This window comes from Algoriphagus jejuensis, from assembly GCF_039523455.1.
Taxonomy (GTDB): Bacteria; Bacteroidota; Bacteroidia; order Cytophagales; family Cyclobacteriaceae; genus Algoriphagus; species Algoriphagus jejuensis.
Window position 1 is genome coordinate 57,672 of record NZ_BAAAFI010000049.1, and the last position, 57,671, is coordinate 115,342.

At 47.4% G+C, this 57,671-nt stretch carries 53 protein-coding genes and 1 tRNA gene (2 of these 54 cut by a window edge); 19 read left to right on the top strand and 35 right to left on the bottom strand.

Going from position 1 to position 57,671, the window contains the following annotated elements:
- Together ABD031_RS21285 and ABD031_RS21290 are read right to left on the bottom strand one after the other, a co-directional pair.
- Positions 1-265: the beginning of a PorV/PorQ family protein gene (locus ABD031_RS21285; RefSeq protein ID WP_343854952.1), read on the bottom strand. 557 nt of this gene lie to the left of the window's left edge; the window shows 265 of its 822 coding nt (coding positions 1-265); its start codon is at positions 263-265; its stop codon lies off the left edge, out of view.
- Positions 266-333: 68 nt separating this feature from the next.
- A complete protein-coding gene (locus ABD031_RS21290; RefSeq protein WP_343854953.1) occupies positions 334-1,782 on the bottom strand; it encodes a POTRA domain-containing protein in 1,449 nt (482 codons plus the stop codon).
- A gap of 61 nt (positions 1,783-1,843) precedes the next feature.
- On the opposite strand from ABD031_RS21290, the gene yidD reads away from it, so the two are divergent.
- Positions 1,844-2,068 carry a membrane protein insertion efficiency factor YidD gene (gene yidD, locus ABD031_RS21295; protein WP_343854955.1) on the top strand — a complete coding sequence of 75 codons (225 nt, stop codon included), beginning with the start codon at positions 1,844-1,846 and terminating at the stop codon, positions 2,066-2,068.
- On the opposite strand, the gene ABD031_RS21300 is transcribed toward yidD, so the two are convergent.
- From ABD031_RS21300 to ABD031_RS21320, 5 genes are read right to left on the bottom strand one after another with little or no spacing between them, the layout of a single operon-like run.
- Positions 2,065-3,168 (bottom strand): prolipoprotein diacylglyceryl transferase, encoded by a 1,104-nt coding sequence (locus ABD031_RS21300; RefSeq protein WP_343854957.1) that lies wholly within the window; start codon positions 3,166-3,168, stop codon positions 2,065-2,067. The two genes, yidD and ABD031_RS21300, sit on opposite strands and share 4 nt — an antisense overlap.
- A gap of 9 nt (positions 3,169-3,177) precedes the next feature.
- Positions 3,178-5,016 (bottom strand): NAD(+) synthase, encoded by a 1,839-nt coding sequence (nadE, locus tag ABD031_RS21305; protein ID WP_343854959.1) that lies wholly within the window; start codon positions 5,014-5,016, stop codon positions 3,178-3,180.
- A 28-nt stretch (positions 5,017-5,044) separates the two neighbouring features.
- Positions 5,045-5,785, bottom strand: coding sequence for a ribonuclease III (gene rnc / locus ABD031_RS21310; RefSeq protein WP_425542820.1), 741 nt, complete (start codon positions 5,783-5,785; stop codon positions 5,045-5,047).
- 5 nt (positions 5,786-5,790) lie between these two features.
- A complete protein-coding gene (gene fabF / locus ABD031_RS21315) occupies positions 5,791-7,041 on the bottom strand; it encodes a beta-ketoacyl-ACP synthase II (RefSeq protein WP_343854960.1) in 1,251 nt (416 codons plus the stop codon).
- A gap of 19 nt (positions 7,042-7,060) precedes the next feature.
- On the bottom strand, positions 7,061-7,297 hold the full coding sequence (locus tag ABD031_RS21320) for an acyl carrier protein (RefSeq protein WP_026950184.1): 237 nt from the start codon (positions 7,295-7,297) through the stop codon (positions 7,061-7,063).
- Positions 7,298-7,448: 151 nt separating this feature from the next.
- On the opposite strand from ABD031_RS21320, the gene ABD031_RS21325 reads away from it, so the two are divergent.
- Both ABD031_RS21325 and pyk read left to right on the top strand, forming a co-directional pair.
- Positions 7,449-7,877, top strand: a complete 429-nt coding sequence (locus ABD031_RS21325) for an IPExxxVDY family protein (protein ID WP_343854963.1) — start codon at positions 7,449-7,451, stop codon at positions 7,875-7,877.
- A gap of 7 nt (positions 7,878-7,884) precedes the next feature.
- A complete protein-coding gene (gene pyk / locus ABD031_RS21330) occupies positions 7,885-9,315 on the top strand; it encodes a pyruvate kinase (RefSeq protein WP_343854965.1) in 1,431 nt (476 codons plus the stop codon).
- Positions 9,316-9,363: 48 nt separating this feature from the next.
- On the opposite strand, the gene ABD031_RS21335 is transcribed toward pyk, so the two are convergent.
- The 6 genes from ABD031_RS21335 to ABD031_RS21360 are packed head-to-tail and all read right to left on the bottom strand — an operon-like array spanning position 9,364 to position 13,269.
- Entirely contained in the window at positions 9,364-9,504 is a 141-nt protein-coding gene (locus ABD031_RS21335) for a hypothetical protein (RefSeq protein WP_343854966.1), read from the bottom strand.
- A gap of 16 nt (positions 9,505-9,520) precedes the next feature.
- The gene (locus ABD031_RS21340) at positions 9,521-11,104 is read right to left on the bottom strand and encodes an NFACT RNA binding domain-containing protein (RefSeq protein WP_343854968.1); all 1,584 of its coding nucleotides are present in this window, start codon (positions 11,102-11,104) and stop codon (positions 9,521-9,523) included.
- Complete coding sequence (locus ABD031_RS21345; RefSeq protein WP_343854969.1) at positions 11,104-11,868, bottom strand: MBL fold metallo-hydrolase; 765 nt, start codon at positions 11,866-11,868, stop codon at positions 11,104-11,106. Before ABD031_RS21345 ends, ABD031_RS21340 begins: the two co-directional genes overlap by 1 nt.
- The gene (locus tag ABD031_RS21350) at positions 11,865-12,143 is read right to left on the bottom strand and encodes a hypothetical protein (RefSeq protein ID WP_343854970.1); all 279 of its coding nucleotides are present in this window, start codon (positions 12,141-12,143) and stop codon (positions 11,865-11,867) included. The genes ABD031_RS21345 and ABD031_RS21350 overlap by 4 nt, the downstream gene beginning before the upstream one ends.
- Positions 12,143-12,520 carry a response regulator gene (locus tag ABD031_RS21355; protein ID WP_343854973.1) on the bottom strand — a complete coding sequence of 126 codons (378 nt, stop codon included), beginning with the start codon at positions 12,518-12,520 and terminating at the stop codon, positions 12,143-12,145. The genes ABD031_RS21350 and ABD031_RS21355 overlap by 1 nt, the downstream gene beginning before the upstream one ends.
- Positions 12,517-13,269 (bottom strand): response regulator, encoded by a 753-nt coding sequence (locus tag ABD031_RS21360; protein WP_343854974.1) that lies wholly within the window; start codon positions 13,267-13,269, stop codon positions 12,517-12,519. The genes ABD031_RS21355 and ABD031_RS21360 overlap by 4 nt, the downstream gene beginning before the upstream one ends.
- 133 nt (positions 13,270-13,402) lie before the next feature.
- Here ABD031_RS21360 and miaA point away from each other — a divergent pair, with 133 nt between their 5' ends.
- Positions 13,403-14,311 carry a tRNA (adenosine(37)-N6)-dimethylallyltransferase MiaA gene (gene miaA / locus ABD031_RS21365; protein ID WP_343854976.1) on the top strand — a complete coding sequence of 303 codons (909 nt, stop codon included), beginning with the start codon at positions 13,403-13,405 and terminating at the stop codon, positions 14,309-14,311.
- Here miaA and ABD031_RS21370 read toward each other — a convergent pair.
- Together ABD031_RS21370 and pfkA are read right to left on the bottom strand one after the other, a co-directional pair.
- On the bottom strand, positions 14,299-14,562 hold the full coding sequence (locus tag ABD031_RS21370) for a hypothetical protein (protein WP_343854979.1): 264 nt from the start codon (positions 14,560-14,562) through the stop codon (positions 14,299-14,301). The two genes, miaA and ABD031_RS21370, sit on opposite strands and share 13 nt — an antisense overlap.
- Positions 14,563-14,635: 73 nt before the next feature.
- On the bottom strand, positions 14,636-15,610 hold the full coding sequence (gene pfkA / locus ABD031_RS21375; RefSeq protein ID WP_343854980.1) for a 6-phosphofructokinase: 975 nt from the start codon (positions 15,608-15,610) through the stop codon (positions 14,636-14,638).
- 149 nt (positions 15,611-15,759) lie between these two features.
- Here pfkA and ABD031_RS21380 point away from each other — a divergent pair, with 149 nt between their 5' ends.
- From ABD031_RS21380 to ABD031_RS21395, 4 genes are all read left to right on the top strand, one after another.
- On the top strand, positions 15,760-16,647 hold the full coding sequence (locus ABD031_RS21380) for an aldo/keto reductase (RefSeq protein ID WP_343854982.1): 888 nt from the start codon (positions 15,760-15,762) through the stop codon (positions 16,645-16,647).
- A 64-nt stretch (positions 16,648-16,711) separates the two neighbouring features.
- The gene (locus ABD031_RS21385) at positions 16,712-18,865 is read left to right on the top strand and encodes an acylase (protein WP_343854983.1); all 2,154 of its coding nucleotides are present in this window, start codon (positions 16,712-16,714) and stop codon (positions 18,863-18,865) included.
- A 102-nt stretch (positions 18,866-18,967) separates the two neighbouring features.
- Positions 18,968-20,974, top strand: a complete 2,007-nt coding sequence (locus tag ABD031_RS21390; RefSeq protein ID WP_343854984.1) for a glycogen debranching protein — start codon at positions 18,968-18,970, stop codon at positions 20,972-20,974.
- Positions 20,975-21,242: 268 nt separating this feature from the next.
- Entirely contained in the window at positions 21,243-21,488 is a 246-nt protein-coding gene (locus ABD031_RS21395; protein ID WP_343854986.1) for an FUSC family protein, read from the top strand.
- A 359-nt stretch (positions 21,489-21,847) separates the two neighbouring features.
- Here the strand turns inward: ABD031_RS21395 and ABD031_RS21400 are convergent, their stop codons facing one another.
- Positions 21,848-22,249 (bottom strand): 3D domain-containing protein, encoded by a 402-nt coding sequence (locus tag ABD031_RS21400; RefSeq protein ID WP_343854987.1) that lies wholly within the window; start codon positions 22,247-22,249, stop codon positions 21,848-21,850.
- Positions 22,250-22,480: 231 nt separating this feature from the next.
- Between ABD031_RS21400 and ABD031_RS21405 the strand changes: the two genes are divergently transcribed.
- Positions 22,481-23,035, top strand: a complete 555-nt coding sequence (locus tag ABD031_RS21405) for a TetR/AcrR family transcriptional regulator (RefSeq protein WP_343854988.1) — start codon at positions 22,481-22,483, stop codon at positions 23,033-23,035.
- 17 nt (positions 23,036-23,052) lie between these two features.
- On the opposite strand, the gene ABD031_RS21410 is transcribed toward ABD031_RS21405, so the two are convergent.
- Together ABD031_RS21410 and ABD031_RS21415 are read right to left on the bottom strand one after the other, a co-directional pair.
- Positions 23,053-24,117, bottom strand: a complete 1,065-nt coding sequence (locus ABD031_RS21410; protein WP_343854989.1) for a hypothetical protein — start codon at positions 24,115-24,117, stop codon at positions 23,053-23,055.
- A gap of 452 nt (positions 24,118-24,569) precedes the next feature.
- Positions 24,570-26,417, bottom strand: a complete 1,848-nt coding sequence (locus ABD031_RS21415) for a DUF748 domain-containing protein (protein WP_343854991.1) — start codon at positions 26,415-26,417, stop codon at positions 24,570-24,572.
- Between the two features lie 474 nt (positions 26,418-26,891).
- Here ABD031_RS21415 and ABD031_RS21420 point away from each other — a divergent pair, with 474 nt between their 5' ends.
- The 5 genes from ABD031_RS21420 (at position 26,892) to ABD031_RS21440 (ending at position 32,908) form a co-directional block, all read left to right on the top strand.
- Positions 26,892-27,527, top strand: coding sequence for an outer membrane beta-barrel protein (locus tag ABD031_RS21420; protein WP_343854993.1), 636 nt, complete (start codon positions 26,892-26,894; stop codon positions 27,525-27,527).
- 308 nt (positions 27,528-27,835) lie between these two features.
- Entirely contained in the window at positions 27,836-28,609 is a 774-nt protein-coding gene (locus tag ABD031_RS21425) for a sugar phosphate isomerase/epimerase family protein (protein ID WP_343854995.1), read from the top strand.
- Between the two features lie 80 nt (positions 28,610-28,689).
- Complete coding sequence (locus tag ABD031_RS21430; protein ID WP_343854996.1) at positions 28,690-30,057, top strand: Gfo/Idh/MocA family protein; 1,368 nt, start codon at positions 28,690-28,692, stop codon at positions 30,055-30,057.
- A gap of 80 nt (positions 30,058-30,137) precedes the next feature.
- Positions 30,138-31,151 (top strand): DUF6807 domain-containing protein, encoded by a 1,014-nt coding sequence (locus ABD031_RS21435; RefSeq protein ID WP_343854999.1) that lies wholly within the window; start codon positions 30,138-30,140, stop codon positions 31,149-31,151.
- A gap of 110 nt (positions 31,152-31,261) precedes the next feature.
- Positions 31,262-32,908, top strand: coding sequence for an FAD-dependent oxidoreductase (locus tag ABD031_RS21440; protein WP_343855000.1), 1,647 nt, complete (start codon positions 31,262-31,264; stop codon positions 32,906-32,908).
- Between the two features lie 9 nt (positions 32,909-32,917).
- Here the strand turns inward: ABD031_RS21440 and ABD031_RS21445 are convergent, their stop codons facing one another.
- The 13 genes from ABD031_RS21445 to ABD031_RS21505 all read right to left on the bottom strand — a co-directional run bounded on the left by ABD031_RS21445 (position 32,918) and on the right by ABD031_RS21505 (position 46,707).
- Complete coding sequence (locus ABD031_RS21445; RefSeq protein ID WP_343855001.1) at positions 32,918-33,655, bottom strand: hypothetical protein; 738 nt, start codon at positions 33,653-33,655, stop codon at positions 32,918-32,920.
- Position 33,656: 1 nt separating this feature from the next.
- Positions 33,657-34,352, bottom strand: coding sequence for an HAD family hydrolase (locus tag ABD031_RS21450; protein ID WP_343855002.1), 696 nt, complete (start codon positions 34,350-34,352; stop codon positions 33,657-33,659).
- A gap of 141 nt (positions 34,353-34,493) precedes the next feature.
- Positions 34,494-35,405 carry an alpha/beta hydrolase gene (locus tag ABD031_RS21455; protein ID WP_343855004.1) on the bottom strand — a complete coding sequence of 304 codons (912 nt, stop codon included), beginning with the start codon at positions 35,403-35,405 and terminating at the stop codon, positions 34,494-34,496.
- Positions 35,406-35,435: 30 nt separating this feature from the next.
- The gene (locus tag ABD031_RS21460) at positions 35,436-35,774 is read right to left on the bottom strand and encodes an L-rhamnose mutarotase (RefSeq protein WP_343855005.1); all 339 of its coding nucleotides are present in this window, start codon (positions 35,772-35,774) and stop codon (positions 35,436-35,438) included.
- 205 nt (positions 35,775-35,979) lie between these two features.
- Complete coding sequence (gene fucP / locus ABD031_RS21465; RefSeq protein WP_343855006.1) at positions 35,980-37,290, bottom strand: L-fucose:H+ symporter permease; 1,311 nt, start codon at positions 37,288-37,290, stop codon at positions 35,980-35,982.
- Positions 37,287-38,057, bottom strand: a complete 771-nt coding sequence (locus tag ABD031_RS21470) for an L-fucose dehydrogenase (protein ID WP_343855009.1) — start codon at positions 38,055-38,057, stop codon at positions 37,287-37,289. Before ABD031_RS21470 ends, fucP begins: the two co-directional genes overlap by 4 nt.
- 63 nt (positions 38,058-38,120) lie before the next feature.
- Complete coding sequence (locus ABD031_RS21475) at positions 38,121-38,945, bottom strand: amidohydrolase family protein (protein WP_343855011.1); 825 nt, start codon at positions 38,943-38,945, stop codon at positions 38,121-38,123.
- Positions 38,942-39,805, bottom strand: coding sequence for a fumarylacetoacetate hydrolase family protein (locus tag ABD031_RS21480; protein WP_343855012.1), 864 nt, complete (start codon positions 39,803-39,805; stop codon positions 38,942-38,944). Before ABD031_RS21480 ends, ABD031_RS21475 begins: the two co-directional genes overlap by 4 nt.
- A 174-nt stretch (positions 39,806-39,979) precedes the next feature.
- Positions 39,980-40,738 (bottom strand): SDR family NAD(P)-dependent oxidoreductase, encoded by a 759-nt coding sequence (locus ABD031_RS21485; RefSeq protein ID WP_343855014.1) that lies wholly within the window; start codon positions 40,736-40,738, stop codon positions 39,980-39,982.
- Positions 40,739-41,087: 349 nt separating this feature from the next.
- Positions 41,088-41,522 carry a response regulator gene (locus tag ABD031_RS21490; RefSeq protein ID WP_343855015.1) on the bottom strand — a complete coding sequence of 145 codons (435 nt, stop codon included), beginning with the start codon at positions 41,520-41,522 and terminating at the stop codon, positions 41,088-41,090.
- A gap of 371 nt (positions 41,523-41,893) precedes the next feature.
- Positions 41,894-42,967, bottom strand: coding sequence for a Gfo/Idh/MocA family protein (locus tag ABD031_RS21495; RefSeq protein ID WP_343855016.1), 1,074 nt, complete (start codon positions 42,965-42,967; stop codon positions 41,894-41,896).
- Entirely contained in the window at positions 42,960-46,097 is a 3,138-nt protein-coding gene (locus ABD031_RS21500; RefSeq protein WP_343855019.1) for an AsmA-like C-terminal region-containing protein, read from the bottom strand. Before ABD031_RS21500 ends, ABD031_RS21495 begins: the two co-directional genes overlap by 8 nt.
- A gap of 52 nt (positions 46,098-46,149) precedes the next feature.
- A complete protein-coding gene (locus ABD031_RS21505; RefSeq protein WP_343855021.1) occupies positions 46,150-46,707 on the bottom strand; it encodes a peptidylprolyl isomerase in 558 nt (185 codons plus the stop codon).
- A gap of 137 nt (positions 46,708-46,844) precedes the next feature.
- Here ABD031_RS21505 and ABD031_RS21510 point away from each other — a divergent pair, with 137 nt between their 5' ends.
- Entirely contained in the window at positions 46,845-48,083 is a 1,239-nt protein-coding gene (locus ABD031_RS21510) for a GAF domain-containing sensor histidine kinase (protein WP_343855022.1), read from the top strand.
- Between the two features lie 16 nt (positions 48,084-48,099).
- On the opposite strand, the gene ABD031_RS21515 is transcribed toward ABD031_RS21510, so the two are convergent.
- Positions 48,100-49,233: a 1-acyl-sn-glycerol-3-phosphate acyltransferase gene (locus ABD031_RS21515; RefSeq protein ID WP_343855023.1), complete on the bottom strand. Its 1,134-nt coding sequence runs from the start codon at positions 49,231-49,233 to the stop codon at positions 48,100-48,102.
- A gap of 87 nt (positions 49,234-49,320) precedes the next feature.
- Entirely contained in the window at positions 49,321-50,175 is an 855-nt protein-coding gene (locus ABD031_RS21520) for an alpha/beta hydrolase (protein ID WP_343855026.1), read from the bottom strand.
- Between the two features lie 134 nt (positions 50,176-50,309).
- Here ABD031_RS21520 and ABD031_RS21525 point away from each other — a divergent pair, with 134 nt between their 5' ends.
- Positions 50,310-51,395: an AI-2E family transporter gene (locus ABD031_RS21525; RefSeq protein WP_343855029.1), complete on the top strand. Its 1,086-nt coding sequence runs from the start codon at positions 50,310-50,312 to the stop codon at positions 51,393-51,395.
- Positions 51,396-51,489: 94 nt separating this feature from the next.
- Here the strand turns inward: ABD031_RS21525 and ABD031_RS21530 are convergent.
- Both ABD031_RS21530 and ABD031_RS21535 read right to left on the bottom strand, forming a co-directional pair.
- Positions 51,490-51,571, bottom strand: a tRNA-Leu gene (locus tag ABD031_RS21530).
- Between the two features lie 109 nt (positions 51,572-51,680).
- Entirely contained in the window at positions 51,681-53,102 is a 1,422-nt protein-coding gene (locus tag ABD031_RS21535) for an alanine/glycine:cation symporter family protein (protein WP_343855032.1), read from the bottom strand.
- A gap of 639 nt (positions 53,103-53,741) precedes the next feature.
- On the opposite strand from ABD031_RS21535, the gene ABD031_RS21540 reads away from it, so the two are divergent.
- The 3 genes from ABD031_RS21540 to ABD031_RS21550 form a co-directional block, all read left to right on the top strand.
- The gene (locus tag ABD031_RS21540; protein ID WP_343855035.1) at positions 53,742-55,160 is read left to right on the top strand and encodes an ABC transporter permease; all 1,419 of its coding nucleotides are present in this window, start codon (positions 53,742-53,744) and stop codon (positions 55,158-55,160) included.
- Positions 55,161-56,168, top strand: coding sequence for an ABC transporter permease (locus tag ABD031_RS21545; protein WP_343855038.1), 1,008 nt, complete (start codon positions 55,161-55,163; stop codon positions 56,166-56,168). It abuts the gene before it with no gap.
- Between the two features lie 130 nt (positions 56,169-56,298).
- Positions 56,299-57,671, top strand: partial view of an ABC transporter permease gene (locus ABD031_RS21550; RefSeq protein WP_343855040.1) — the 5' portion only. The gene runs 1,123 nt beyond the window's last position; 1,373 of the gene's 2,496 nt are visible here — the first part of the coding sequence; its start codon is at positions 56,299-56,301; its stop codon lies beyond the right edge, outside the window.

Below are 57,671 nucleotides of genomic sequence, written 5' to 3' on the forward strand. Positions count from 1 at the left end.
ACTCATTTTTCCACGCTAAAGCCAAATCCACGGTCGTCAACTCCGGAAGTCCGTACCGATGGTCGAAGCCAGCTGAAATTTCGGTTCCTTCGATGCGATCCATTGCGCCGACATTGTTGAAATAAGTCCAAGAATCGGGGAGGAAAATTTTGGCATTGCCCATGCCTTGACTTCTGGCTCCATGGGCTTGGGAGACGGGGTCAGTTTGGGCGATACAGAGGGGAATCGCCCAAAACCAGAAGCTTAAAAATAGGAGTGGCTTCATCAGGTTCAAAAAAAATAGCTGAACCTAATTTAGTTAAAATTTAAAATTAAGTGATGAACAAACGGAAATTAAAAAGCGGCTTTGAAGTTGAAGAAGAAGTTCCCTTCTCCTTGGTTGTTAAGGGAGTATTCAAACCTCAGTACCATGTCATAGATCGCCACGACGTCGATACCTGCCCCGTACCCAAATAGGTATTTGTTAGTAAGTCGGGCATTTTCGGGAATGTTGTTCCTGTCTGTTACGCTTCCGTGATCAAAATTTGCACTCAGGTAAGCCTTGAAGGGAATGGTGCTGAACTGATCCAAAGGCATAAATCTGGAGATGTCAAATGACAAGTCAAAGAGCTTGTAGCGAAGGCTGTTTTTTTGCACGTACAGTTGCTGTCCTTCGATGACGTTCAGTTCATAGCCACGGATAAAATTGGGCGAATAACCGATCCCCCTGACTAAGGTATAGGGTTGCTGTGGGCTGAGAAACCACACACCGGTCAAGCCTGCGGCGAAGTGGAATTTGTCACTGATTGGGAAATATTTATTGGCCACGATGTTGACTTCAACCTCATCCAAGTCCTCGGTGTAGATGATGCCGTACTTCGTGGCTGTGAACTGTAGATATTCCCCCTGCGTAGCGTAGGCCGCGACGTTTCTGTTGTCATGTCGGAAAGAATACTGGAGATAAAGATACCGCAGGTTGTTGTTTTCGTTGTTTTGCAGATAGTCTGGGTTTTCCGTCAATACTTCTGGATTGATCCACGTATAGTTGTATCCAAGCGTCAGGAAATGGTAGTTGTAGAAAGTCCTCCGGTAGGTATATCTCAGCGCTGTCGCGAAATTTTTTCTCAACACACTTTCGGTGTCATTGGTAAAGAAGACTTGGCGGTTGTTTTCAGACTTGATAGGAATCGTTTTCTGGTCAGCATAGGTCAGCTGGACAGCAAGGCCATGATTTTGTTTTTTGTCGATGTAGGGTTTGGAATAGAGGATGTCGAGGCCTTTGGTGAAGCCCATTTGCCCGGAGAATCGAAGCTTTTCGTTTCTACCGCCCACATTACTGTGACTTAGTTTTAGTCCGTAATTGACCCGGGACCAATCTCTTCCCTGGTTTGTCCACCATTCTGTAAAGTTTCTATCGGCCAGCTGGAAAATGACGGAAGGCAAGACATACCAGCGTTCTTTAACCGATATCAGGATCTCGACCTCATTGTCTCCGGTGAAAAGCGGGGTGACTTCGACCTGCGTAAATAGCCTTAGATTGTAGATTTTTTGCTGATCGGCTTGGATGATCCCCATGAATGTCTCCCAATCGTAGAAGAAGTCGGTCGTGAAATCCAGCTCGCGAAGAATGACGTTTTTCTGCGTTTTTTCATTCCCGATGATAAAGATGTTGTTGACCCTTACACTGTCAGGGGTAGGCGGATTGCTGGGGCTCAGGGAAGTGTCCTGAGCTTTGATCTCTCCAATGCTCACCAGAAAGACTAAGAATGTAATGGTGAGTATGTTTTTGAAAATAGAAACCAAAGGAATTCTAATTGAGTAATTTTGGTTGCACCTCTGCAAACCAGCCCAAAAGGTATAACAAATGTTTAAAACCTACTTGAGAAAGATCGTCCTATTTCCCATTTTGGTTTACCAATACGTGATTTCGCCGCTGTTCCCGGCAAGTTGCAGGTTCACGCCGACGTGCAGTCAATATATGATCGACGCGATTAAGAAGCATGGAGTAATAAAGGGAGGATTCTTGGGATTCAAAAGAATTGGTCGCTGCCATCCCTGGGGAGGGCATGGTCATGATCCTGTTCCTTAAGACTTCTCCAGCTTGAATCCTTTTTTCAACGCCATCGTGACGAGTACAATCCCAGCCAGTACCAGCGGGACGCTCAGGATTTGGCCCATATTGAACTGCATGGATTGCTCAAAGTCCACCTGAACTTCCTTGAGGAATTCCCAGACGAAACGCATCCCAAAGACAGAAATCAGGAAAAGTCCCAACAGCAACCCATCGGGGAGCCTTGATTTGAATTTGTTCCAAAGTGCAAACAGGATCAGGAAAATCACGAAATAGGAAAGTGACTCATAGATCTGCGTTGGATATTTGGTGCGACCAAAGGTTTTCACCGTCACGAGGTAGCCATCCGGCTGCTCTACAATTTCGAAATTGAGAGGATTTTCCACCGATTCGGCAAGGTATTCTTTGGACGATCTGAATTGGGTCAGCGCATATTTGATATCTCGTTCCAAGATACTCGAAAGGTCTTCTTTGGAGAAGTTGCCCTTGTTGATCTTCAATTCAAAGTTTACAGGTACGATTCCATTGCCCTGCAATTCTCCTGCGCGATCTTCCGGTTTGTAGGCATCGATGTATTCAAAAGGAACCTTGAGCGTCTCCAGGATTTCCTCTGCGTCACGGGCAAAGACATAGCCACTGTCTGTTCCAGTATCTTTTCCCCCGATCTCGGAGTTCATCAGATTGCCAAAGCGAATCAAAGCTCCCGTCATGGCGGTGACGATCACGATCCGATCGACTACCCAGAGGTAGCTTTGTCCCGGAGTTCTTTTAGAATAAAGCCAAAGTGCAAAGAGGATGGCGATGGCTGCTCCATGCGATGCCAAGCCACCTTCCCATACTTTCAGGATGTCTATCGGATTGCTGAGGTATTTTTCCGGTTCGTAAAAAAGGACGTGGCCCAGTCTCGCTCCAATGATGGTAGCCAAGACCATATAGATGGTCAGTTTATCCACTAAGGTTTCGTCCTGACCTTCTTTCCTGAAAAAGTAAACCATGAATTGTTGGGAGATGATGAAACCCAAGGCGAAAAGTAAACTGTACCATCTCAGTCTCTCAAAACCGGCAAAAACCGCCTGATTGGGATCCCATACTACATAACTCAGAAAAGATTCAAGCATAATATCTGATTAGAATTGGTCTAATTGTTCAAGTTCTTCGGTATAGCCTCCAGAAAGAATCGGAAAGCGATACCAAGTTTTCGGGTCGACGTTGAATTCGTCTAGGTGAAAGGATGGAGCCAAGCGTTCACGCTTCCATTGGTTTCTCGACCAAAGTCGGAAGAATTTTTTGATATAGTCCTTCAAAACGGATTCCTCAATCTCAAGTTCTTCCTTCAAAATAAGAAAAACGTCCATCGGAGATCTTCTGTCACGAATCGCCAAGCGTTCGATTTCCACGATGATAGCGTAGGGCATGAGATCCTTTTCGTCTGTCTGCGTTCGCTCCAGTGGTCGCAACTCGGCGGTAGGGGTGAGTGAGTTGACAAACGAAAGTCCGGGTCTATTCAGATTTTTCTCCGCCCAGTGCAGCCAGTGTAGGAGAAAGTGCTTGTCCACGGCGGCGATAGGAGAGATGCTTCCGCTGGTGTCGCCATCCATCGTCGCATAGCCGACATCACCTTCACTTCGGTTGGAAGTGGAAAGCAAAAGGGCATTGCCCAAGTTGGCAAGCATCCAAATGATCGGAGATCGGGAGCGCGCCTGAATGTTTTGAAGCGTAATGTCATCCTGCTCCCAAGTCAGCTTGCGACCGATGGCGGCTTCGATTTTTTGGGTGTAGGAGTTTACCTCTTCATCAATAGTCCAGGAGTAGAACTTCGCCCCGAGACTTTCAGCCAGTGCTTTGGCGGAGTTGAAGGTGTCGTCAGAGGAGTTTTGGGTTCCTTGGTAGGCTGTCGTCAGGAGTTCACCGACCAGCTCTTTCTCGGGATTTTCTGTTTTGGGAGAAAAGACGATGCCCAGTTTTTTTACAAACAGTTCCAATCCCAGTTCCGCGAATCCACGTCTGACCATTTCGGCAACCAATACGGCAATCGTCGAGGAGTCTGCTCCTCCCGAAAGTGAAAGGACAAATCCGCTACTTTTGCTTTTACGCAGGTAGTCAAAAAGCGCAAGCGATGAAGCTTGGACAAACTCCAATTCCTTGGATTCTATTGGGGCGATACCCTGCTCTTTTTCCTCCAACTCAAAAGTCAATAGCTGAAAATCATGAAAGGAAAGCAGTTGGTTTCTGGCCAATAAAATCCCGGATTTGCCGAGTAGAATCTCGCCGTCGAAGATCATCCGTCCGGCTTCGTTGCCCAGCAGATTGACGTAGCAATAATAAGTGTCGAAAGTCTCCGAGCTAAATTCGATCAATTCACGGCGCTCCGCGGACTTTTTCATCGCAAAATGAGAGGCGCTGGGATTAAAGATGAGATCGACTTTTCGCTCGCAAAGACGGTATCCGGGACGTGCTTCCCCTCTCCAGGCGTCTTCGCAGATTTCAAAACCGTAGTGAATATCTTTGTGTCGAAAAGTCATATCTCCGAAAGGGATTTTTTCGCCCTGAAATTCGAGATCGATGACCTGGTTTGCTTGCCAAGGGGTGAACCATCGAAACTCGTAATGTACGCCGTCGATGGCCATGAATTGCTTGGCGACAAAGCCTTTCAGTTTAGCATTTTCGATCACAGCAACCGTATTGTAAACTTTGTCCTGAATTCGGACTGGAAGGCCCACAGCGACGGTGATTTCGGTACAATAGGGGATGAGATTGCCGAGTTGGGCCAGTGCTTTTTGCGGGTACCAATAGCTCAAAAAGAGGTCTTCCGATCCGTACCCCGTGATCGCCAATTCAGGAAAACAGAGGATTTCGACCTGCTTGGATTTAGCCTGAACGATGGCGTCTTGGATACGGTTGAAGTTCCCTTTCCAGTCCAGTGGGGTTTGATTGACAGTTGCTCCGGCAATTTTGATAGCGGCCATGAGTTGATTGGATTGGGGGGATTTAGTGCTATAGGGAGATGTTCAGGGTTTCGCATGCATTTTTGGAGGCCTCTTGTTCGGCTTTCTTTTTTGTGCTGCCCTTGCCCTCGGCGACAGATTCACCGTCTACGTGCAGCTCGACAACAAATTCCTTAAAGCGTTGGTTTCCATTGACTCTCAGGACTTTGTATTCGACTACTTTGGACTCTTTTTGCGACCATTCGATGATCTTGCTTTTGTAATTGGTCACCGTACTGATCATCCCATCTAAATCCATGTGGAGGAGGATTCGCTGCAGGATGAGCTTTTGGGTGAATTTGTAACCCCGATCTAGATAGACCGCACCGACAAATGCTTCCAGAATATCTCCAAAGAGTGACTTGTTACCGATAAACTGCCGACTGCTGACTACCTGCTCAAGCGTGTCCTTAAGACCGATCTTGATTCCGATCTCGTTCAGCGTTTCACGGTTGACAAGTTTGGAGCGGGTTTCGGTCAGGAAGCCTTCGTCTCGGTACGGGAATTTGTTAAACAAGTATTCTGCTATCACCGAGCCCAATACAGCATCTCCCAGAAACTCGAGGCGTTCGTTGGAGATTTTGAAGCCTTTGGGAGTTTCCTCTCCAAGTCCGGATGGAGTAAGCGCCAGTCGATAGAGGGATAAATTCAAAGGCTTGCGCCCAATGATCATCTTGATCGAGGATGCAAGCCTTTTGTCTTTCGCGCTAAAGAATAGAGTGTGGATTCCGAGTCTCTTGAAGAGGTTCACTCTGTTCAGTTATATTTTTTGAAGATGACGGAGCAATTGTGTCCGCCAAATCCAAAGGTATTGCTTAGCGCATAGTTAATTTCTCTCGCCTGAGGTTTGTTAAAGGTCAGGTTGAGTGCCGGATCAAAGGCTTCATCATCGGTGAAGTGATTGATCGTCGGCGGTACCAGGCTGTTGTTGATCGCAAGGATCGACGCAATAGCCTCCACGGCTCCAGCCGCTCCGAGCAGGTGACCAGTCATGGACTTGGTGCTGCTGATATTGAGCTTGTAGGCGTGATCTCCGAAGATATTTTGGATGGCCTTGATTTCTCCCACATCACCGAGTGGTGTGGATGTGCCGTGGACATTGATGTAGTCAATATCTTCTGGCTTAAGTCCTGCATCTTCGAGAGTGATTTTCATCACGTTGCTTGCTCCCAATCCTTCAGGATGTGGAGCGGTAATATGAAACGCATCTGCTGTCATACCACCACCGACAAGTTCAGCATAGATTTTTGCCCCTCTGGCTTTCGCATGTTCCAATTCTTCCAGAATCAAAGCTCCTGCTCCTTCACCCAAGACAAATCCATCTCTGTCTTTGTCAAATGGACGAGAAGCGGTCTCTGGGGAATCGTTTCGCTGAGAAAGTGCTTTCATGGCATTGAATCCGCCGATACCTGCTTCTGATACTGCTGCTTCCGAACCACCGCTGATGAAGACGTCTGCTTTACCCAAACGGATATAGTTGAAGGCGTCTATCAAAGCATTGGTAGCTGATGCACAGGCCGATACTGTCACAAAGTTTGGTCCTCTGAATCCGTATTTGATGGAAATAAATCCTGCGGCGATATCCGCAATCATTTTGGGAATAAAGAAGGGGTTGAAGCGTGGGGTACCGTCCCCTCTGGTAAATTCTGCTACTTCCTCCTGAAAAGTCCTGAGGCCTCCGATGCCGGAGCCCCAAATCACACCGGAGCGGGATTTATCAATGGAATCGAGATCAAGACCGGAATCAAGGATGGCTTGCTCTGCAGTAATCATTGCATACTGGGTGAATGCATCCATTTTTCTTGCCTCTTTCCTGTCCATGTATTGGTCGAGGTCGAGATTTTTGACTTCGCAGGCAAATTGGGTTTTGAAAAGTGAAGCGTCGAACCGAGTAATAGGCGCAGCGCCGCTCACACCATCAGTCAACCCCTTCCAGAATTCTTCTGTGGTGTTTCCTATCGGTGTGAGGGCACCTAAACCAGTTACAACAACTCTTTTTAAATTCATAGAATGAATTCAGTAGTTCTTATTTAACGTTTGCCTCAAGGTATGTGATTGCCTGGCCAACAGTACCGATTTGCTCAGCCTGGTCGTCTGGAATAGAGATGTTGAATTCTTTTTCGAATTCCATGATCAATTCCACAGTATCCAGAGAGTCAGCTCCAAGGTCATTGGTGAAGCTAGCTTCCATAGTCACTTCAGACTCTTCTACGCCAAGTTTGTCAACAATGATGGCCTTTACTTTTTGTGCAATTTCAGACATTTTGTGATCAGTTTAGTTAATAACACTTCGCAAAGAAATATATTTAATACCTAATTGACAAAGAAATGGCAGAAGTAAATTTTTAAGTAAAAACCCCGTTCGGCCTGCTCAATATTAATTCTAACTTTGCCTCCATCATGATTCTTCCTAAATGAAGAAGACCAAATTATTTGTAGAACCCGCGTTTGATTTTGAGCTACTGGGACTTGTGTCACCGGTTAAGGATTATAAAATGGCCTGGCTGATCAACAAAGTTATGGACTTGGATTTGGCACGGGTGGACGATTTGCAAATCGAGTTTCTCTCCGCTCCCCGAATGGATATCTCTCAATATTTCCTTTCTTTGCCGCACGGGTATATCCAGCTTCTAAAAAATAAAGCCATCAATACTTCGCAGCAATTGGCGTATTTGATCCCAGAATTGCGAAATTTGGACTACTTCCTTCTAATACAGGATAAAACACAACAAACCAGCATTACTGCCTTTGTCGATCACCTAGCCGAAAACCCCCTAATTCAAAGCGTAGTAAGACTGGATGTTTCAAAATTAAAATCAAAAGACAACCTATTAACTTATTAATGACCCGATGAGCCACATGCCTTTTAAGAAAACAAAAATTCTGGCTACAATAGGCCCTGCCTCCAACAACTACGAAATGATCAAAAGCCTGGCAGCCGCCGGGGCCAATGTCTTTCGACTCAACTTTTCCCATGGCACTCATGCCGTACACCAGGAAGTCGTCGAAATCATTCGTAGAGTAAACAAAGAACTCAACACCAATCTCGGAATCCTTCAGGATCTCCAAGGACCAAAAATCAGAGTAGGTGAAGTCGAAAACAACGGCGTAGAGATCAAGCCCGGTGAACAAATTACCATCACCAACGATCCGGTAATCGGAACCTCAGCGCTCGTAAGTACCGTATATCAAAACCTTCCCCAAGACGTAGTTCCCGGTGACAGGATTCTAATCGACGATGGTAACCTGGAAGTTGTTGTCAACAGTACCGACGGTAAAAATGTAAACGCAACCGTCATCCACGGCGGTATTCTCAAGTCCCGCAAGGGAATCAACCTTCCCAATACCAAAGTTTCCGCTCCTTCCCTGACTGAAAAAGATATCGAAGATCTCAGCTTCGGTTTGGATCTCGATGTGGATTGGATCGCGTTGTCTTTTGTAAGATCGGCTGATGATATTACTGACCTGAGAACAAGGATCAAAGCCGCAGGCAAGGAATGCAAGATTGTAGCTAAAATCGAAAAGCCTGAAGCACTCGACAACATAGACGCCATCATCGAGGCGACGGATGCGATCATGGTCGCCAGAGGTGACTTGGGAGTGGAAGTTCCCATGGAGATCGTTCCGCTTTGGCAGAAGAAGATGGTCGAGAAATGTAAGCTCGCCTGTAAGCCTGTCATCATCGCTACACAAATGATGGAGAGCATGATCCAAAATCCACGTCCAACCCGAGCGGAAACCAACGATGTGGCCAATGCAGTCTTGGATGGTGCCGATGCGGTGATGCTTTCTGCGGAGACTGCGTCTGGAAAATATCCCGTCAATGCCGTGAAGGCGATGACCAGCATCATCATGTATCTGGAACAAAATGCAGAAATCTATCACAATCTCTACAAAATCCCTGAAGAAGAAGAAACTTTCCTGAGTGACAATGTGATCTTGATGGCCGCCAGACTTTCTAGAAATGTAAAAGCAAAAGCGATCGTCGGAATTACCTATTCCGGTTTCACCGGTTTAAGATTGGCTTCACACCGTCCGTTGGCGAATATTTTCGTGTTTACACGCAATGAAAAATTGCTGACCCAGATGTCTCTGGTGTGGGGCGTACGCGCCTATTTCTACAGCAGTCAGATTTCCACAGATGCTACTTTCGAAGACATCGAAAACTCTCTCAAAAATGACGATCACGTCAAATCGGGAGATATAATCATCAATACTGCCAGCATGCCGCTGAAGCAGAATGGAAGAACCAACATGCTCAAAGTGCACGTGGTAGAATAATTCCAACAGGTGGATTTTCGCGGATTGAAAAAGGATGGATCTTCGGATTCATCCTTTTTTTGTGTAGAATTCAGATTTTCCTCCTTCTCCGGAAACCGGGCTTTCCCCCCGTTGTCCTGCTTCTCCTGAAGCTGGACTATATTCCCAGCGACAGATAAAACCGACACCGATCAGCAGCAAAATCTGCATTTCAAACACATTTGGTCTACGACTTCCTTGCTGCAGTCTCTTCGTCGGGACCGATAGGTGGCACGAGGATCACTTTTTCCCGATTGACCATCACGGAACCCGGAGCAGACCCTTTTACTTTTCGCACAAACTTCGCGTGCGTATAGATCACGGGTGCGAGGGAGTCTGTTTTTAGTTTGGAATAAAAGGCCGCTAAGCCTGCTGCCCGTTCCAATACGGTGTTTGGCAGTGTGCTCATTCCCTTCATGCGGATGACCACGTGCGAACCTGGGACCTGCCGGGCGTGCAGCCACAGGTCAACCTTGTGGACAAATCCTCTCAGCATCTCGTCGTTGTCCTTGGCGGACTTCCCGACCCAAATGGTGAAGCCTTCAAATTCGAAGACCTTGAAGGGCAAGCCGCTCACTTCTTTAGTGATTGCTTTGTCTTCCTTGTTGGTTTTCTGGTAGCTCTTGAGTCCTCTGAAGTCGGCAATGGACTGAATCGATTCGATTTTACGCTCCAGCTCTGCTTTCAGACTGAACTTAGACGCGATCGTTTTATCGATCTGATCGAGCTCTATTTGCCGGTTTTTTGATTTGCGATAGAGAGACTCGGCTAGCTGTTGCGGCTTTTGATTGTGTTTGAGCGTGACTTTGACTGTGTTTCCTGTGTAGAAATCCAGTAGTTCGGTTTCAGATTTTCCGTTTTCAAACTCATGCAGATTGGCCATAATCACATCCGCAAGCTGGCTGGGGGCGGCGGCGGTGCGGAGTTCTTCCAGCTTCGCGCTGGATTTTTGAATGTACGAATCTGTCTTTCTCAGCTGATCCTGGTAGCTTTTCAGCAGGGAGTTTTTTTCTTTTTCGAATTTCCCCTTAACCAATGCCTGAAAGAAAAGCTCGTTCGACGCCTGAATAGGATCTGAAAAGGTTTTGATGGGAGATTCTACTGGCAAAAGACTGAGCTGCACTCCGTCTTGATTTTCAACAAGAGAAAATAGGGGTGCGTCCAGGAGATCCAACACCTCCAGCATCAATGTCCATTTGGCATCTAAGGGAGCTTCAGGATAACCTCGCGCTTTGAGCCAAGCCCGTGGTATCGCGCCGAGAGTCGGTAGGAATTGGGACGCATTTCCGTCCAGTTCGACAAATCGCTCTTGACTCAATTCCAGTGATCTTGCCAGGCTTTCCGAATCGAGTTCTTTGTCTTCGCGAATTTCCCTGCGAAACAGGAGAGAGGGACTTTGCTCGTCTTTTTGGTACAAAAGGACGTTGCTTCGGTTGCCATGAAGTTTGAAGACCAGCTTTTTTCCGGATTCCAACCCGAAGTAGAATGCCCGCTCAAAACTGAACACCGAACAACTCACAATCACATCGCCGATTAGTTCATGGAAAAGATCGATGCTGTTTCGCTTGGCGCGATGATACTGCGTCGGAAAACTCAGATAGATCTGTGGTGGCAGCAAATGCGCCCGGATAAACAGGCTTCCCTCTTGCCCCTCCGTTTCCACAACCAGTTCGTCTTTGCTCTGGGAAAAGCAGGCTACCAAAGTCCTGCCGACAAAGGTGTCATGCAGCGCAGGGCTGAGGTATTTGAGAAAATGATAATTGAGGTGCATCAGGCCAAAGTTAACTCCAGCCCATCATAGGCCAAAGCCACTCCGTCTGGGATTTGTTTGCTGATGGAGTCATGGAGTCCCAGACGGTGTGAGATGTGGGTGAAATAGGTTTGTTGTGCACCGATTTTTTTTGCCATTTCGATCGCTTCATTCAGCGTGAAATGTGAAATGTGGGGGTCAATCTGCAGGGCATTCAGGACCAGGATTTCCGTGCCCTCCAGCAGTTTCATGGACCTCTCCGGGATTTGTTTTGCGTCAGTAATGTAGCTGAAGTTTCCAAAGCGGAAGCCAAAAACAGGTAGCTTGTAATGGAGAACCGGAATTGGTGTGACGGCCAGTCCATTGACACAGAACGGGTTTTCGTCGATCTCAATTTGCTCGATTTGAGGTACGCCGGGATATTTTTTTGGGCTAAAAACATACGCATATTCTCTTCGAATCTGTTTCAGCACGTTTTTACTACCGAAGATCGGCATGTCTTTTTGCTGGGAAAAATTGAAAGGACGGATGTCGTCCAACCCTCCCGTATGGTCCTTGTGCTCGTGGGTAAAAAGTATCGCATCAAGCCGACGGATCCCTGAGCGTAGCATTTGCATTCTGAAATCTGGCCCTGTGTCTACCACCAGCGAGACACCTTCCGCCTCCACGTGGATCGATGTTCGGAATCTCTTGTCTCTAAAATCCAGTGATTTGCAGACAGGACACTCGCATCCGATCACGGGAACTCCCTGGGAGGTGCCGGTGCCTAGGAAATTAACCTTCAAAACTTGAGCGTGGTTTGCCGGAGTTCGCTGAGGAAATCCTGGTTGGGTTTGTCTTTGAAATCCTTCGGATCAAAGTTTAATTCATTCATGATGTCAATTAGGGCATTGATTTTTCCTTCGAGGGGAAAGTATTTGTTGACGATCACAATTTTGGTATCATTGAGTATACAATAGCCAGACTTGAAATTGCCCTTCTCATACCGCAGAACATAGGCGGAAGCAGAGAAGAGATTTTCCAATTTGTCCAGAAAATGCTTGGTATACTTGATTGCCATTAGCTAAGAAATTTTTTGACCGTTGCCAGCAATTTGTCGTAGTTCAGCGGTTTTTGTATAAAGTCATCGAATCCAAATCTGCGAAATTCCTCCGGCGTGTGGTTATGGATATTTCCGCTGATGGCGATAATCGGCAGCTTGCTGATGGCTTCGTCCTCCGAGGCTCGTATCTGTCTGGTGCACTCGACCCCATCCATGACCGGCATGCTGATGTCCATCAGGATCAGGTCAAATTTCTCCTTTTCCAACAGTTCTAGAACTTGCTTTCCATTGCGGGCTGCCTTCATTTGATAGTCTTCAAATGCCAGTACGTTTTTGGTCAGGTTGATGATGACGGAACTATCCTCGCCGACGAGGATTTTTTTGGCTATGCTCATGATTCAAAAATAGGTTCTTGGTTGAAAAATATTCGGAATTGACGAATTTCATTTCTTAATATTTTTATTTCCTTTTCGAATTCCTCGGTTTGTTGAGATCTGCCATGTTCTTCAGATTTCAAAGCGGTGCGAAAAACACCCATGACGCCCAGAGTTCCAGAGTTCCCCTTGAGCATATGGATTTTTTCCATCAAACCTACAGCGGAAGAATATGGAATATGAGCATCGATCGCCTGCTCTAGTTCCTCGCATTCCATTAGGAAATCCTCAAAAATTTTCTGAATGGATTGCCGGGAGTGGTATTTGAGCAGCTGATCGATAATCGCCCGATCTAGGATCTTGGTTTCGACTTGCTCAACCCTTTCTGTCGGCTTTGCGATGGACTGGGTCTTTAGATAACTATGGACGAGTTGAAGGAATTCCCGAGGACGGATAGGTTTAGTGATAAAGTCATCGAAGCCCTGCGCCAGGAAGCTACCGCGATCGGATTCTCCGGCGTAGGCTGTGACTGCAAGTATCGGACAGGTTGAGGTGGTTTCATTTCTGATTTTTTTCATCGCAGTGATACCGTCCATCAAGGGCATTTGGATGTCCATGAGGATAAGGTGAAACTCCGTGTTCTTTGCCCACTCCAACGCTTCAAGCCCATTTTTGGCGGACTCTATCGAAAACTGTTGCCCGATAAGGTTTTCAAAAAGCGCTCTGTTTAGATCGTTGTCATCTACAATAAGTACTCTTTTGCTTTTCATCTGTTTTTAAATAGATTTTTAATGGTCAGATGGAATCTAGCATCCTTGTTAATCATCTTTCTGAGTGACTTTTTTGTCATGCTCGATTTCATAGCATTCCTTTGGACTTTTACGAGACTAAAATTCCAAAACTTTGACGGGAGAAAAAAATCTGATTCTGGTAGTCGGCCCCACAGCGGTAGGCAAAACCGACCTCTGTCTAATGCTAGCCAAAAAATTTGAGACCGAGATTGTCTCCTGTGACAGCAGACAGTTTTATCGGGAAATGAATCTGGGGACCGCCAAACCCAGTCCGGAGGAGCTGGCTCTTGTACCGCATCATTTGATCAATACCCGCTCGATAGCAGAAGAGTATGACGTGAAGCGCTTTGAAAAAGACGGTTTGGAAATTTTGGAGACGATTTTTAAGACCAATTCTGTTGCGATTATGACCGGGGGTTCGGGGCTCTTTGCGGATGCCATTATCAAGGGGTTTGATGAAATTCCCACCGTTGCTCCCGAGATTCGTCCCATGGTAATCGCAGCATACGAGGAAAAAGGGCTAGGCTGGCTTCAGGCTGAAGTTGCCCGGATAGATCCGGAGTATTTTTCGCAGGTGGACCAGCAAAACCCACAGCGGCTCATGCGTGCGCTGGAAGTGTACCGCGGCACGGGATTGAAGTTCAGCAGTTTTCGAGTGAAAAGAGCGGCCGTGCGTCCTTTTCGAATACTAAAAATCGGACTGGAAAGAGACCGGGAGGAATTGTACCGTCGCATCGATGAGCGCATGGATCAGATGATCGATCAGGGACTTTTTGAGGAAGCGGAGTCGCTTTTTGCGCAGCGCCATCTAAACTCCCTCCAGACGGTCGGGTATTCAGAGATCTTCGGCTATCTCGAGGGCAACTATGACCGAGCCGAAGCGGTCAGACTATTGAAAAGAAATTCCCGGCGGTACGCCAAGCGCCAGTTGACTTGGTTCCGCCGGGATGCTGAAATCAGCTGGTTTCATCCGGATCAATCCGAGAAAATTCTCGCTTGGCTTGCCAGTCAGATGGCTTGAAAACCGCTCAGTTTGGCCACCCAATTGTAAGGGGCCTTTTTGATCAGCGCATTGTATTGGTGTCGGTTGACCTTCATCTGGCGTATGATTTCCAAGCTTTTTTTGGAGGCTTTGCCTGCAGCGTTCGATAGCTTCATGCGTTCCAAGACAGAATCTGGGTCAGCGATTTCTCCGAGAATCAATCCGAGTTCGGGATGGTTCAGGCTTAGGTTTGAGATTAGTTCCCGCTGATGGTTAAGTTTTCGCTGCATGGAATTTTTCACAGTCAGAAAAAAAAGCAGGCAGGCACCTCCCATAGTGATAAACAATGGAATATATCCCATGTCAAATGTTTAAGATTTCGATTAAAGCTAGGTGATCCGGATGTATCGGCTTCGACTTGCCGATGCAGTCAGCGAAAGTTGTATAGACGATTTCGTTGTTGATGACTCCGGACATGCAGCCGGCCTTGCCAGCAATTAGTCCATCTACGGCACCCATTCCACATCGGCTACCCAATACTCGGTCGCGGGCTGTCGGTGCACCTCCACGTTGGATGTGTCCCAATGTAGTTACTTTAAAGTCCTTGGCGGGGTTATCTACTTTGGTTTTTACCATTGCCATGATCTCGTTGGCATTGCCCAGCTCATCACCCTCGGCTACTACGATGATACTGGAACTTCGAAACTCACGGTGACTTTTTAGGGTATTGACCACGGCGTCAAGGTCAGTTTTGGTTTCGGGCACCATTACAAATTCCGCACCTCCTCCGATGCCGCATTCTACGGCGATAAAGCCGGCATCTCTGCCCATCACTTCTACAAAGAATATCCGGTCATGTGCCGCTGCGGTGTCTCTGATTTTATCGATAGCTGCCAGAGCGGTGTTTACCGCAGTATCAAAGCCAATGGTGAAATCAGTACCATAGATGTCGTTGTCGATCGTGCCGGGACAGCCTACGGTAGGAATTCCATACTCTTCATAGAAAATTTTAGCTCCGGTGAATGTTCCGTCGCCTCCGATCGCTATCAGACCTTCAATGCCCAAAGCTTTGAGACTTTCATAGGCTTTTTTCCTGCCTTCAGGAGTTCTGAATTCTGAGGATCTTGCGGATTTGAGGATGGTACCTCCGCGCTGGATGATGTTACTGACCGAGTGGGAATTCATTTGCTTGATATCTCCCTCGATCATTCCCTCGTATCCGCGGTTGATTCCGTAGACTTCAAGTCCTCTAAATATTCCTGTTCTGACTACCGCGCGAATACAGGCATTCATCCCAGGGGAATCTCCACCAGAGGTGAAAACAGCTATTTTTTTCATGGTTATAGGTTTTAGGCAGATCAAAAATAAAGATAATAGCAGGAAATCTTTACGGTAATTCCAAAATTGAACCCGAAATTAGGAAGGTCATCAGGAATTTGTCATTAACAAATTGCGGCTGAGGTCGGGAAAAATTTAACCCAAAAACAATGTCAACTGTTTCAGATTCACAGGCGCCCTTTTTTCCACCGATCGCCTTGGGTTGCATGTCCCTGCCGGAGTCTTTTTCTGAAGCTGAAAAAGTGCTTCTTAAGGCAGTTGACTCAGGAATATCTTTTTTTGATACCGCTGATTTGTACCAAAAAGGGAAGAATGAATTGAACATTGGACGAGCGCTCCGATATAGGCGCTCCGATTTGATTTTGGCGACCAAGGTGGGGAATAAGTGGAACCCAGATGGAGAGTCCTGGTCTTGGAATCCGCGGAAGGAATATATTGTGCAGGCGCTGGAGGAAAGCCTAAAACGACTCCAAACCGACTGCATTGACCTATATCAGCTTCATGGAGGCACGCTAGACGACCCTTGGGAAGAAATTTTGGAGACTTTTGAGCTTTTGAAAAGTCAGGGTAAAATCCGTGCCTTCGGCATTTCCTCGATCCGACCCAACGTGATTCGAAACCTCTTAGCCATGAATCCTCCCGCTACAATCATGATGCAGTACAGTCCGCTGGATCGCAGACCTGAGGAGACGGTTTTCCCTTTGCTGGAAGAAACGACCACCCGTGTTTTAGTTCGGGGAGCTTTTGCCAAAGGCATCTTGATTGATAAGCCGCTTGCTGGTTTTTTAGATTTCCCAGAGGAAAAAGTAGGGGAGATCAAAGCGGAAATTCAAGAATCCGGCTTTTCTCCCGAAGCAGTCTTGATCCGGTTTGGATTGAGCGAAAAAGCAGTGTCATCGCTTGTGGTTGGGGCAAGTTCGGTGGAGCAGGTGGAAAAGCTTCAAAAAGCGGTCGAGGAATGTCCGTCAATCCCGGGGGAATTGATCACACGGCTCAAGGAGAAATTGCCAAAGAATCACTACAAAGACCACCGATAAGAAAGCTTTTGCGCGGACTTTTGAAATCACTTACTTTGGGATGACCACCTTTTTGACCAAACCTATGCTGAAGAGATTTGCCTTTCTGATTTGCACGATCACGTTTTTTTCCTGCGAAAACAAAAACTCCACCGATGGACTGAGTCGCTGGGAAGCCCAAGCTGCACGGGTAGAGATCCTTCGTGATGACTTCGGCGTGCCTCACATCTATGGCAAAAGCGACGCGGACGCCGTCTTTGGTCTGCTCTATGCTCAGTGTGAGGACGATTTCAGAAGAGTGGAGCGGAACTATATCTGGGCCATCGGGAGGCTGGCCGAGCTGGAAGGGGAGGAGGCGCTTTATTCTGACCTCCGAGCGAACCTTTACATGACCGAAGCGGAAGCCAAAGCGGCTTACGAATTCGCTCCGGATTGGCTTAAGTCGCTGTGTGTGGCCTTTGCTGATGGGGTCAACTACTACTTGCACACCCATCCCGAAGTAAATCCTCAGGTGATCACGCACTACGAACCTTGGATGCCAATGTTCTTTTCGGAAGGGTCCATTGGCGGCGATATCGAGAGTATATCAACAGAGAGATTGAAAGCATTCTACGAAGGAGACACTGCTTTGGCGTTTCTTGAGACCGAAGATATCTTCACCGAGCCACAGGGGTCAAATGGGATTGCCATCGCTCCGGCATTGTCTGAATCCGGCAACGCAATGTTGCTGATCAATCCCCATACCTCGTTCTACTTTAGACCTGAAGTCCATTTGGTAAGTGAGGAAGGGCTCAATGTCTATGGTGCTGTGACTTGGGGGCAGTTTTTTGTATACCAGGGTTTCAATGAGAAAACGGGCTGGATTCATACCTCCACTTTTGTGGATTTCAAGGATGAATTTGAAGAGGAGATTGTAGAGGCCGGCGATAAGATTCAGTATAAGTTTGGGAATGAACTCAGGGATGTTATAAAGCAGACAGTCACCTTGAAGTACAAGGAAGGGGAGCAAGTGAAAGAAAAGGATTTCAATTTCTACCGCACGCATCACGGACCGATCACCCACAAGACCGGCGAAAAGTGGGTGGCGACCAAGATCAATTGGGACCCTGTCAATGCGCTGTCGCAAAGTTATACACGGACCAAGCTTGCCAACTATGCGGAGTTTAAGGACATGATGAATATCCGCACCAACTCGTCCAATAACACCGTTTTTGCGGATGCAGACGGAAATATCGCCTACTTCCACGGCAACTTTATCCCAAAGCGAAATCCCGAATACGACTTCTCCAAGCCCGTGGACGGTAGCAATCCGGAGACCGACTGGCAGGGGCTACACACCGTCGATGAAAGCATCCTGATCCTCAATCCCGGTAACGGCTGGATTCAAAACTGCAACTCCACGCCTTTCACGGCAGCGGCGGAGTTTAGCCCAAAAAGAGAAGACTACCCGGCATACATGGCCCCGGATGCGGAGAATTTCCGCGCAGTCCATGCGGTGAAAGTTTTGAAGGAAGTCGAAAAACTGAACTTGGATACTTTCCTCGAATTGGCTTACGACCCGTATTTGCCGGCCTTCGAATACCTGATTCCCGAGTTGCTGGCCGCAGTGGGAGGAGGGAAAAATGGGGAGCAATCCCAAGTACTGGAACTGATGAAGGCCTGGGATTACCGTACCTCCAAGGAATCTGTGGCGATGTCCGTAGCGCATTTTTATGGAGAAAACTACCAGCGGGCTTTTCGAAGCATGGGCCGATTTGTCAATCCGATGTCGGTTGCCAAGATTCCGACTTCGGCGGAAATCCAGGAGATCTTTGAAAAGACCATCGCTCAGATGAATGGCGACTTTGGCACCTGGAACACGCCTTGGAGTGAGATCAACCGTTTTCAGCGATTAAGCGGTGAGATTGGTGCTGATTTTGACGACGACAAGTCATATGTGCCGATTGGGCTCGCTTCTGGAAACTGGGGTGCTTTGGCGGCATATGGAGCTCAAACCTACGAGGGGTCCAAGCGTCTGTACGGCTATCGCGGCAATAGCTTTGTGGCCGTGGTCGAGTTTGGAGATCGGGTGAAAGCCAAGACCATCCTTGCTGGCGGCCAAAGCGCCGATCCAACTTCCCCACACTTCTTTGATCAAGCGCAGCGGTACGCAGACGCTGAGTTTAAGAACGTGGCGTTTTATCGGGACGACGTGGAGAAGCGTAGTACGAAACGGTACAGCCCTGGCGAAAAAGAATGACTTGACGTCCAATTTTTCAACCGGACTTACTCATTTTTGTTCCTGACTTTTGTTAGGGATAGGCAGGTTGTTGGTAGTTATCTTGGTGGAAATTCTTGAAAGATGCGGCCTCTACTTCCCGGAAACAGTTTTCCAATCGGTTCGACCTACAGCACGGCTGGAGTCAATTTTTCTCTTTTTTCCAAACATGCAGAAGGGGTGGAACTCCTCTTTTTTCACAAACGGGACGATAAGGAGCCTTCGGCCATTGTCCGATTGGATCCTGCCGCCAACCGAACTTATCACTATTGGCACGTCTTCGTGCCCGATATAGCACCAGGGCAGCTCTATGCCTACCGAGTCTCAGGACCGCGCGATGCAGGGCGGGGGATGTGTTTTGATCCGAGTAAGGTGTTACTCGATCCTTATGCCATGGCAGTAGCCTTTTCGGAAGATTGTCCCAAGTCAGTCGTAGTGGATATCGGAGCCTACGATTGGGAGGGAGACTTGCCGCTTGCCCGGCCTTTTTCCCAGACGATCATCTACGAGATGCATGTGTCTGGATTTACCAAAAATCCCAATTCCGGGGTTGCTGATGCGCTAAGAGGCACCTACGCAGGGATGATCGAAAAGATCCCCTATCTGGTAGATCTCGGGATCACAGCCGTAGAGCTGATGCCGGTCTTCCAGTTTGATCCCAAAACCGAGGCGGGACGCATCAATTATTGGGGTTACAATCCTGTTTCCTTCTTTGCTGTTCACGAGGCCTATTCCAGCAAGAAGGATCCTCTGGCCGCCTTGGATGAGTTTCGGGATTTAGTCAAAGCGCTGCACCGTGCCGGGATAGAAGTGATATTGGACGTCGTCTACAACCATACCGCAGAAGGAGGTGAAGGAGGGCCTACTTTTTCCTTCAGAGGCATCGACAACAGGCTTTACTACTCTCTGGAGGACGATCAATCCATCTACAGCAACTATTCTGGTTGTGGCAATAGCCTCAACGCCAACAGTCCGGTCGTCCGTAGGATGATCTTAGATAGCCTTCGGTTTTGGGTGGAGCACCTGCATGTGGATGGTTTCCGGTTTGACCTCGCTTCGATTCTATCGCGGGATGGAAAGGGCAACCTGATTGAAAATCCGCCCATCCTTTGGGATATTGAATCCGATCCTGTGCTGGCTGGAACCAAGCTTATCGCCGAGGCTTGGGACGCTGCCGGCTTATACCAAGTCGGGACCTTTGTCGGCGATAGTTGGAAAGAGTGGAATGGAAGATTTCGCGACGATGTCCGGAGTTTTATCCGGGGCGACGAGGGCAAGATCAAGGCCTTTATCAGTCGTATGATCGGCAGTCCCGACATCTTTGGGCACCAGGAGCGGGAGCCGGAGCAAAGCATCAATTTCGTAACCTGTCATGACGGGTTTACGCTCTATGATCTGGTTTCCTACGGTCGCAAGCACAACGAACTCAATGGAGAGGAGAGTCGTGATGGCTCCAATGACAACCTGAGCTGGAACTGTGGGGTGGAGGGACCGAGCAAAGACATTGCAGTCGAGGCCCTACGGGAAAAACAGATGCGCAATTTCCTCACCACGATCCTGCTAGCCGTAGGTACGCCGATGATCTCCATGGGAGATGAAGTCAAGCGTACCCAACTGGGGAACAACAATCCCTATTGCCAGGACAACGAACTGAGCTGGTTAGACTGGGGTCTCGTCAACAAAAATCAGGGTCTTTTCCGCTTTGTGAAGCTGCTGATCGCCCAGCGCCTCAAGCGGGACTCCAGCCAGACAGACTATTCGATGAGCCTCAAGGAGCTGCTTGATCAGGGCCGGATTACCTACCATGGGGTGAAGCTGGGTGAGGCCGATTGGTCTGACTACTCCCACGCACTGGCCTTCAGCGTGGAATCCCTCAGTCGGACTACTTTCATGCATATCATGATCAATGCCTATTTTGGGACCCTGGAGTTTGAGGTACCTGCGCAAATGGACGTCAATAAATCCTGGAGATTGTGGATGGATACAAGCAAGGCTTCACCCGAAGACATCTATGACTGGGGTAAGGGACCGGAGTTTGCCGGATCGTACATTTCTGTGGAAGGCCGCTCGATTGTGGTCTTGGTATCGTAGGATTTTTTGGGTTGAGATTGTTGATTTACGACCGCTCATCGTCGGATATCTAAAACAAACATCCGCCAAAGTACAGAGCGAGCATAGGGTCTAACGTCTCAATACTTGTGCGCCGTGGCATAGACGCGGGTGTCAGCGATGGCTATTGGGATCTGTGTAAAAAACGAAGATATTATGTAACTTTTCCGACGATCCGAACGAGTTCGAGCTTTTTTTTGACAATACCCTCAATGAAACAAAACAACCAGTTTAAGACACCTTTCCTCAGATGGAATACAAAGAATTGACAGACCAGGAGTTACTGGAAGAACAAAAAAAATTGAATTCATTTTCTATCCTGAATGCCTTTTTAATCGGATTTCTGGTCGGGATTGTTCTCTTCAGTATATACTACCATGCGTACGGCATTGCGCTGCTGATACCGCTATTTCTCATTTATAAACTCACCAACGATCCCAGAAACAAAAGGGTGAAAGAGCTCGAAATGGAACTCAAAGTGCGCAAGCTGAGGTAGAATAATAAGGCAAAAATGATTAGCCGGCTACCCTAAGCGTGGACTGCTGTTTTCCCTTTGTTTTTTGCCTTGAAAATGGCTACGATACGCGCAAATCGTCCAGAGCAAATTTTGTAATCCCATTGTCTTCGAAGTTCAATCCCCTTCGGACTTATACTCCTTTCCCGGTATTCAAATCCCTGGATTTCATGATGGTCTAAGTCACGGCGCGTAGGTGTAGAAAGTTTTGATCCATTTAGGATCGTTTATTTCGAGAGATCTCTGATTGACCAATTCACAGCCCATTGGTTTCCTAAAAATCAATCCCCAAGCTCAACGCAAGAAATGAACTCTATCGGGATACGCCCCCGATTTTAAAATCAGATCGAATCATTTGGAACCCAGCGGATAGTAACCTTTTGGTTACCCCATTCTCGGGCTCTAGCCACATCTTTGCCCATATAGATGTCGATTTTTTTGGTCCACTTGTTTTTCATTTTATCTAGGATGACATATTTTCCTTCTAATCCATCAATGGTGACTTCCATCCCATGATGCAATCCCGAGTCAAGCAAATCTCTTGAAATCGCCAAGGCCATCATGCCGGGTTTTAAGGTGTCTCCCCATGCTGTAATGTTTGAATCTTTGTCCGTTTGCCATCTAACAGAATTATAAGCAGTCGCTCTCACCTCCATGGACCGTGTTTCCGGATCTCTACAGGAGCAGAGGATTACTAAAAATGCAGCAGTATAGAAAGACGTGATTCTTACCGATAGGGACATATAAATTTAACCGTTTTTACAGGGAAATGTTCGCAAATAGCTGACATTCATGTAGTACTGCGTTGACACTGGCTCAGTGTAAACTAGTTTCTTTTTGCTGCGAGGTGTGGCAGATGCTGAGCGGCTCTCTCGACAATGCTTCCGTTATCAGATCGTCTTTGCACAGTTTTGAATCCCTCTGCGAGAGGTGTTTTTTAGAAAGATTTTTATAGGACTAATCCATTAAAAATTATGACTTCAAACGATGTCAGTTCAGGTACTTGGTTGAATTTGGGGTATAAACTATTTTCCGAGGAAGGGCATGAAGGGTTGCAAATAGAGCGACTTGCGAGAATTTTGGGCAAAAACAAATCGGGCTTTTACCATTTTTTTGGAGACAAGGATACATTTCTTGAACGTCTGATGGAACTCCATCTGGAAAGAGAGGAAGCGCTGGCTCCTAAATTTATCGTGCTGGAAAAAATTGACAGCCAGTTTATCCGCTTGATGGTAGAAAATAAGGAGGCGATTCTCTTTCAGACTCAGCTGGTAAAAAACAGGGATTTGAAGCTATTCCAAGAAACCTATCATCATACTAATCAAGTGATTGAGGGTGTTGTCCAGTCAGTTTGGGTGAAGTATCTTGGCGTCTCGGAAGAAGTCTCAATGAAGTATTGGCGACTGATTCGGGATACTTTTTATGCGAGAGTGACTTCCAAGACCTTCAATCAGGAGTGGCTTTTGGATTTTATTGAAGAAGCCAAATCAATCCTGAGCGAGGCTCAAAACAATTCGGCTTCTAGTTGATTCTGATAAATTAGATTTTAGTTTTCCAGTCCCAATCGGTTGATTTCGGAAAGCAACTTCACTACCCGCTGATCAAACTGCTGATTGAGTGTTGTGAAGTCATCCTTTCTGATCAATTTACCCTGACTGGTGAAGAAGAAGTTGATCTTCTGCTCCGTTGGGAAAATCAGAAAACGGGAGTTGTTGCCCAGTTGCACTTGCAGTGCATTGGCCGGAGGTGACTGGGAGGCCATGGTCCTGCCGCTGAGGAGGTTTTTCAGGGTGCCATTGCTGAGGTCTTCGATACTGATAATCTCAGTCATCCCCAGTGTCAATGGTGGTTTTTTCTTCAGTCTTGCGATGATCTTCTTGAAAAATGCCTTTTGAGAAGGCTCTTCGATCGATACCGCCAGGTTTTTTTCCCGCTGAAATCCGTAGTCATTGTAGATGTTGATCAGGGTATCAAATAAAGTTTTGTTTTCAGATTTAGCCTTTTTAGCTGCCAGGAGAATGCGTGAAAGCAGGTAGCCCAAACTGTCATTTTGACCTTTGAGGATGATTTCTTGGTTTTCTGAGATATACAGGGTTTCGGCTGTCTCTTCCTCCATAAACGCCTCCTGCTCAGCAAGAGGTGATGGCAGGTTTGCTATCGTGCTTACCGGGCCTTCGCTTTTTGCAAAAAGTTTATCCAACAAATCCGTAATGAAGATCGATTTTTTCAAACTTAGTGAATCGTGATTCTCAAGCAGCAATCTCGCCAATATCAATGAGGTATGGTGGATATTCAGCAGGATGAAATTTCCTTCGATCAGTTTCCTGACACCGAGCGTAAACTTATCGTAGTTCGTATCCACTGCGATGACCAAGTCGATGCCTGATTTGCCAGCCTCATCAAAGATCGGCTTTAGGTGGCGAAAGGTAAAGGTGTCTTCGAGCCCGGTCAGTGGCTGGGCGATCTTTTGCCAAGAGACGTCTATTTCAAGATTCGCCAGCTTAACTTCCAGCTCCTTCATCGGCACATCGGAGGTGATTAGGACTCTCAGTCTCTCGGTGTTGCTTGGATTTTTTTCTTGAATTTCTTCGGTTATGGCACTACTGGTCATCTTCTATCGCTTTAATTGTGTTTTTTTCAAGATATATGTTCCCAATTTTGAATTTCTTTGAGGCAGCAAACTGGGGATGCTATCCTTTCTAGGCAATCTTTCCCACTCCTGCATTTGGCGCTGGATTCCAGCGTAAGGATTCTATCATGGCAGCAGAGGGTGTTGATCTAGAATCTGTGTTCGAAATAAAATCAGGCTTTTGAAGTACTTTCGGTTCGGGTTTTGGATGGGTGAAAAAATCAAGGTGAGTCGGAACCGTTGCAGGGAATTTTATTTCTGTTCAAAGGTAGTAAAAAAAGGTCGGACAGAATAATGTTCTGGAAAAATGGGTGAACAGATCGAATTGCAGTAAACTGGAAAACGGCCTAATTTGATCCGCAAGCGGCAAAATCTTGCTTCTGGTATTTTGCACTGGGCCTTTTTAAAGGTTGTTTGTAACTGGAAATTTGCAGTTAGTTAGTTTCGTTTTCCTTTTTTGCCTCTCGTTTCGCTTCTTTTCTGGTCTCCTTTTTCAGTTGATTGAATTCCTTGCGATTCTCTTTGGACATGATCATTGTTTCCTTCATGCCGTTAAGGATTGATTTGATTACCAGATTGACAAAGCCTTTGTTCATGTCTCGCTCGGCAGTGAATCGGACAGTACGTTCAGGAGAATTTTCAGAAATGGGGTTTTGGGAGATCAAGGCCGTGTTGGCTCCAAAAGTGACCAAGGAGCTCTTCCATTTCGCCTGATCTTTGAGTTGCAGATCTACCTCTAGGCCATGATATAGAAATTTCAAGGTGCCAGAAGCAGTGGTATTGGCGGCTAGACCCGAGAAGCTGATGTTGTCGACGGTGCCTTTTGTGATTTTTGCAGGAGAATAAGCCTGGATGATCGGGTTGAGCTGAGGAAGGTCAAAAGGAGATAGGCTTCCGGTAAATGAAAATTGGGGCTTGGCATAGCTGAATTTCAGTGTCAGGATCGTCTCCACTGTTCCCGCCAAATAGGCCCTGGCACTGAGCTCAAGCTCCCCGTTTGGTGCGAGGTTGGTGATGTTTTTGACCTCGGCAGTTCCTTTGGAAATAGTCACTATAGCAGTAGTTCCATCAGGTCTCTTCTCCTCGTTGGTAAGTTCGACGTTAGTGACTTTCAAAGATTTGATCCACAGGGGTGTTTCGATTTTTGCGATGGTCTGACCAAGATATTCCGGAAACTGGCTCAGATCCTTTGGTTTCGTGTTGTCTTTGTATATCCCCGTAGCCACACTATCGAGTAACACTTCATCAATGAAAATCTTGTCCTCATACATCAGCGAGTCAAAATTTATTCCCAGAATTGAAAGTGAGGCCACCGTCCCCGAAAAATTCGCCTGCTGGAAACTGTAGTTTTTCTGAACTTCCGCATTGGTTTTGTTGGGTTTGAAGCTCAAGCCCTTCAGAAGGATGGACTGATCCAAATACCCAAGCTTGAATACGTCCATCTGCAGGTGAAACAGACTGTCTTTGGTATGGACATCGAGGGAATCGATTCCTGCTTGCATATCTCTGAATTGGAAAATCAAAGTATCCAGATTTTTAAGGACGTTGACGGAATCAAACATCAGTCTGAAATCCATGAATTTCGCATGTTTCAGCGGGCCTTCTGTCAGATTTCCGGTGAACTTTGCCAGAGAGATGTAAATGTTTTTGAGGGAGATGACATCTTGGCCCTCATCCTGATTGATGAGCAGGTCCCGAAGCGAAATACTGAAATTTTCAATCGTAAAATCACGGTTTTTGACGGAGTTGATCACATGAAATGAAGCATCGACCAGTTCGAATTCATGCAAAAAATACGCGTCCAGCGACCTCTTTTTGCCAGCGTCTTCGGATGCCTTTGTGGGTTTGAAGGGAAATAGGATTGGATTGGAGCCATTGACATCCAGTTCTATCTCTGGAGTATTGATGGAGATCTTGTCCAAGGCCAATTCGTGGGACTCCAGCAGAAGGCTGATGTCCACATTTTCCAAAGTCAGACTTTTGGTATGTAAGCGAATGAAGCTGTTGAGGTAGGGATATTCTGAATTTTCCTTGGGTTCGAAAGAAACATTGTATACCGCGATGGTTCCTTGAATCGGATTCACCCGGAGGTTTTCAAATTTCAGGTCATACACCTCGGACATCAGACTGGATTGGAAAGATTGGTTGAGCGCAGCAGAGACGAGCTTGTTGAAATTGAGGTAGACCAGCACACCAGCAGCGACGATCAAAAAACCAAGAGTCACCACGATTTTCTTCGTTTTGGACCATTTCTTTTTCGCTGAATTCGCCTCTAGATTCATAGTTATGTTTGGCCGGCTTGGGCTGTAGGGAAGGTAATTTCAATAAAAAACCTGGCGCCTCTAACTAACCGAAAGAAAGCGAGCGTTTCTTTTCGCACCTTCTTTGTGATTTTCCTCCGGTCATCGAAGTAAGGGGGGATTTCCAGATTTTATTGTAAATCAATTTAAGCTATTAATCGCTGGTAAAAACAGAAGAGGTGGATTTAAGATATTCTCTAGGGCTTTTTTCTAGTTTTGTAGATGATAGGTCAGTTTTTTAAAGTAAAAAGCCCAAAATATTGGCTCTTAGTTGTGGGGCAGCAGTAGGCTATGAGGCTTCTCTCAAATTCCAAATTGAAAAAGGCCTTTGTTCAGCCCAAAGGATTCAGCTACATTAGCATCTCACTTTGGTGCTGATTTCTGATGCTTAAAATATCCTCTGCTTTCATTGTTTTGTTTTTGTTTTCTTTTTCAGCCCAAGCGCAACTGTTGATTGTGGCAATTTTTGGTGATCAGCTCAACTCAGGGAAAATTGAATTCGGTCTCGACGGGGGTTATAACCGTTCTTGGTACTTAGCCCGAGAGGATTCACATGGACTTAACAATTTTAACCTGGGTTTTTTCTTTCACGTCAAAATGACCGAAAACAGTACCGGGTTTATCTCAACGGGTGTACATGTCAAGTCGAACGTCGGAGCGAGTGGGATGCCCACTTATTCCATTGGTGATGCGGAATTTGACGATGTCTATGCGGAGGGGGAGCTGACCACCAAAGTAAACGTATTCTATGTGCCAATCATGTGGCAGCAGCGACTCGGGAAAGTCTTCCTAGAAGGCGGAATCCAACCGGGGCTGCGGGCCAAAGCTTTCGATTATTTCAAGGTGGATGACTACGGTGGAGAGTTGGAATACAAGAACGACGTCAGAGACAACTATACCCGCTTGGATTTTGGTTTGGTCGGTGGACTCGGATATAGGCTTAAAAAAGGACCAGTCAGTACCAGCATCGGAGTGAACTACTACTATGGGGTGGTGGATGTCTACAAACCTGAGACCTACAATCTGAAAAATTCAAGCATGTATGTCTATGCCCGCATCCCGATAGGCGCGGGAGGGAGCAAGGAGGATTAAGTTCGTCTAGGAACAAATCGCAGTAGCTTCACCCGGTTACCAGATTAAATTTTCTGTCCTCACTGGGTTCGGTTCCATTTTTTTTATTTGCCGGATTGGGCAACACGCGAGATAGTTTTTCCTTCTAAATCGATTTCGGAGAATTTGTGACGGTCACTTGGGTTGATGACCTTTTTATCCTTATTATTAAGGTTATGATAAAAAAGGATTTTTCACGAAGGGATTTTATCCAAAAAAGCGTGGCCTTAGGCCTTGGAGCAGCGGTGTTACCCTATGTCCCCACTCTTGCAAATCCATTGAAGTCGGGTATGAAATTCGGTCTGGTGACCTACGAATGGGCCAAGGACTGGGATCTCGCCACTCTGATCGCCAACTGCGAAAAAACTGGAGTCCTCGGCGTAGAACTTCGCACACAGCATGCTCACGCGGTCGAAGCAAACCTATCGGCAGCGCAAAGGAAAGAGGTTAAGAAGCGTTTTGCAGGTAGTAAAGTCACCTGCCTCGGGTATGGTAGCAACTACGAATATCACAGTGCAGATCCAGCCAAGCTTAAGGAGAACATCGACGGGACGAAAGAATACATCAAACTCTGTCACGATATCGGAGCCACCGGTATCAAGGTGAAACCCAATGGTCTTCCTGAAGGAGTGCCAAAGGAAAAAACACTTGCACAGATCGCTGCTTCCTTTAATGAAGTGGGGAAATTTGCGCAGGATTACGGACAATTGATCCGAGTGGAAGTGCATGGAAATCAGACTCAGGATATTCCGAACATGAAGGCGATCTTTGATCAGGTGACTGAGCCCAATGTCAAAGTTTGCTGGAATTCCAATCCAGAGGATTTGCTCGCTCCGGGACTGGAGCAAAATTTTCACACGCTTGAAAAGTGGTTTGGTGACACGGTGCACGTCAGAGAGTTCAACGTGGGTGACTATCCTTATGCTGAATTGATAAAGCTTTTCACAAAGATAAAGTATGACGGGTGGATCCTGATGGAAGCCCGAACTAAGCCGGACGACCGGGTCAAAGCACTAAAGGAGCAATTGGATATTTTTAACCGTCTGGTAGCCCAATCGAAGTAATTGGCGGTATTGTATCAGGAGAAAAGCGAGAGGAATGCCTTGCGTTTCTTCTTTTTTGACAAATAACAGTAGATACTCAAATGACCATGAATTCAGATAATTCCAGACGAGACTTTTTGAAAAAGTCAGTTCTCACCACTGCCGGCGTTGGATTGGGCGCCCTGGCTTTTCCGGCTAGCAGTTACAGCAAAATAATGGGAGCCAATGACCGGGTAAATGTCGGTATCGTCGGTTTTTCGAACCGGGCAAAAAGCGCTCTGATCCCTGCGATGCTTAGGCATTCCAAGGAAATGAATTTTGAGTTTACGGCGGTTTCGGATTTGTGGAGCAGAAGGAGAGAAGAAGCGGTAGCCTATGTCAAAGACAAAAGTGGCCTGACCATCGCTACTGCGCGAAACAACGACGAACTCTACGATCGCAAAGATGTCGACGCGGTCATCGTCAGCACGGCTGATTTCCAGCATGCCTTGCACTGCAAAGAAGCGGTGGAAGCTGGACGGGATGCTTATGTAGAAAAGCCCTTTGCGGAAACCATGGCCGATGCACGTGCAGCAAAAGAGGCTGTGCTTCGTACGGGTAAGATCGTGCAGGTCGGCTCTCAGCGCCGAAGCGGAGCCAATTATCATGCGGCTAACCAATACATCAAAGACGGAAAGTTCGGAGATATCGTCGCCGTGGAGATGACTTGGAATGTCAATCAACCGGGACGTTGGAGATTGCCGGAGTTAACGCAGCAGATCCGAAAAGAAGATACCGATTGGGAGCGTTTTCAGATGAACAGGCCTAAAGCCGATTGGGATCCTAGAAAATACTTGGAGTTTCGTTTGTTTTGGCCGTATTCCTCAGGGATTCCTGGACAGTGGATGGCGCATCAGATTGATACGGTTCATTGGTTTACGGACATTCCACACCCGCGAAGTGTCGCTGCAAATGGCGGCATCTACCTTTGGAAGGACGGACGGGAAAACTTTGATACCATGACGGCGGTGTTTGACTATGGTCCCTTGGATGACAAGTCAAAAGGCTTCCAGGTGATCTATTCTTCCCGATTTACCAATGGCGCAGGTGGAACTAAAGAGATTTATTTTTCCAATGGCGGTGAGCTCAATCTGGATACCAACCGAATCACCCCAAATGGCGGGCTGAATGAACGAAATGCCGGTGCCATGGGAATGAAAGCCAATTTGCTTCCGGACATGGCTTTGGGAGAGGCGGTCAAGACCGAAACCGGAGCTGATACTGGTGTAGATGATTTGACCTCCGCGCACATGAGAAACTGGATGGACTGCATCCGCAGCCGCAAGAAGCCCAACGCCGATGTCATGGCGGGTTACAATCACTCGATCGCCAATATCATGACTACTGCCGCGCTCAGAACAGGTCAGTTTGTGACCTTTGATGAAGAAAAACAAGAAGTCCTCGCCGGAGGAAAAGTTTTCCAATACTAAAACAATAAACCATGATTAGCCTATTCAAAGTCGGCTTTTTTGCCAGCTTAGTACTTATTCCATTTTCTGAAAGATCGGAAATGAAAACAACGACAACGACAGGACCGTCTGCGAAAGCAAATGCGGTGACTTTGGTGAGAAAGGATGCAGAAAAAAAAGTAGAAGTCCATGTGAATGGAGAACTTTTCACGGCCTATCTCTATCCAACGACAATCGACAAGCCGGTTTTGTACCCAATCAAATCCGTCAACGGCAATGACATCTCCAGAGGCTATCCACTAGCACCACGTGCGGGAGAGCGAGTAGATCATCCTCATCACATCGGAGTCTGGTTTAACTATGGTGACGTCAACGGACTAGATTTTTGGAACAACTCCGACGCAATCCCGGCCGATAAGAAAAGTGCCTATGGAAGCATCATTCATACGGGCATACTCAAAGCGAAAGATGGCAAGGACAAAGCTGAATTGGAAGTAGCCATGGACTGGGTGACGTCTACGGGTGAAGTATTGCTCAAAGAGAAAACTACCTTTGTTTTTAGCGTTGATGGAAATAAGCGAATCATAGACCGTATCACCACCCTTACCGCGCAGTCAAAAGAAGTTGCAATGACAGACAACAAGGAAGGCATGCTCGGCATTCGAGTGGCGCGTGAATTGGAGCACCCCTCCAACAAGCCGGAGATCTTCACCGATGCGAGTGGCATTGCCACGGCGGTACCTTCTCTCAACAACGAAGGCGTGACTGGCATGTATCGAAGCAGCGCTGGTAAAGAAGGAGATGACGTCTGGGGTACGAGAGGTACTTGGGTTAATCTTTCCGGAGAAATCAAGGGTGAGAAAATTGACCTTGCGATCGTGGATCATCCATCAAATCCAGGCTATCCAACCTATTGGCATGCGAGAGGTTACGGCTTGTTTGCTGCAAATACGCTGGGCCAAAAAGCGCTGAGCGACGGTAAAGACGAGCTTAATTTCAAGATTGCTCCAGGCAAATCGGCGACATTCAGATACCGAATCGTCGTGAACTCTGATGGGGACGTGACTGACCAAACCATGAATAAGGAGTTTGAGTCATTCAGTAAGGTGAAATAAATAAACCCAGAAAGGAGGGATTTCCCTCCTTTTTTATTGCTTTTCTAACGGTAGTCTCAAGTCATTTGTAGCATTGCCTTTCATCAACATCTAAACCAAACCAGTAACTCATGAAGCCCCTTTTTAGCCTTCTCCTTGGTATATTCTTTGCTTTTGGCTGTTCGCAGCCGCAATCGGAACCAAATAACTTCGAAGCGGATATCGTTGTCTACGGCGGAACTTCTGCAGCCATCACCGCTGCAATGCAGGCAAAGAAAATGGGGAAAACTGTGCTGGTCGTATCGCCGGACAAGCATTTGGGAGGGCTCTCCGCTGGAGGTTTGGGCTTCACAGACACTGGAAACAAAGCGGTGATCGGAGGTTTGGCTCGGGAGTTTTATCATCGTCTGTATCTGCACTACGAGCAGGATTCGGCTTGGAAATGGCAAAAGCGTGACGAATACGGCAACAAAGGCCAAGGTACCCCGGCCATCGACGGGGCGAACCGTACCATGTGGATCTTTGAACCGCATGCCGCAGAGCGGGTCTTTGAGGACTTTGTCCGAGAAAATCAACTGGAAATACATCGGGACGAATGGCTCGATCGGGAGGGAGGGGTGACTGTCGAGTCTGGTAAAATCATTTCGATCAAAACCCTGTCAGGAAAATCCTATACTGGCAAAGTGTTCATCGATGCCACCTACGAAGGGGATCTGATGGCGGCAGCTGGCCTGAGCTATCATGTTGGGCGTGAGTCGAATGAAACTTATGGAGAAACCTGGAATGGGGTGCAGGTCGGCACCTATCAGCACAAGCATTATTTCCAAGATTCGATCAGCGCGTACAAGATTGCCGGTGATCCGTCGAGTGGGCTTTTGCCAGAGATCTCTCCAAACCCTCCGGGAAAAAACGGGGAAGGGGATCAGCGTCTACAGGCATATAATTTCCGGATGGCGTTGAGCAGCAATCTGGATAACCGAGTGCCTTTCGAAAAGCCCGTAAATTACGACGCTTCACGCTATGAACTCTTGGCGCGGGTGTATGCGACAGGATGGCCTGAGACCTTTGAAAAATACGATCCTATTCCTAATCAGAAGACTGACACCAATAACCACGGGCCGTTCAGTACCGACTACATCGGCAAAAACTACGACTATCCCGAAGCGAGCTATGCGAGAAGAAAAGAAATCATTCAGGAACATGTCGAATACCAAAAAGGCCTGATGTACTTTCTCTCCAATGATCCGCAAGTCCCTGAAGACGTGCGCGCAGAGATGGCAAACTATGGTCTGGCCAAGGATGAGTTTGTGGACAATGGAAACTGGCCGCATCAGATCTATGTGCGCGAAGCGAGGAGGATGATCGGTTCTTATGTGATGACCGAGCACGATGTCCTAGGCGCGAAGGAAGTCCCTCAGCCAGTGGGTATGGGCTCGTATTCGCTGGATTCTCACAACACGCAGCGCTTCGTCACGACGGGAGGATTTGTACAAAATGAGGGGGATATTGGCGTGCATCCTAAACAGCCCTACTCGATCTCTTATGGGACTTTGATTCCTAAAAAAGAAGAATGCACGAATCTGCTCGTGCCGGTCTGCGTCTCCAGTTCTCATACCGCTTTTGGTTCGATCCGCATGGAACCGGTCTTTATGATCTTGGGACAATCTGCCGCTGCAGCAGCTTCCCTTGCGATCGATGAAGAGATAGCGGTGCAGGATCTCGAGTATGAAAAGCTTAGAAAAGTGCTTTTGGAGGAAAAACAAGTGCTGGAAAACTAAGTCCCCGAATCAGCTCTTAAGGTATTTGTTTGGAACGTTTGGGGAAATGTAATCGATGCCAAACCGATATTTCAGGAGTTGGGAGACGATGCCGGAGATCACGGCCTCTTTTCGGTGCATTTGCGGCAGCAATCCCATCAGGGCGTAGCTGATCGGGTTGACTGCGGGAATGAGTGTTTCCCAGTCGTAGCCTTTACCCCAGATCAATCCCCGAACAGTCAGATCTAGGTCAGCCCCATAATCCAAACAAAAATCCAGCATCTCTCTGGACTGATGGTTGTTTTGGTTTACCGAATGAAAAATAGGTGTTTGCCCGCCGAAACCGAAATCATCGACTCCGGCTTTGGTATTGATATCCAGTCCGGATTTGACCAAAACTTCCGCGCAGGAAAAATGGTTGAATTCCGCACAGATGTGTAGTAGGGAAGCTTCGAAAAATGGGGTATAAGCGCAGGGAAGTGTGAACTTTTTTTCGATAACTTTTGGGTTTTCAAGGATGACTTTCTTCAGTAGATCTCCGTCGTCCATAAGCACCGCTTCAATGACAGGATCCTCCAAGCCGTGGCCCATTTCCAAAAAAACTTTGACGCAATCTTTGAATCTAGGGCTTCTGGTATATTCGCCGATCAAAACCCATAGCAGCGGTGTTTCCTTCTTGCTTTGCTGAAAGTCTCCAGTTTCCAAAATGGCTTTTATTCCGGCCATATCGTGGAGTTCAACCGCGGTATTCAGATCCATGACACTCATGCTATTTCATCGTTTTGATCAGTTCAGCTGCATCAGCAATACATTTTACCGAATAAAACTGATCGTTTTTCACTTCATGCGATACCTGCTCGTGAGCCCAAGTGATGTGAAAAGGAATGTGGATGGCGTGACCTCCCAGCTCCAAAACGGGCAAGATGTCTGACTTCAAGCTATTTCCCATCATGAGGAACTCTGAAGAATCGACATCCAGGTGGTGGATGAGCTTTTCAAAATCGGAAGTCCGCTTTTCGCTCATGATCTCGATGTGGTGAAAGTACCTCTCCAGTCCAGACTTTTTGAGCTTGCGCTCTTGATCCAGCAGATCCCCCTTGGTCGCCAATACGATCCGAAAGTCTCCATTTAATTCCTGTAAGACTTCTTCCACCCCCGGCAAAAGATCTACGGGCTTTTCCAGCATCTCGCGACCGATGTTGATCACTTTTTCCACTAAAGCCAACGGCATCTTATTGTCCGAGATTCGCATGGCAGCTTCAATCATCGAGAGCATAAAGCCCTTGATACCGTATCCATAGAGCTTGAGATTGTCTATCTCGGTGCGGTATAATTCCTTCATGATCGCATGCTGGGGCATAAAATCTTCCAGCAAGCCAGCAAACTTTTCTTCTGCTTCGCGAAAGAAAGGTTCGTTTACCCAGAGGGTGTCATCTGCGTCGAAGGCAATTACTTTTATAGGCATTTTTTGAGTATCAAATATAAAGACATTAGTATCAGGACTAGAGCCGGGAAGCAAGAGACCAGAGTTAGGAAACCAAGATAAAAAGCTAGTTTTCAGTAGCGACGTAGCATCGGGCATCGGTCATCCGACCTGTTTTACACCTTAGAGATCTCCCATCCATGCCAAGAGCACATCTCTCCAAGTGGAGACGGAGCCATTTCCAATTCCAAAGCCAAAACCATGTCCTCCTGTTGGATAGATATGTAGTGAAGCAGTCACTCCATTTTTGTGGAGGGCCGTATAGTAAAGAAGAGAGTTTTCAATCGGTACACCTTTGTCGTCCTGCGCATGAACCAAGAAAGTTGGTGGTGTCTCTGGATTTACATTGAGCTCTCCAGAGAATCTGTCCATCAATTCCTGACTGGCGTTTTCACCAATCAGATTTTTTCTGGAACCCGAATGAACCGCCGCGTCTCGGAAGGAGATCACCGGATACGCCAAGATGGAGAAATCTGGTCGGGCCGACAAGGCATCGATTGCGTCCTTTGGTCGCTCGACTTCATGCTTGTATTGGGTGCTCAGGGTCGAAGCCAAGTGGCCGCCAGCTGAGAAACCTAACACACCTACTTTGGCGGGATCGATATTCCATTGAGCGGCGTTTTGCCTTACGAGACGGATCGCTCGCTGAGCATCCATCAGAGGGACTTCCTTGGGGTCTGTCAGGGACTTGGAGATGGGTAGGCGATATTTGACCACGATTCCTGCGATTCCGTTCGCATTGAGCCATTTGGCAAAGTCAGTGCCTTCCTTGTCGTAAGCCAAGATGCCATAGCCACCGCCGGGGAAGATCACGACCGCCTGGCCCGTAGCGATCTGTTTGGAAGGTAGATAGACTTCGATGGTCGGAGTCTGCACGTTGGCGATTCGGATGATGTCTTGTGTGACCACTTCTTCCTTTAGATCCGAAGCATTTTGCAGCGGCGGAGTGCCTTCCCAAAGTGGGAGCGTAGTGACTTGGGCTTGAGCAAAAGTGGCCATCAGGGCGAAAATTAAGGTGAAAACAAGGTTGTTCATAGGCTTTGGGTTTGTGGCTAAAATCTGGTTTCAGGTTCCTTTATATTCAAACAACTTCTCCATGACCGCCCACCGCCAGTTGGCGGGAGTGCCTGGAAGGTTGGTTTGGTATTGGCCGAGGAATGCCTCCCATTCCTGAACTTTAGGGTTGGATTCGTCGAGTTCTGCTTTTTTCTCAAAGCTAAATTCGTCATTTCCAATGAGGATCATCGTGAGTCGGTTGCTCCAGCGGTAGATGCTCATCTCCACGATTCCAGCCACCCTGATGCTCTCAATGATTTCTGGTGAGACTGCCTGATGGCATTCGACATAGGCCTGAATCGCTTCAGGTTCGTCTTTGAGATCACAGATGAGTACAAAAGTCTGCATACAACATTTACGATTTTGAATTTACGCCACGATAGCAATAGGAGTATAAAACCTTTATTTAGGTTAAGGAGCTCCCAATTTTGAACACTTGATTTCTAGAAAGATTTGTCTGGTGTCTATTTTTTTGATCTTTCAATTTTCCAATTTAGAACATTGAACGATGAATATCGAACACCGAAGTGTTCCCTTGTAGACCTCTCATATCTTACTTTACAACTTTTCTCACCCGCATCGCAAACAGAAATACCATCAGAAAACAAGTCAGCGGGAGAAAGAAGGAGAAGTTCACCTCGGGAACGCCAAGAATCAATGTGTCTGTGTATCCAGATCCACCCAAGTCCAGGATCATCCCCTGTAGTGTAGGCATGATCGCTCCGCCGACAATCGCCATGACCAGATACGCGGCGGCAAACTTGGAGTCTTCCCCCAAGCCGTCTAAGGCAATGCCGTAAATTGTAGGAAACATCAACGACATCGCAAAGCTGATCCCCACAAGAGAGTAAAGTCCTGTGATTCCCTGCAGGAAGATCGCGCCCAAGGTAAAGCCGATGGCCAATAATGCAAATGCTGCCAATAGCTTGGTTGGCGAAATAACCCGCATTAGGAAGGTGCACACCCAACGTCCGACTAGGAATATGCCCAGCGAAGCATAAGCATAGTTTACCGCATTGTACGTGGTGATACCGATCGATTCAGCGTATTGGTAGATGTAGGTCCATACCATGATTTGCGCGCCGACATAGAACATCTGAGCGAAGGTGCCCTCGACAAAATTACGGTTGCTGAGCAGTCGCTTCATGGTCGGCCCAAAGTCCACTCTGCCCGATCCGCCCTTACTTTCGGGCATCTTCATCATTGCAATCAGGACAAAAATCGCAATCACCACGAGCCCAAGTATCACGTAGGGATTACGGATTACCATCAAGTCATTGGTTCGAATCACTGCCTTGGCAACTTCGTCTAGGCCATCGTAGATGATATTGCCGTTTTCGTCGGTGTTGTTGGATTGGAGTGAGTTGAGAATGAATGTCTTGGCGACAAAAAGACCAGCCAATGCCCCCATAGGGTTAAACGCCTGCGCCAAGTTGAGCCGTTGAGTTGCAGTGGCTTCCGGTCCCATTGACAGGATATACGGGTTGGCAGTGGTCTCCAAGAAGGCCAGGCCAAAGGTCAGGATGTACAAAGCCGCAAGGAAGAAGCCATAGCTCTCCCAGGCCGCGGCAGGATAAAACAAGCAAGCCCCAAACGCGTAAAGCCCCAAGCCCAAGAGCACGCCGGTCTTGTAGGAGTATTTTTTGATAAAGAATGCTGCTGGCAAAGCCATTGTGAAATAGCCGCCGTAGAAGGCCATCTGAACCCAGGAGGCTTGGACGTTATTCAGTTCCAATACACGCTTAAATGCCGCCACCATGGGGTTGGTGATATCATTGGCAAAGCCCCACAGCGCAAAAAGGGAGGTAATCAGGATAAAAGGAAGGACAAGATCTTTTGGGACTAGAGCGGGTTTTTGGGTCATAATGAGCGATCAAGATGGGTGTAGCCACCGTCAACGTAGAGGTGTTGACCGGTGATGTGAGAGGCTTTTTCTGATAGAAGAAAGAGGACCATTGCGGCGATCTCTTCGGGAGTGGTCATGCGATTTCCAAATGGAATTCGGCTGTTGATTTCATTAAGTTTTTCTTCGGGATTGGCAAAAGACTGGATCCAGCTGGCGTACATCGGTGTGAAAACTTCTGCGGGCAGGATGGCATTGACGCGAACCTGATAGGGAAGAAGCTCTACAGCCCATTCCCTGGTCAGTGCCAATTGAGCTCCTTTGGCAGAAGTATAGCCGGAGGTGCCTCCCTGTCCGGTCACGGCGGTTTTGGAGGAGATGTTGACGATAGCCCCCTTGTTTTCTTTTAGATAGGGCAGGGCATAATGCGCCAAATAGTAGTAATGGAAGAGATTCTTTGAGACTGAATCGACATATGCCTCTGGATTGCCGTGTTCCAGGCCGACTCCGTCATTGGCTCCGGCATTGTTGACGATGCCGTCGACACGTCCAAAGGTTTGGATCGCAAGATCGACACATTCTTTGGCTTGCTCGGGGGAAAACAGTCGAATCGGCACCTGCAGGGATTTTCCAGGTGCCAAGTCTAGGATTTCCTTTCCTTCTTTGTCCGAAGGATCGATTATCACGGGGATGGCACCTTCTTCGATCAATCCGCGGGAGATTGCGCCTCCGATTCCTTTTGCACCTCCGGAGATTAGGAATACTTTATCGGTTAAGTTAAGGTTCATAGGTAGTGGGCAGTCTCAGCTTTCAATCGGCAGACGGAAAGTACTGTTGACCATTATTGTTTTTCAGATTTTATAAAATTCAGCTGCGGTTCCGCCCATGATTCGGGCTTTTTCCGAAAGGGACAGTGTGTCTGTAAATCGCTCCATCACTTCCCAGAACTTCTCATATTCTCCAGCTAAAAGCCCCACAGGCCAGTCGCTGCCATACATCAGCCGGTCTGGACCAAATAGCTCAATGGCAATCTCCAGGTAAGGGAAAAGTTGGTCTGCGGTCCAGGTTTTCCAGTTGGCTTCAGTGGTCATGCCCGACAGTTTGCAGTGCATTAGCTCCCTTTCAGCAAGCAGCGCCATCCCTTTTTTCCAATCCTTCCAATCCCCGTCTTTGATGTAGGGCTTGGCGAGGTGATCGATGACAAAGCGCTGATTGGGGCACCTCTTCACCAATTCCAAAGTAGCAGTGAGGTGATTGGGAAAGATGAGGATGTCGTAAGCGTAGCCTCGTATCCCCAATTTCTGCACGCCGCGGATAAATTCTTCCTGTAGCATGTAGCCGGGATCCCGGGACTGTAATACTTCGCGGAAACCGACCAGTTTGGTAGTGTCGGCATACTGATCCAAGACCTCGTCGAGCTGATCGCTTTTTAGATCGGCCCAACCGACCACTCCCCTTATCCACTCGTTTTGACTGGATAGATCTAGGAGAAAGTCGGTTTCTCGGAGGCTTTCCTCTGCCTGTACTGCGATGCATCCGTCGATCTTTGCATCCTGAAGCAAAGGGTACAGATCCCCCGGAAGAAAATTCCGGCGGATCCGATTCATCTCAGGACTGATCCAGTCTTGGCGCTTAGGATCGTATTCCCAAAAATGCTGATGGGAATCTAACCTCATGCCTCAGGGTCATTCATGGCAACCTGACGCGAGATACCAAGACCTTCAATTCCCAACTCGACGACGTCGCCGTTGACCAGGAATTGAGGCTCCGGCTTGAGGCCCATGCCTACTCCGGCAGGGGTTCCGGTGGAGATCACATCTCCGGGAAGCAAGGTCATGTACTGACTGATGTGAGAGACGATCGTGGGGATGTCAAAGATCAGATCCGAAGTATTGCTGTCTTGAAGCATCTTGCCGTTCAGTTTCAGCCAAAGTCGGAGTTGGTGAGGATTTGGAATTTCTTCTTGGGTAGCCAAAAAGGGTCCCAATGGGGCGAAGTGGTCGGCGCTTTTGCCTTTGACCCACTGACCACCGTGACGAAGCTGGAAGTCCCGCTCGCTCACGTCGTTGTGCAGGCAATAGCCCGCGATGTGATCGTAAGCGTTTTCGGGCGAGACGTACTTGGCGCGCTTGCCGATCACCACTGCCAGTTCCACTTCCCAGTCCGTTTGTACAGAGTTTTTTGGAATAAAGATCGGGTCAAAAGGACCGCAAAGCGAAGAGGTAGCCTTCATAAAGATGATCGGAATCTCCGGTACAGCCATGCCTGCTTCGGCGGCGTGCATGCGGTAGTTGAGTCCTACGCAGATGATCTTGGATGGCCGGGCGATGGGGGATCCCAGGCGCGCATCGGCGGGGATCTCCGGAAGAGAAGCTTGATTGGACTCCAGCCAGGAGGATAGCCTAGTCAGTCCGTCTGATCCGAGAAAGGCTTCGTTCCAATCCTCTCCAAAGGAAGAACAGTCTAGGTTTTTTCCTGCTTTATCCTGAATTCCCGGTTTTTCTTTTCCGGCTTCGCCAAATCGTATAAGTTTCATGTATATAAGTATCTAGATGTTAGTATTAAGTATCAAGAATTTTGGAACCAAGAAACAAGAGACTAGAATTTAGATTTAAGATTTGAGACGGCAGAATCAAAACAAAATTCTTGGATTTAGGACGAATGTGTGCCATAAACCTCGTCAATCAAAAATCGTGAATCCAAAATCGTCTTACATCTTCAGCCCGACAAATCCCCCGTCGATGTTGAAGTTGGTGCCAGTGATGAAGCTGCCAGCGTCAGAGCTGATGAAGTAGGCCATTTCGGCGATCTCCTCCGGTGTACCCATCCTCCCGACAGGTTGTGTGGCAGCCAGCTTGGCAAACATTTCCGATTCCTGTCCGGGGTAGTTTTTGGCTAAAAAGCCATCGACAAAAGGAGTATGAACCCTTCCCGGCGATAGGCAATTGCAGCGAATGCCGTCCTGCACATAATCTCTAGCCACGCTTAGCGTCATGGAGTAAGCGGCGCCTTTGGTCATACTGTAGGCGAATCGATCCGGGATGCCTATTGTAGCAGCCACCGAGCACATATTCAGGATTGATCCGCCTCCGTTTTCTTTGAGTTTGGGAAGGCAGGCTTTGATGCAGTTAAACATACCCTTGACGTTCACTTGAAATAATCGCTCAAAGTCGTCCTCAGTGGTATTTTCTACTTTGCCAATATGAGAAATCCCGGCATTGTTGATCAACGTGTCGATCTTGCCGGGAATAGTTTGGATCAAACGCTCGAGCTGAGCATAATCGGTGATACTGCCTTCTAAAAATTTAATCTGAAAGCCTTGGTCTGTCGCTTCATCTTGGACTCTAACTCCTTCGCTTTTGTTGGTATCTATGAAATATACCAGGCTTCCGGCGGAGGCAAACTTTTTCACCATGGCGAGGCCGATTCCGCTGGCGCCACCAGTGATTAAGACGGTTTTCGAATTCATTGGTATGGGGTTAGGGTTTGGGATTGTTAAAATCTAAAACTTAGCCGAAGGCAAATATAACAAGGACTTTTAAAGCTAGTCAGCTAGTTTGAAGATCTAGCTGTTTTTTTCAATTCTGAAGGGTTTTTTAGCAGAAAACAGCAAATGATTTCATTTTAATAGTTGAGTCTTGCCGAGACCTACAAGTTTGAAAGAATGCTCGCGGGTACCTGAATTTCGTTTGCCAGTTTCAATTAAGATACCGGTGCCGTACCAATCTACTTGCAGATGTGTTCGCTGTCGAGCTGGGACTGAATCCAGTCCATTTCCTTAAAGGTTTGATTTTGGCTTACCTCTCTTCGGATTCCGCTCAGAGTTTAGGCAATCTTACCATGGTCAGCCAAAATTCCTCGATTTTAGCGGTAATGTTGAAGAATTCGCTGACTTCAAGTGGCTTGGTGAGATAACAGTTGGCATGCTTCTGATAAGCGCGCAGAATGTCGCTTTCCAAGGAAGAGGTTGTCAGCATGATAATTGGAATATGCTTTAGGTTTTGATCGTTTTTGACGTTTTCCAATACCTCATGCCCGTTTTTCTTGGGAAGATTGATGTCCAGAAGTATTAAGCCAGGAAGCGTTTTTGGGTTCTGATTGGCAGAAGATGCCAAAAAGTGAATTGCTTCGAATCCGTCTCGACGGATGATCAGCTCATTGGGAACCTGACATTCTTCCAGTGCTTCAGTCATCAACAAAATATCACCTTCATTATCTTCAACCAGGAGAATCTTAATCGGAGTTTTGTGCATGATTTAAGTTTAAAAGTAAAAAATTCTGCCTTCGTCTAAAGTGGACTCTACCTCTAAAAATTCAATCCTTGATGGATGACGATTTGCAGAAAAACAATTGACTTTATCTCAGTTAGGGATTTTTATTTAGAGGAAAAGTTGATTTGAGATACCAAATGAAAGTTTAAGATAGTCATCCTACAAACCGATTCCATATTCTTTAGTGGGAAATCCCGAAATTCCCTTCACTTTATTTCAACTCATCCCTGAGGAAGGTGTCTTTTTGTGGACTTGGCTTTGTGAGAGGTCAATGGTTCGCCAGCAGAAAAAAGCACTTCAGTTACAATCCAGCGAATAGTGTGCTCCGCATCCTGAACAGGAAAATTGAACAGCTAGAGTCGTACGACCTCCCCGGTTTTGACGGACTCGTCGCAGGCAAAGGCGATTTTCAAGCTATTCAGTGCATCACTCAGGTGGTCGCTGAGATCGGTGTTCTGGAGGATCGCATTCAGAAAATAGCGCTGCTCCCTGTTGCAGAGCTCTTGATGGTCGGGCTCATCAGCTACGTCGATCCATTCGTCAGATTTCAAAAACTTGTTTTGGCCATCGATTCCGGCATGGTGCACGCGGATCGCCTCGGTCTTGGTGTGGCTGTCCACGTGATCTGACTTGCCTGATGCCCCGGCATTTTTTGCCACAATGGAGACGGAGCCTTTCGGGCCGAAGACATCCTTTACAAAGAATGCAGTCTCACTGATCATCGGGCCCCAGCCCGCTTCATACCACCCGACTGATCCGTCTTCGAAGCGGATCTGTAGTTGTCCATAGTTGTAGTTGTCTGGGGCGATATCTTCGGTCAGTCTCGCTCCGATGGCGGAAACCCAAACGGGCTTTGATCGAGTCATTTGACACATCACGTCGATGTAGTGCACGCCACAGTCTACGATGGGGCTCAGGGATTTCATCAGGTTTCGGTGTACGTCCCACATGTAGCCGTGACTCTGTTGGTTGAGATTCATCCGCATGACGAGCGGTTTGCCCATTTTTCGACTTTCTTCGATGAATCTTACCCAGGAGGGATGGTGTCTCAGGATATAGCCGACGACCACTTTCTTGCCGCATTGTTGTGCCTTAGTGATGATTTTTTCGCAGCCGAGGATAGTGTCGGCAAGCGGCTTTTCGATGAAGATATGACACCCGGCATCCAATGCTTTAAGTGCAAATTCTTCGTGCGTGTCCGGGTAAGTTGAGATGCAGACAGCGTCGGGTGCGGTGTCAGCGAGTGCTGTATCGAACTCATCAAATAGCGGATAGTCCGCATTTAACGTCTCTCTGACTCGATTTTTACTTTCACCCCTGGCCACTAGTCCGCAGATCGCAAACTCGGACATGTGATGATAGGAAGCAGCATGGGCGGCGCCCATATTGCCGCAGCCGACGACAAGAATTCGGATGGGTTTAGTCATTTTGGTGAATTGGGTTTGAAGCTATGGCTGGGACACTCACGTCAAATTCTGGATCTAGAGCATCTTCCTTTGTGGATTTGCCGACTTTCATTTCATAGTCTTCTGCGCTTCCTGTGATTTTGACCGGAATTCCAAAAATCCCCAGTGGCGGTAAACCTAGTCGCAGGCCAATATTCAGATTTCCGTCCAAACTGACCTGGCCTTCGAGTCTCGGGCGGAATCCTGCGATCCGCATCTTGGTACGGGGAATGGTGATCAGGTTGTTTTCGATAGTGGTTTCGATCTCGATGTCGTTTAGTTCGGGGTCGTTGAGCTCCTCGCTTTCTGTCTTTTCGGCAACCGTGTTCATGAGTTTGAAGCCGTTGAGTTTGATCGCCTTCAATCCGAGTGTACCCCCTCCGACAATGGATTTCATGACTGGATACATGTCTGCGTCGAGCCTGCCGCTGAGCTTGTAGTCCAAACTCGCCTGACCTTCGGCATATTCGGCAAAAGATACCATTTCTTTGAAAATCGGGACTTCCTGATAAGCTCGCTGGATATCAAAATCACGGGCACTCAGCGCATAGTCAAAATTGGCAGAGAATGGAGTAGTGGCCCGGTAGAACCCTTTCATTTCCACCAGTGCACCCGCAAGGTTGAACTGGGTCTGATCCAACAGGATTTCACGGGGCGAAGTTCTCAGCTCCCCTCTGAAATCACTGATACTGTAGTCTCCAAAACGGATCGAGTCCGCACTTGCCATGATCTTCAGGTCGAGGGTGGTCGGTGGAACGATCACTCCGGTCACCACGCCGAGGGTATCGACTTTTATTGGTTCCTCTTCCCCAAAAAACATAAAATCCTCCAGATTGATGAAGTCAGTTTTGAACTCCATGGTGCCGGTAAGAATTTCTTTTTCGTCCGTCAGGTAGCCCAGGTAGTTGGTCAAGTGGCCGGAGGCGGTGACCTTGTTTTCAGAATAGCTGAAGAGGAACTCTGTGAATTCGATCTTGTCCTGATTGAAGGTTAAAGTACCCTTGTCAAGATTCACCCGCTCTGGTAAAAGGTCGGTTCGCAGCTGGATTTTTTCCATTTCTAGGGTGCCTTGATTGTCGAGGCGGCTGATTCTCCCAGCGACGGCATCGCTTTGTCGGCCCTTTAGCGTCAGATCGGTTGCCAGATAGCCTTCGATTTCCATTCCATCCACTCCGAATACCTGATATAGTTTTCCCAAATTCAAGCGACCGTGGGACTGCAGGTCGTACTGGATATCGTCTAAGTTTTCCAAGTTTGCCGTGATCGAGAAGGGATTTCCGAGAAAGGAGAATGAGAACGGCTGGACTTCAAATTTGAGGTCGGCAAATTGGTAAGTGGTATTCACCACCGAGAGTACACAGGAAATATCCTGGATCGCTTCGGGAAAGTAAGGAGTGAGGACAAACCCGTTCTGAAGGGAAAAATCAGCTTTGACTTTTGGTAGCGTTTTTTGTTCGGGTCGGTAGTTTCCTTCCGCCAGGAGATCTAGTTGAAGCTTGCCCGCCAACTGATAGCCCGAGTCCAAGGGGTAGAATTTTGGAATGTTGGCTAAGTCAAAATTGCTTTGAATTTTCGCGTCGATCCGGCTGTTGTCTCTTCCCAAATAGCTGAGATGCCCGTCGGTGACGAGCTCGATCACTTGAAAATGCAGGCGCTTCATCTCGAAGTTAATGTGGCTTAGCAAGCTGTCTGGTGAATTGGCGGAAATTTCGAATTCCAGATCCTTGACAGGTTCGGGCAAGTCCGCCCAATGCAGAAAGCCATTTTCGAGTTTTGCTGAAAAATCGAACGCAGGGATGCTTTGGATAATTGGATCAGGGTTTCTTAATTCATTGGGATCGGGAGCAATGCTGTAATTCCCCTTCGCGTGAAACCCAAGTTCAATTAGGCCGCGATAGTCAATTCCCGCGAAGCCTAGCGCAGCGTGAAGTTTGCCTAGATCGATCTTCACTTCCAAGTCAGAATCGATGCGCATGGGATTGAGATTTTCCAAATGCAGTTCACCGTGGAGATAGCCGTCGCCAAGCGTAAAGCCGACACTGTCCATGTCAAAAACAAGCTGATTGGGATCAAGCTCGGGGATTCTCAGGTTGATTCGGGCGTTCAATTGTTCGATTCCCGGACTGGAGGGGGAGTTGGAGATTATTCCATCATGCAGACTTACGTTCAGCGCCAAGCCGGGAAATTGGCTTTTTTCGGGAAGGTACAATCCCTGAAACGAGCCTACGATGTCGCCTTTTCCGCCAAACCTCGCTTGCTCAAAACTGGGCATAAACTCCCTCGGAACCAGCGATAGCATGTCTTTGAGCTCGGCGTCGAAGGATTCCAGGATGAAGTTCATGTCGTATCCTCCTGGGATAAATTCGAAGGCCCCTACGAAATTCAGAGGGAGGTCATTGATTTTTAATGCGTTTCTTTCAAAAGTGAGTGCAGTGGTTTCCGTGTTGATACGCGTCAGGAGGTCTGCAGAAAGTCGGTTTCTGTTGAAGATCGGTAGTTCATCGTAGACAAGCTTAAATTCACCAATTTGAATATTACTTTGGAGATTGAACTGCTCGTCTACCAGGGTGCCGTTGCCGCGATAGTTGACGGCATTCGCTTCACAGATCATGTCCATCGAGGTGTCGTGGTAGACAAACCTGCTTTTTTCCAGAAAAAAATCATCAATTTCCAACTCAAATGAGCTTGAATCGCTGGCCGTGTTTTCTGATTTGCTGATGGGGAAAACGTCGAAGTTGGAGTTGCCCCTTACGTCTCGGAGGATTTTTACCGTAGCTTGGTTCAGGTAGATTTCGTTGATTTTGAATCGCTCCGAAAAGAGAGAGGAAACCCCGACACCAAAGGCTAACTCCTCGGCATATAATAGCGTGTCGGCGGCAAAAGGCTGGGATCCGCCGACATACAGCTGATCCAGAGAGAGAGTCAATGATGGAAAATGTCTGAAAAAACTCAGGTGGACCTCCTCAAATCGTAAGTCGCCAAGCACCTGCTGTTGGAGTGTTTTTTCAAGTTCGATTTTCAGTTTTTCTTGGAAAAAGACAGGGAAAACCGCCAGGAAAATCAGGATAAATGCTGCGGCACCCAAGCCAAACCTCAATAATTTTGATCTCAAAAATCGGTTCATTTTAAAAAAAGCGGGTAGTTGTTTGCTTAGGCATTCCAGTTCATTTCAATCCGGCGATTTCTTCCTGACTGAGGTAGATTATGCTGACTTTCAAAGTAAGGGGAATTTCTGGTTCGTTGCTAGCGTCGCGCTTGACTGAGACGATTTTATCGACGATTTCCATGCCCTTGATCACGTGGCCAAAGACGGTATAGTCTCCGTCCAAGCGAGCTAGTCCCTGGGGATTTTGAACGATGTAAAACTGACATCTGGCAGAGCGTTTTCCCGGATTGTCATCTCGGCCGGCTCCGACCGCGCCGTACACATGTTTTAGCTCAGGGTGAAATTCAGGATCCAAAAGATACTCGGGATCCGTAAATCCTGCGGGCGTATCGGGGCATCCGCCTTGCGCAACAAAGTTGGGGATAACCCGGTTAAATGTCAACGAGTCCCAATAGCCAGCATCCGCCAGTTCGATGAAACTATCTCTATGCTTGGGGGTACGTGCGTCTAGGGCAATGAGGATTACTCCTTCTGGTGTGATGATTTGGCCGACGGGAAGTTTTTCCACTGGGAAAAAAGAGATAAGCAAAAGCTGGAAAATCAGGATAAAATTCATGATCGGAAGAGTTGGCGATTTTGAAGGAGGTGATTAATATACATATTTCAGGATGGTAAATATATTCTCTACAAGGTTTCCGTTGAATGGGGAACCTATAGCTCATTTGACGTATAAGTCAGCATATAATAGCTAAGATGGACAAAGAAGGAATTTCTCAAAAGCAAGCAATAGACATGATGTCACCGATCCCAGCCAATGAAATGCAGCGTCTGTTGGCGCTAAATGAGCTGGAGTTGGATTATTCTGACTTGGATAAGTCATTTGCGGATTTGACCCGGCTTGCAGCGAAGATAGCCGGCACTTCCATCTCTATGATCAATTTGATTGATACCTATACCCAATGGAGCATTGCTCCCTATGGTGTTGATATCAAGAATACGCCGAGAGAAAATTCAATCTGCCAATACACCATTTTAGAGGGAAATGCAGAAGGAATGGAAGTAGCCGATCTGTCGTTGGACGATCGATTCAAGAAGCTGAGCTATGTAACAGAAGCTCCTTTTCTCAAGTACTATTTTGGACTTCCGCTTAAGATCAAAGATGACCTATCCATTGGGTCGCTTTGTGTCCTCCATGACGACTACACAAGATTAAGTAAAGAAAAAAAGGAAATGCTGGAGATCATCGCGGGTGAAATCGTCAGTAGGATCAAGATTGGATATGAGCTTAACACGCTGGGGAGGAAAGTTCAGGAATGTACCTCGATCAAAAACAATGTGGTTCATGACATCCGTGGGCCGATCTGGGGGATAGTCGGACTGGCCGAGATCATCCAACTGCAGGGAAATGAAAATAGCTTAGAGGAGATTCTGAACTACATCGACCTGATCCAAAAAAGTGGAAAGTCGGTACTTGATCTAGTGGATGAAATATTGTCACAAAGTACCGAGCCCGAACAGCCCACATCGCATGAATTTACCCTGGTGACGTTGAAGGCAAAGCTGTTGGACTTGTTTGGTCCTCAGGCAATCATTAAGAATGTGGAACTGACCTTCGAGGTCGGTGAACAGGATGCCGAGGCGGCATTTCCCAAAGCCAGCATCCTACAGATCATGGGAAATTTGATTTCCAATTCGATCAAGTTCACCCCCGATGGAGGCCGAGTCACTGTGCGGTTGGATTTGGTGATTTCTGAAAGACAGCGGACACTCAGATTCCGTGTAAAGGACAACGGAGTCGGAATGGCTGCCGAGAAGATCACGCAGATACTTGGAAATAAAGGAAGCTCTTCCGCAGGAACATCCGGAGAAAAGGGATTTGGATTTGGCTTGCGTCTGGTTCAGCAATTGGTGGCTAATCTACATGGTCATCTGCTGATCAATTCTCAGCCGGGTCAGGGAGTGGAGATTGAGCTGAACCTTCCATTGTCCTGACCGTTCCAAAGGGCGCTTATTTTGAATCGGCTTTGAGACTGTTGTTTACCGGGTTGGCATACATGGCCAAGAAGCTATTGACCAGAAAGGGATTGCTGGTGTCTACTTTTCCGTAAAGTCTCTTTTCGAAGTCCTGCTTTTGCGCTGCAGTATAGAACTGTGCAAATCTCGAATCCCCACTCAGCAGGTCATGGGCAATATAGTTGCTTGGCCAAAGCTTGTAGCCGCTCCAGATTCTGAGATCGATCAGGGCAGCGAGCTGGGCGAATTTTTCCGGTTGTGATGTTTCGGTCTGTGAGATTTCCTTGATCTCCTGATTTAGGACTCCATTGACTTGGATGTGGATCCGTTTTTTGGTGCCCATGATTCCCCGTAGCAAATTGATAAAGTCCTCATTCTCACTCTTGACGTACTTTTCATCTCGCGATTTTGCCAACAACTCCGGCATTTTCAGATTGTCGGTAGGATCGTATTCGTAAGAGATTGAGATCGGCACTACGTTGATTTTTTCAAAAAACCCGAAAGGGTTTTCCCCTTCTTCCGTCAAGGTCAGCATCTTAAGTACACCCTTGTGTGTGGCGTCATTGCCGTCTTTGGTCCTGCCTTCCCGTTGTGCAGTCCAGACGGAGCGGTTCTCTCTCAGCAGTGATTTTGCGATAAACTCTGAAGCGATCAAGGAGCTTTCGAACAGCGCTCGTCCCGATAGTCCTCTGCGGATGGCGAAGTTTCTGTTGATTCGGGAGAGTGTATGAAGGAACGGCTTTTTGATGAGGTTGTCACCGATCGCCGAGGTGGTCATGATCAGGCCTTTTTCATACAAACAAGCGTTGAGAAGCGAGGTGTCCAGGATGATGTCCCGGTGATTGGAGATGAAGAGGTAAGCCGAATTAGGCTCCAAAACTTCAAAGCCTCCCGTAGTCAGTCCATCGGAGCTTTTCTCGAGGACTTTCATCAGGCCTGGGTAGATGAAGTTGATCTGAAAATCTCTGAGTGAATGGGTGTGCCGCATGAGGTCTTTCCAATGCGAAGGGTTGTCGTCTGGAAAGGTAAAATTCATCATGGCATCCAGCATCGGATCGTCGATTATCTTTCTGATCGCGGCATTCGCTTCGGAATCGTAAAAAGGTCTTATCGAATCAAATTTGGACATATCGGGGTGATGTTGCTACCGCAAAAAGCAAAAATTAGCTGAATAATTGAAGCTAAATTACCTAAACGAAGGGCTCGATGTCCTTAATTAATCGCGTTTCAGGTATTTATCGATGAATAGCAGATGGAATGGGAGCGCTTCGGTCCAATACGTCCAAGTGTGCGCGCCCGGGCGCTCGATGTAATCGTGGGGTGTTTCGCTCTCCAGGAGCAATCGGTGCATTTGGCGGTTGGTTTCGATGAGGAAATCGTCGACGCCACAGTCGATGATCAATGCCAGTCCATTGGCTTTTATTTTGCTTACCAAACCCACCGCTGTAAATGTGCTAAACGTCGGAGCGTCATAGGTCAAGTCCGCCCCCAACATTGCTTTTTGTCCATCTTGTCGGAGTTTTCTGAAGTCATCATTCACCTTCCACAAGCGGGTGTCGATATTCATGACGCCGCTCATGCTACCCGCTGCGATGAAAAGTTCCGGATGTTTCGCAGAAAGTGTAATTGCTCCGTGGCCGCCCATCGACAGACCTGTGATAGCTCTGGATTCTTTTTGGGCGAGAGTCCGAAAGCTCTTATCAATGTGAGGAATCAGTTCGTTTATTATATAGGTTTCGTATCGCACCGAATCCAACATCTGACTGTCATAGTAGTAGCTCGATGGACCTACGCTTGGGGTGACGATGATCATGTCGTATTCCTCGGCCAAACGACCGACCAAGCCGGGTTCAGTGACTTTTCGATGCCAGTCGCTAAAGGATCCACTACCACCATGAAGCAAATAGAGGACAGGATATCGTGTGCTTTCGGCGGCGTAGGAAGAGGGAGTGGTGACAGCGGCTTTGAGGTTTTTACCCATCGCCGGGCTGAAAACCTGAATGGTGTCCGTTTTGGCTTGGCCAAACGCTACTATCGGAAGAAAAGCAAAGAGGAAAAAGCAGCGAAACATCGTCGGATTGGTTTTGGGTTTTGAGATTGGAAAATAAGGAAAGTTGTGGAGGATTCATTTCTGACTTCGAAAAGGGTGACCGAAAACCGAGCAGATTGGGTTATTTTCAGATTATAAATTGGACCTAAGGAACTATGAACCGCCTGCAGCAAGCAGCCTATTCTCTGATCGTTTTGGTATTGGGAGCTTTTGTTCTTAAAGAAGGCGCGTTTATCCTGGTACCGCTGGTTTGGGGGATATTTTTTGCTTTCGCTTTATACCCGATTTCTTCCTGGTTTGAGAGAAAACGCCTGCCGAGAGGGGTTGCCATTTTCCTCAGCATCCTGTTAATAGGGGTGGTCGCAATGGGGATTTTATACCTGCTGATCAACCAAATGGTTGGGCTGATCAAAGAAGTGCCTGCTATCGGTGAAAACCTGGAAGTAAAGCTAAGCAACTACATGGAGGAGCTCAGTCGACTGTTTGGGCAGGACTTGATCGATCCGGACAACAAGTCGGACTTGCTGCCTTCGCTGCCGAGTGGCAACTTCAATGAGACGCTGCTGGCTACCGGTAAGTCGCTGACCTTGATCGGGATTGTTCCCCTGTTTAGCTTTTTACTGTTGTACTACAAAGATTTTTTCATTGAATTTTTGGTTCGCTATTCTTCCAAAAACAAAGAATCTGTCATCATTTGGGCCGAGGAATCAGGAAGTGTCATCCAGTCCTATCTAATCGGGATGGTAAGAGTCACGGGAATTGTAGCTGTTTTGGCAGGGATTTTCTTCTATCTGCTGGGCATCAAATATTTTATTCTGTTTGCCTCATTTATCGCTTTAATGAACCTCATTCCGTATGTGGGCGTGTTTGTGTCTTCGTTTTTTGTAGTGCTGTATGTATTCCTGACCACCGATTCTGTGTTCTTCCCTATCTTGACTATTGCGGTGCTTTGGGGCATTCAGCTTTTTGAAAACAACATCATCACACCTCTGGTGGTCGGCTCAAAGGTCAAAGTAAATGCCCTTGCCGTGATTATTGCGATTCTGCTGGGGGGCTGGCTCTGGGGAATCTCCGGGATGGTGCTCTTTATTCCGCTTGCCGGGATTTTGAAGATCACGCTCGAACGAAATGCCGACCTGAAGCCCTTTGCCTATCTGCTGGGTGACGATGTTCCAGTCACTGAAGAGTCGGAGAATTTTTGGAAAATATTGAGGAGAAAGTTTTTCAGAAAAAAGGATTGAAGTTTTTGGGTTCTTTCTCCAATCCCAGTTTTAATAGATTAAAACGGCTTTAAAAAAGAAAAGCAGACCATTAAGGCCTGCTTTTTAACGATTGTGCGGATGAAAGGATTCGAACCTTCACACCCAAGGGCGCTGCCACCTGAAAGCAGTGCGTCTACCAATTTCGCCACATCCGCATCGTATAATCGATTTGCAAATAAAGTAAAACTCCGGCGTTGAAACCAAGCGAATTTTTCAGAAAATCGATTTTTTGGTCAAGCTTTCAGAAAGGAGTTTGACTGCCAGTTACTTCCAAAGATCGGTATTTTCGATGCCCACGTCTTTCGCGACGAAAACAGGAGTTTTTCCTTCCTTCCTTTGTTTTTTGAAATCTTCCCAGGCCTTGAAAGCAGGTTTCCTGAGCAGGATAATCGCGATCATGTTTAACCAAGCCATCATGCCCACCCCGATATCCCCAAGGAGCCAGGCAGTCTCGGCTGTCTTGATCGATCCATAGTAGGTTGCACCTAAAATCGCCACTTGCAGTACTTTTACCGCCCATTTGGAGGATTTATTCCGAGTTAGATAGCTAAGGTTGGTCTCCGCAATAAAGTAATAGGCCATGATCGTGGTAAAGGCGAAAAACAGCAAGGCAATAGCTACGAAGCCTTCGCCGATCAAAGGGAAGTGGGTTGCAATCGCACGCTGGGTGAATTCGGGTCCAAATTCAACACCCGGAAGGTTTTCAATGATAAACCCACCTTCCGGATTTACCACATTGTACTGACCGGTGAAAATAATCATCAGCGCAGTAGAGGTGCAGACAAACCAAGTGTCCACATAAACTGAGAATGCCTGAACCAAACCTTGGGCTGCCGGGTGAGTGACTTCCGCCGCGGCCGCCGCATGTGGAGCAGTACCTTGACCGGCTTCATTGGAATAGATTCCACGTTTTACTCCCCAGGCGATGGCCATGCCAAACACGCCGCTAAAAGCAGCTTCCAGATTGAAGGCTGATTTAACGATCAAGGCAAACACCGCTGGCACTTCGGTGATGTTCATCAGGATGATAATCACGGCCATCGCTATGTATGCGATCGCCATGAATGGCACGACCACTTCAGCGACTTTACTGATTCGTTTTACCCCGCCCAGGATAATAAGGCCGAGGAAGAGTGTGACGATAATGCCTGTGTAACCGACGGGGATTTCAAAGGCTTTGAATGCACTCAGCGCGATGCTGTTGCTCTGCACTCCCGGAAGGAAAAACACCGTACTGATGATCGTGGCCAAGGCAAAGAGTACTGCGTACCACTTCATCCCGAGGCCGCGTTCGATGTAGTATGCCGGTCCACCGCGGTATTGCCCGTCGCTGACTTCCTTGTAGATCTGTCCGAGGGTGGATTCGATGAAGGCGGAGGAAGCTCCCAGAAATGCAATGGCCCACATCCAAAAGATAGCACCCGGGCCGCCCATGGCGATGGCAGTAGCTACGCCGGCGATATTTCCCGTACCCACTCTACCCGAGATAGCAATAGCAAAAGCCTGGAAAGAAGAAACCCCTTTTGCGGAAGACTTTCCTCCGAAAAGCAGGCCAACCATCTCTCTGATATAGGTGACTTGATTGAATTTCAGCGCAAAAGAAAAATAGATGCCGACACCGAGGCACAAATAGATCAATGCGTCACTCCATATTATGCCATATATCGTATCAATAATCTCTTTCATCTAATGGGTTTGTTTGGTGGGTGGATTTTGTTTTTTGGAATTCAAGGGTTGAATTAGGGAGTAAATAGCGTAAAAATTATCAGAAACTTGATAGACGGGGTTAAAAATGATCCATTACGGCTCTCGTCTTTGGAACTCAGGGCGGATTGGTGGTATTTCCGAAAAGGCACCCTCAACCTCTGGCAGTTTTTTTGGTTTCGAGGGGTCTTTGTTGCTGTCATTCTCGATGACTTGCGTGATGACGTTCCTGAAAATTGACCGAATTCGCACAAGTTTGTTCGCTTAGTTTTGATTCATCTTTCCGAAAACGTGGAATACTCCGCTTATTTGGGGTTCGCACAAAGGCACAGAAATGGAACAAGGGTAAAGGGCAAGGGTAGGACGCTCGACGACAGTATCAAGTATCAAGCCGCTAAACATAAGTCATAAGACCAGTGGGCCAAGAACCAAGAGATTACGTCAATGCGGGTGATCCTGATATTTTGGGAGAACGAAGCAATCTTTATGAAAGAATTATAAAGTATTGCTTGTCCAGTCACTTCGACGATAGGCGAAGTCTCACTGAACTTGCCGCTTCACGTGCGAGATTTCTCCAAGCGTTCGAATTGACTTCAACCTAATTTTTAAATCCCAGAAACCATGCTCAAAAACTACCTAAAAATCGCCTGGAGAACGCTGATGAAAAATCGCCTCTATACCTTTTTGAATGTGTTTGGGCTGACATTGGGCATCAGTGGATTCTTCATGATCAGCTTGTTTATCCAAGATGAGCTGAGCTATGATCGGTTTTTTCCCGAGTCTGGAGATGTTTTTCGGGTGACTTCGCATTGGGGGGACTACACGGCATCTGGATATGCCACCGCGCCACCGCCCCTGGGAATCAGAATTCAGTCGGATATACCGGAAGTCGAGGCAGTTACCCGATTGCTAAAATGGAATGACTTCACCATTCAACCGGGTGAGGGAGTCAATCAAAATCAGATATTCCGGGAGAGCAAAGTGTTCTATGCCGAGCCTGGGTTTTTCGAAGTATTTGATCTGCCTATAGCTGCGGGCAGCAAAGAAAAAGCACTGACAAATCGGGATCAAATCGTGATCACCGCATCCATTGCCAAGAAATATTTTGGGAATCTGAGGCCTGAGGATGTGATCGGAAAGACGCTGCTTATCGGCAGCAACGAACCCACTGCGGGTCAGGTTACAGCAGTTATTGAAGACATTCCCTCCCAGTCTCACTTGGATTTTGAAATGTTGATTTACGATCCAGACATGCATCGGGAGATCTTCCAGATGGAAAATTGGAGTTGGTCGATCCTGTACACCTATGCTAGATTTCCTTCAGAAAAACGGCAGGCAGTCGAGAGCAAGCTGGGTCAGATGGTAGCCAAGTTTGCGCTTCCCTCTCTTGATGACGGAGCTGAGAATTCGGACTACAACCTTAAACTGATGCCCGTGCAGGGTATTCACTTGCAGTCGCACTACCTCCGGGAGATGAAGCCCAATAGCTACGAAAGCTATGTTTATATTTTTTCGCTGGTTGCCGTCTTTGTGTTGCTGCTGGCTTGCATCAATTTTATGAATCTGGCAACCGCCAAGGCCGGACTAAGGTCGATGGAGGTCGGCGTGAGGAAGGTGCTGGGTTCGGACAAGTCGCAGCTCGTCGCGCAATTTCTGACAGAAGCTTTTCTGTTGGTCATGGTGAGCGTCTTGCTATCCGTTGTGGTGACGGAGCTTTGCAACCCGATATTCAATCAGATTTCCGGAAAATCCATCGACTTCAATCTGAAGCAAAATCCGATGATTTGGGGAATGGTTCCGGCTTTGATTGTGGTCTTGACGTTGATTTCAGGCTTTTACCCGGCATTCTATCTTTCCTCATTTCAGCCGATCTCGGTGATGAAAAAGCAGCTAGGTCTCGGCAAAAATTCCCACCGGTTCCGAAACGCTCTGGTGGTATTCCAGTTTGCTACGTCATTGACTCTGATCATCTGCGCGCTCTTGGTGCAGCGGCAGATGAGCTATATCCAAAACACCAACCCGGGTTTTGACCGGGATTAGTTGGTCATCATTCACAATGACGGGGAGATCCAAAATCCTCAACGGGAAGACTTTAAGTCCCGGTTGGCGGCAAGCACGCAGGTGGAAGACATTAGTTTTTCGACCGGGATTCCGCTGGCAAACGAGTTTCAGATGCGGTCTTTCAGGCTGCCGACCGAAAGTAGGGACGAGGGCATGAACTGGTATGAAGCCGATGCCGACTACTTGGACACCTATCGCATGGAGCTGCTGGAAGGTCGCAACTTCGCGCCCACCGCCGGTGCGGACAGCGCCAAAGCCATCATCAACGAACAAGCCGCGCGTCAGTTGGGGATCTTGGACAATGCCATCGGGAAACTGATCGTGAAGAACAAAGGTGCCAACGACGAGAAAACCCTGGAAGTGGTAGGCTTAGTCAAGGATTTCAATTTTGAATCTTTCCGGAATGAGATCAAACCGCTGGTGATCGAGTACATACACGATTATTTCCTTCGGGACTACATCACCGTGAAGGTGCAAGCCGGGGCAATGGAGGAAGGAATCGCAGAGTTGAACAAGGCTTGGAAAGCCTATGAACCCCGCGTACCGATGAATTATACCTTCTTGGATGAGGATTTTGGGCGGGTTTATGAGTCTGAGATGAAGATGGCCGACCTGCTGAAAGTGCTGACGGTCATCTCGATCCTGATTGCCTGTCTGGGCTTGTTTGGATTGACGTCCTATACGACCCATCTGCGTACCAAAGAGATCGGAATCCGGAAGGTTTTTGGGGCGACAGTGGCAGAGATATTTGTGATGCTTTCTGTCTCTTATTTGAAGCTGTTGGCGATTTCGACGGTCATTGCGGTTCCGCTGGCTTGGTATTTTATGGATCAGTGGCTGCAGGATTTCGCCTTTAGATCCGGGATCGAGATCTGGGTTTTAGCTGCGTCTGCCTTGGCTTGTTTTGGCCTAGCAATCTTGACCATTTTCTTTCAATCCTATAAAAGCATTCAGGCCGATCCGGTGGATAGTCTGAGAAGCGAGTGAAGGGAGTACAAAGAACGATGTACGAAGTACCAAGTATCAAAACATTGCATTTACGGTTTATAATTTACAAGGCCTTGGATAGTGGGGAGGTGGAGCAAGTGATTCCGACGTCGTTAACTCGTGTCAATCCGTGCGGATTCGAGGACCCTTTAAGTATCTGTCTTCCAAAGGGGGACGCTTAGGGGACAGTCTTCCCACCTTTACCACCTTGCCACTTTACAACCCAAACTTCCCATCTTTCAATCTCAACACCATGTGGACAAACTACCTTAAAATCGCCTGGAGAAACCTGCTTAGAAGCAAAGTCTTTTCTCTGATCAACATCGGCGGTCTTGCCTTGGGGCTGACCTGCTGCATGTTGATACTGCTCTATATCACAGACGAAGCCAGCTTTGACCGCTTTCAGAAGCAGGGCGCGGATCTTTATCGGATCAAGGTCACAGTGACATCGGAGCAGGACACGATGAAGATGGCCAGTACCAACGCCATTCATGGGCCGACCTTCAAGATAGAGATTCCGGAGATCAAAGAGTCGATCCGCACCCAATCCCAAAATACCGTTTTCAGAAAAGGAGATGAACTTCTCAGTTCCCAAGTACTGTTTGCAGACCCGGATTTTTTCAAAATCTTCAGTTTTCCCCTGCTCAGTGGAGACGCGGAGACCGTGCTGTCCGATATTGGGTCGATCGTCCTGACTGAGGATATGGCCAAGTCCTACTTTGGCATAACCGACGTCGTCGGCAAAGTCATCGAGATTAAGTTGGGAGAGGATTTCGAGGCATTTACCGTTTCAGGTGTGGTGAAGTCGATCCCGCAAAACTCTTCGATTCAGTTTGACAGCATGATATCCTTTCTTTTTCAGGAGGAAAAGGGCTGGACTGATTCGGCTTGGATGGGCTTCTACATGAACACCTTTATCCTGCTCGATCCCCGGGCAAATTATCAGGCGGTGGGGGATAAGATGGATCGGGTTTTTGCCGCTCATATCAAAGAGGGAGACTCGCCCGGTGATGGGCAGAAGGTCAGCTTTAGTCTTCAGCCCTTTTGGGATATTCATCTCGATGCGGACATTTCCGGTGATCGGAATGGTCTGGCGCACAGTAGTAATCCGGTGTATTCTTACATCCTGGCCGCCATCGGCTTCTTTATCCTGGCGATTGCCTGTATCAATTTCATCAATCTTGCGGTGGCGAGATCGCTCAAGCGTGCGAAGGAAGTCGGCATCCGAAAAGTAGTCGGCGGCAAGCGAAAACAGCTGATTTTTCAGTTTCTGACTGAGTCATTTCTTTTGACCTTTCTTGCTTTCGTCTTGGCATTCCTACTCACTCGATTGGTTTTGCCGACCTTCAGTGATTTGGTCATCAAACAACTGGCGATTTCCTATCTCCTAGACGGGCAGACTATATTTCTGTTTGTAGCCTTGTTTGTGCTCACCGGATTGATTGCGGGGTTTTATCCGGCGTTGGTGCTGTCGGGTTTCAGCCCTTCGAGCAGTCTCTACCA

Excerpts from the sequence above, each read along its gene's own strand:
- ABD031_RS21535 (WP_343855032.1), bottom strand. The coding sequence starts at position 53,102 with ATGAAAGAGATTATTGATACGATATATGGCATAATATGGAGTGACGCA.
- ABD031_RS21385 (WP_343854983.1), top strand. The coding sequence starts at position 16,712 with ATGCTGAAGAGATTTGCCTTTCTGATTTGCACGATCACGTTTTTTTCC.
- ABD031_RS21355 (WP_343854973.1), bottom strand. The coding sequence starts at position 12,520 with ATGAGCATAGCCAAAAAAATCCTCGTCGGCGAGGATAGTTCCGTCATC.
- ABD031_RS21360 (WP_343854974.1), bottom strand. The coding sequence starts at position 13,269 with ATGAAAAGCAAAAGAGTACTTATTGTAGATGACAACGATCTAAACAGA.
- ABD031_RS21370 (WP_343854979.1), bottom strand. The coding sequence starts at position 14,562 with ATGCAGCGAAAACTTAACCATCAGCGGGAACTAATCTCAAACCTAAGC.
- ABD031_RS21350 (WP_343854970.1), bottom strand. The coding sequence starts at position 12,143 with ATGGCAATCAAGTATACCAAGCATTTTCTGGACAAATTGGAAAATCTC.
- ABD031_RS21430 (WP_343854996.1), top strand. The coding sequence starts at position 28,690 with ATGACCATGAATTCAGATAATTCCAGACGAGACTTTTTGAAAAAGTCA.
- yidD (WP_343854955.1), top strand. The coding sequence starts at position 1,844 with ATGTTTAAAACCTACTTGAGAAAGATCGTCCTATTTCCCATTTTGGTT.
- ABD031_RS21405 (WP_343854988.1), top strand. The coding sequence starts at position 22,481 with ATGACTTCAAACGATGTCAGTTCAGGTACTTGGTTGAATTTGGGGTAT.
- fabF (WP_343854960.1), bottom strand. The coding sequence starts at position 7,041 with ATGAATTTAAAAAGAGTTGTTGTAACTGGTTTAGGTGCCCTCACACCG.
- ABD031_RS21510 (WP_343855022.1), top strand. The coding sequence starts at position 46,845 with ATGGACAAAGAAGGAATTTCTCAAAAGCAAGCAATAGACATGATGTCA.
- pyk (WP_343854965.1), top strand. The coding sequence starts at position 7,885 with ATGAGCCACATGCCTTTTAAGAAAACAAAAATTCTGGCTACAATAGGC.
- ABD031_RS21325 (WP_343854963.1), top strand. The coding sequence starts at position 7,449 with ATGAAGAAGACCAAATTATTTGTAGAACCCGCGTTTGATTTTGAGCTA.
- ABD031_RS21460 (WP_343855005.1), bottom strand. The coding sequence starts at position 35,774 with ATGCAGACTTTTGTACTCATCTGTGATCTCAAAGACGAACCTGAAGCG.
- ABD031_RS21485 (WP_343855014.1), bottom strand. The coding sequence starts at position 40,738 with ATGAATTCGAAAACCGTCTTAATCACTGGTGGCGCCAGCGGAATCGGC.
- ABD031_RS21455 (WP_343855004.1), bottom strand. The coding sequence starts at position 35,405 with ATGAACAACCTTGTTTTCACCTTAATTTTCGCCCTGATGGCCACTTTT.
- ABD031_RS21515 (WP_343855023.1), bottom strand. The coding sequence starts at position 49,233 with ATGTCCAAATTTGATTCGATAAGACCTTTTTACGATTCCGAAGCGAAT.
- ABD031_RS21395 (WP_343854986.1), top strand. The coding sequence starts at position 21,243 with ATGGAATACAAAGAATTGACAGACCAGGAGTTACTGGAAGAACAAAAA.
- pfkA (WP_343854980.1), bottom strand. The coding sequence starts at position 15,610 with ATGAAAAAAATAGCTGTTTTCACCTCTGGTGGAGATTCCCCTGGGATG.
- ABD031_RS21520 (WP_343855026.1), bottom strand. The coding sequence starts at position 50,175 with ATGTTTCGCTGCTTTTTCCTCTTTGCTTTTCTTCCGATAGTAGCGTTT.
- ABD031_RS21440 (WP_343855000.1), top strand. The coding sequence starts at position 31,262 with ATGAAGCCCCTTTTTAGCCTTCTCCTTGGTATATTCTTTGCTTTTGGC.
- ABD031_RS21470 (WP_343855009.1), bottom strand. The coding sequence starts at position 38,057 with ATGAACCTTAACTTAACCGATAAAGTATTCCTAATCTCCGGAGGTGCA.
- ABD031_RS21415 (WP_343854991.1), bottom strand. The coding sequence starts at position 26,417 with ATGAATCTAGAGGCGAATTCAGCGAAAAAGAAATGGTCCAAAACGAAG.
- ABD031_RS21435 (WP_343854999.1), top strand. The coding sequence starts at position 30,138 with ATGAAAACAACGACAACGACAGGACCGTCTGCGAAAGCAAATGCGGTG.
- ABD031_RS21410 (WP_343854989.1), bottom strand. The coding sequence starts at position 24,117 with ATGACCAGTAGTGCCATAACCGAAGAAATTCAAGAAAAAAATCCAAGC.
- ABD031_RS21540 (WP_343855035.1), top strand. The coding sequence starts at position 53,742 with ATGCTCAAAAACTACCTAAAAATCGCCTGGAGAACGCTGATGAAAAAT.
- ABD031_RS21380 (WP_343854982.1), top strand. The coding sequence starts at position 15,760 with ATGTCAACTGTTTCAGATTCACAGGCGCCCTTTTTTCCACCGATCGCC.
- ABD031_RS21335 (WP_343854966.1), bottom strand. The coding sequence starts at position 9,504 with ATGCAGATTTTGCTGCTGATCGGTGTCGGTTTTATCTGTCGCTGGGAA.
- ABD031_RS21400 (WP_343854987.1), bottom strand. The coding sequence starts at position 22,249 with ATGTCCCTATCGGTAAGAATCACGTCTTTCTATACTGCTGCATTTTTA.
- ABD031_RS21475 (WP_343855011.1), bottom strand. The coding sequence starts at position 38,945 with ATGAGGTTAGATTCCCATCAGCATTTTTGGGAATACGATCCTAAGCGC.
- ABD031_RS21340 (WP_343854968.1), bottom strand. The coding sequence starts at position 11,104 with ATGCACCTCAATTATCATTTTCTCAAATACCTCAGCCCTGCGCTGCAT.
- ABD031_RS21445 (WP_343855001.1), bottom strand. The coding sequence starts at position 33,655 with ATGAGTGTCATGGATCTGAATACCGCGGTTGAACTCCACGATATGGCC.
- ABD031_RS21490 (WP_343855015.1), bottom strand. The coding sequence starts at position 41,522 with ATGCACAAAACTCCGATTAAGATTCTCCTGGTTGAAGATAATGAAGGT.
- ABD031_RS21300 (WP_343854957.1), bottom strand. The coding sequence starts at position 3,168 with ATGCTTGAATCTTTTCTGAGTTATGTAGTATGGGATCCCAATCAGGCG.
- ABD031_RS21450 (WP_343855002.1), bottom strand. The coding sequence starts at position 34,352 with ATGCCTATAAAAGTAATTGCCTTCGACGCAGATGACACCCTCTGGGTA.
- ABD031_RS21505 (WP_343855021.1), bottom strand. The coding sequence starts at position 46,707 with ATGAATTTTATCCTGATTTTCCAGCTTTTGCTTATCTCTTTTTTCCCA.
- ABD031_RS21320 (WP_026950184.1), bottom strand. The coding sequence starts at position 7,297 with ATGTCTGAAATTGCACAAAAAGTAAAGGCCATCATTGTTGACAAACTT.
- ABD031_RS21495 (WP_343855016.1), bottom strand. The coding sequence starts at position 42,967 with ATGACTAAACCCATCCGAATTCTTGTCGTCGGCTGCGGCAATATGGGC.
- ABD031_RS21390 (WP_343854984.1), top strand. The coding sequence starts at position 18,968 with ATGCGGCCTCTACTTCCCGGAAACAGTTTTCCAATCGGTTCGACCTAC.
- ABD031_RS21525 (WP_343855029.1), top strand. The coding sequence starts at position 50,310 with ATGAACCGCCTGCAGCAAGCAGCCTATTCTCTGATCGTTTTGGTATTG.
- ABD031_RS21425 (WP_343854995.1), top strand. The coding sequence starts at position 27,836 with ATGAAATTCGGTCTGGTGACCTACGAATGGGCCAAGGACTGGGATCTC.
- fucP (WP_343855006.1), bottom strand. The coding sequence starts at position 37,290 with ATGACCCAAAAACCCGCTCTAGTCCCAAAAGATCTTGTCCTTCCTTTT.
- nadE (WP_343854959.1), bottom strand. The coding sequence starts at position 5,016 with ATGGCCGCTATCAAAATTGCCGGAGCAACTGTCAATCAAACCCCACTG.
- ABD031_RS21480 (WP_343855012.1), bottom strand. The coding sequence starts at position 39,805 with ATGAAACTTATACGATTTGGCGAAGCCGGAAAAGAAAAACCGGGAATT.